The sequence below is a fragment of the Xanthomonas sp. NCPPB 2866 genome, from assembly GCF_041475745.2.
GTDB lineage: Bacteria > Pseudomonadota > Gammaproteobacteria > Xanthomonadales > Xanthomonadaceae > Xanthomonas > Xanthomonas arboricola.
In genome coordinates, this window is record NZ_CM192975.1 from 4,755,001 (window position 1) to 4,812,535 (window position 57,535).

The window sequence follows — 57,535 nt, forward strand, 5'->3', positions numbered from 1 at the left end:
AGCGTTGATAAGAGAGCCGACCCCGCGAGGTGCTGCGCTATCGATCACCGGCGTGCTCGGTAAGAATGCATGCACTAGATAGAGAGCTCCAATGTCTCCCTTACGCAGCCTGCTTCGCGATCTGTCCCTGCCTGCGATTGCTGCGGGCTTCGTCACCGTGCTGGTGGGCTTTGCCAGTTCTGCGGTGATCGTGTTCGAGGCGGCGCGTCACCTGGGCGCGGATCAGGCGCAGATCGCCTCGTGGATGTGGGCGCTCGGCATCGGCATGGGCGTGACCTGCATCGGGCTGTCGCTGCGCTACCGGGTGCCGGTGGTGACGGCTTGGTCCACGCCGGGTGCGGCCATGTTGATCGGCAGTGCGGCAGGGGTGCCGTTGCGCGAGGCAGTCGGCGCGTTTGTGCTGGCGGCGGTGCTTGGCATGCTGGCCGGCTTCTCGGGGTTATTTGAGAAGGCGATCCGACGCATACCCATCTCGCTGGCCTCGGGCATGTTGGCCGGGGTGCTGTTGCGCTTCGGGCTGGACCTGTTCGTGGCGATGCAGAGTCAGGTGTGGCTGGCGCTGGCGATGCTGGCGGCCTATCTGGCCGGGCGGCGCTGGTTTGCGCGCTATGCGGTGATCGCGACCTTGCTGGTCGGCGTGGCGATTGCGGCCGGCAGCGGGTTGATGCAGTGGAAGAGCGTGCAGCTTGAACTGGCCCGGCCGGTGCTGGTGGTGCCGTCGTTGTCGTGGGCGGCGTTGTTCGGGCTGGCGATTCCGTTGTTCGTGGTCACCATGGCCTCGCAGAACGTGCCGGGCGTGGCGGTGATCCGCGCCTCCGGCTACGCGGTACCAATCTCGCCGACGATCGGCTGGATCGGAGTGGTCAATACGCTGCTGGCACCGTTCGGTGGCTATGCCTTGAACCTGGCGGCCATCACTGCGGCGATCTGCATGGGCCGCGAAGCGCACGAGGATCCGGCGCGGCGTTACACCGCTGCGGTGAGCGCGGGCGTGTTCTATGTGCTGATCGGCGTGTTCGGTGCGACCGTGGCGGCGGTGTTTGCCGCCTTTCCGCGCGAGCTGGTGATGGCCATCGCCGGGATCGCCTTGCTGGGCACGATCGGCAACAGCCTGGCGGCCGCCTTGCAGCAGGACAGTGAGCGCGAAGCGGCCTTGATCACCTTCCTGGTGACCGCATCGGGGCTGACGTTGGGCGGGATCGGCGCCTCGTTCTGGGGCTTGGTGGCCGGGACGATCACCTTGCTGGTGTTGCGACCGCGGGCCTAGGGCAGCGATCAGAACGACGGCGCGCACCGCCAGGCGGGCGCGGCCGGTGCACGGAACCGGCGTGAACCACTCGACACTGCGCTTCTTCCGCGCCGTCCGCACCCCGCTGGCGACTGCGGGCTCCGTTTCGCCAGCCACTCCTGGCCGCGGCAGACGATTCGGTTGCGGGCCGCGCTTATTCCGGGTCGCGTAGCTGCAGCAGCCAGTGGGCGGTGACGCCATTGGGGCTGGGCAGCGGTTCGAGATGGAACTGACGGTAGACCGGCGCGCCGCCCTGCGAGCGCAGCGGCAGGGTGACATAGGCGGCGCGCCCTTGCCGCAGCGCGTCTTCGAGCAGCTCCACCTTGGACGGGGCGGCATCGCTGGCCAGCAGGGACAGGATGTCGCAACCGATCAGGTCGGCCACTTCGGTCTGGCTGAGTTCTGCGAAGGCCGGGTTGGCGAACATCAGCCGGTGCGCGTCCGCGGTGCCGCGTTCGATGATGGCCACGCCATCGCGCAGCCGCGAGAGCGAGGCTTCGAGCAAGGTGAAATCCTGCTGGAAGCGCTTGCGCTCCATCAGTTCGATCAGCACGCGCAGGCTGCGCGCCGATTCCAGGTGCAGCGGCGACCAGCGTCGCGCGCGACCGCGCACGGTTTCCTGCCACAGGTCGAAGCTCTTGCGTGGCGACAAGCGCGAATTGGGAATGTCCTGCAGCTTGGCCAGCTGCGGATTGCCGGCCCATTTGACCTGCTGCACCTGCTCGCGGCGGGTCCACAGCAAGGCGCTGCGCGACTGCGGCATCAGCGGCACGAAAATGAAACCGGCCGCCAGCGGGGCGAGGTCGGCCAGCTCGGGGAACACCTCGCCGATCGCATCCACATGCAGGGCGCCGACTGCGTCTTCGCGCAGGGCATCGTGGTGTTCGGATTCGATGTGGTCGCGGATGCGGCGCAGCGCGGCCGCGTCCGGGGCGCTGCCATGCCGGCTGATCTCGCCGCCATGGAAGATCGCCACGCCGTCGGCGTCGACCACGTCCATCAGGTCGGGCGCCATGTCGGCGAGCATTTCCACGGTCATCTGGTCGGCGTCATTGAAGTCGGTGATCAGCTTCTCGCGCACGGTGAGCAGCACCGATTCCATGTGCGCACGCGCCACCGCCTGCAAACCGCCGATGCGCCCGGCCAGCGCGCGGGTCACTGCATCGGTGGCATCGCGCATGGCGTGGCTGGTGAAGTGCGGGCTGTAGTGGTGGCAGGCGATCAGCCCCCACAGCGCATCGTTGACGACGATCGAGGACACCAGCGTGGCGGTCACGCCCATGTTGGCCAGGTATTCCAGATGCACCGGGGAGACGCTGCGCAGGCTGACATCGCTCAGGTCCACCGGGGTGCCCAGGCGCGGATGCAGGGTGGGTTCGATCGGCGACGCCCGATAGCCGACATCGGCGATCTGGCGGACGCGGTTGCGCAGGTACAGCGCGCGCGCCTGGGCCGGGATGTCGGTGGCCGGGTAATGCAGGCCGAGATAGGCATCCAGCTCGGGCTGGCGCGCTTCGGCGATGATGTCGCCATTCCACTCTTCGTCGAAGCGGTACACCATCACCCGGTCGAAGCCGATCATGCTGCGCAGCCCCTTGGCGGCGCGCACGGCGGCTTCGGCGATGCCGGGATCGCGCTCGATGCTGCGCAGCAGCGGCAGCGCTTCGCGCAGGGTGACGTCCATCAGGCGTGCGTCGCGCGGCTCGATTTCCACCAGCCACTGCTCCGGATACAGATGCCAGGCAGCCACCCAGGGGTGGTCGGTGGGTGCTGCACGCAGGGGAAAGCGCACGTCGGCATGCAGCAGGTGCTGCGCCTGGTCCTCCACCGCGAATGGCTGCTCGCCGGGCAGTTCCAGCGCTTGCGTGTAGACCATGCCCAGCAGCTCGGCCAGCGGTACACCGAGCAGGTCGGCGGCGGTGGTGCTGGCCTGCACGATACGGCCGTCGGCCGGCTCGATCACCAGCAGCACGCCGTACGGCTGGATCAGGCCGGGGATATGGATCGGCTCACGCGCGCAGACATCCATATCCAGGGGTTCGGTGGGCTGATTCACGGGCGCGGCTCCGCTGCAAGACAGGTATGGAAGTGGGCAAACATGCGCTGCGCACCGTCGATGGCGGACGCGCGCGCGGAAGAGGTGTCCAGGCGTTGATCGAGCATGGCCTGGAACCGGCGCCAGCCAGCCGGGTCGTCGTTGGCCAGTTCGAAATAGCGCAAGGCGTCAGCCAGCGCGGGCTGCTGCTTGCGCAAGGTGCGCGCGATCATCCGCCCGCCGAGCTGCGAGCCTTCGATGACGTAGAGCATGCCCCAGCGCGCGGCATCGTTGCCGGCGGCAGGCGCCGCGATGGGCGGCTGTGGCGGCTGCCCAAGCGTGTGCAGGTCCTCGCGCAGGGCCGGGACGCGGCGACGGTACTGCCAGCCGGTGCCGATCAGGGTGCTGAGCCAGTCGCTCAATTGCGCTTCGAAGCCGGCCAGCAGCGCATGGTGCCGGCGCAGGATCAGCGTGTAGGCAGCGCGATCGACCCGCCCCTGCCCCAGCGCCTGCATCAGCGGAACCGTCTCGACCAGGCGGTGGGCGTCCTGCGTGGCGTGGCGCAGCGCGAGCGCGGCCGAGGGCGGAACAGCCAGGGTGTCAGGACACATAATGAGTGGAGGCGGTGCCGCAGCACGGAATGCATCAGCCTAGCAGTGACTGCGCAAATCAGATAAAGCGGGCGCGAGCACAAGCTGAATAGGTTGGCATCATCCCTGTGCCGCGGGGGCCATGCCGGCCCCCCGCCCTGCCCGCCGCCAGGCCATGACCCAGCCTGCGGCAAGCAGAACACCCGCCAGCAACCAGGGTGCGCCGGGCAGATGCAGCGGTGCGCCCGTGCCGATAAACCAGGCGAACACATTGGCAAACAGCAGCGGACCGGCGATACCGGCCAGACTGACCAGGCTGGTCAGCGCGCCCTGCACGCGGCCCTGCGCATCGGCGCCGACCTCGCGGGTGATCAAGGCCTGCGCGGCCGGTGCGGCGATCGCCCAGAACGCACTGATCGGCACGCCGATCAGGAACGCGGTACCGCTGTCGGCCAGCCCGTAGATGACGAAACCGACCACCCCGCAGCCCAGACCCAGCAGCAGCGCACGGCGTTCGCCCAGCCAGCGCACCAGCCGGCCGACCAGCAGCGCATTGACGATGATGCTGCACACGCCGACGCCGGCCAGCACCCAGCTCACCTCGCGCGGGCCCCAGTGGTATTGATAACCGGCGAACAGCACGAAGATGCTGGGATAGACGTAGTGCGCCAGGTTGGCCAGAAACACCACCGAGGCCAGGCTGAACACCTGCGGATAACGGCGCAGCAGCTTGAGTGCGCCGAGCGGGTTGGCATGCGACCAGTCCAGGCGTGGCGTGCGGCGTTCGGCAGGCAAGGATTCGGGCAGCACGAACCAGCCATACAGCACGTTCAGCAGCGCCAGCCCGGCGGCAAACCAGAACGGCCAGCGCAGGCCGATGCTGCCCAGCCAGCCGCCGATCAACGGCCCGGCGACAAAACCAATACCGAACGCGGCGCCAAGCATGCCGAACGCGCCGGCGCGTTTGTCGGCCGGGGTGACGTCGGCGATGTAGGCATTGGCGGTGGAAAAGCTGGCCGAGCACACGCCGGAGATCACCCGCGCCAGCAGCAGCATCGGCAGGGAATGGGCGACCGCCATCAGGATGAAGTCCAGGCCCAGCCCCAGGCAGGAAAGCAGGATCACCGGGCGGCGGCCGTAGCGGTCGGACAGGGTGCCCTGCAGCGGCGAGCAGACGAACTGGATGGCGGCAAACAAAAAGCCGAACCAGCCGATCCAGCCGGCGGCGACGGCGTAGTCGCCCCCGGTGAACTGGCGCACCAGATCCGGCAGCACCGGAATGATCACGCCGAACGACAGCACGTCGATCAGCACGGTGATGAAGATGAAGATCAGCGCGGCGCGGCGCCGGCCCGTGGCGGGAGCGGAATCTGCTGGGAGGGACATCGCGCTGCGCAGTGGGGCGAAGCGGCGAGTGTAGCGGTGGACCGGGTGGCGCAGTTGTGGGGATGAGCTGTCGCCTGATACGCCCAAGGTCCCACTCACTGAAAGCACCTCTCCTGCGGGGCGAGAAGGCATGGCTTGCGCGCCACTGGCGCGCGTGCCCTGGAGCACCCGCGCCTCATGCGCGGGGCCGGGGCGCCGAGCGCGGGTTGGGATGAGGGTATGGACGAAGCCACAGGCATTGTGAGGTGGCGCGAGGCTTCGCCCGCACCCTCATCCGCCCCTTCGGGGCACCTCCTCCCGGCGGGAGAAGGGAGCCGTGCTGCTTCTTTCCTGTGTTGGAAGGCAGTGCAGGCTCTGCGCGAGCCCGGGGCGATTGTTGCGCTTACTCGACGCTGATGGTCTGGGTCAGCGTGTGGCTGGCGCCGGGGGCGAGTTCGATGACGTCCGGGCCGGCGTTGGCCGCTTCCAGGCAGACGTAATCGCGCCAGCCCTCGCCCACGTCGGCCATCTTGGCGGCCGCCTCGTCGCCCGGGTTCCAGGCCACCAGCGAGCGACTGCCTTTGGTGGCGATGACGATGCGGCGGCCGAGTACCGGGTCGGTCAGGGTGTAGCGGCCGCCGGCGTTGGTGTAGATGCGGTCGCTGCGGCCGGGGTCGCGTGGGTCGCGCAGGCTCCAGTCGCCCTGCTGGCGGTGGGCGGTGGCGTAGTTCTCGTACTTGTCGAGGTAGTCCAGCCCGTCCAGGCCCTGCACGCTGACGGTGAGCGCGTCGCCGACGCGGAAGTAGTTGTGCAGCGCCTGGGTGAAGCGCACCGGGGCCGGGCTGGTGTTTTCGGTGATCAGGCTTTGTTCGAGGGTGCGGCCGATGCGCAGGGTCATGCGCAGGCGCAGCGCCAGGTCGTCGAAGCTGGGCGGGGTCAGCGTGAGCACCAGGGTGCCGTCGTCCTCGCGCCGGCTCTCGGTGAGCTGCCAGGGCACGGTGCGCACGAAGCCGTGTGCAGGGACCTCGCCGGTCTGGTCCTGGCGGCCGAAGTACGGCCAGCACACCGGCGCGCCGCCGCGGATCGGTGTGGGCGGCTGCTTGGCGGTGGGCGACAGCCACATCACGTCCTGCCCGCCCTTGGGCACGAACGACAGCAGCTGGCCACCGAACAGGCTGATGGCCGCAGTGGAGAACGGGGTGTCGATCAACAGCGAGGGAAAGCCGTGGAAGTCGCCTGTGCGCAGGCCGGTGAGGTCGGACATGGGGGGTGCCTTCTGGACGATGGGGGATTGGACGAATGCGGGATAGGCGGCCGGCAGCTTGAACGCGGTGACGCGGATGGCCGCCGCGCCGGCGACCGGCGGGGCGGCGCGCAGGGCGGTAAGGATGCGTTGGCCGGGGCGGCCGTCGGCCGGCTGCAGGCCCAGGCGGGTCTGCTCGACCTGGATGGCGCGCCGGCTGGCGGTGCCGATCATGCCGTCGGCCTCGCCGATCAGATGGCCGCGCGCCAGCAGCAATTGCTGCAGTTCGCGCCGTTCGGGCCGGCCCAGGCCGGGGTCGTCGGTGGGCCAGGCGGCGACCAGGCCGGCGCCACCGCGCAGCCGGTCGGCGAGCAGGGCGATCGACAGCGCGTAGCTTTCGGCGGCGTTGTAGGCGTAGATCGCGTCGTAGTTGCGGAACACCAGGAATGCCGGGCCGGTCGCGCCGGCCGGCAGCAGCAGGGCGGCCGGGGTTTCGGCGGGTAGACCGGCCGGCGCCAGCGCCTTGCCATCGGTGCCGAGCAGGCCGGCGTTTTGCCAGGCCTGCAGCGGTTGACGCCGGGTGCGGCCGGCCTTGCTGGCGTCGAAGCCGGCAGGCAGGCGGACTTCCATGCCCCAGGGGCGGGCACGCTCCCAGCCGGCCTTGACCAGATAGTTGGCGGTGGAGGCCAGCGCGTCGGGAATGCTGGCGACCAGGTCGCGGCGGCCGTCGCCGTCGCCATCCACCGCGATGCGGGCATAGGTGGAAGGCATGAACTGAGTCTGCCCGAAGGCGCCGGCCCAGGAGCCGGTCAAGCCATTCGGCGACAGATCGCCTTGCTGCAGCAGGCCGAGCAAGGCGAGAAATTCGCCGCGAAAGAACGGCTGGCGGCGGCCCGCGCACGACAGCGTGGCCAGCGAGACCAGCAGCGGGCGCTTGCCGGTAACGCGGCCGTAGTCGCTCTCCACGCCCCAGACCGCCACGATGGTGGCCGGATCGACCCCGGTCTGTTCGGACAGGCGGGTAAGCAAATCGCGGTGGGTGGCCAGCATGGCCTGGCCGTCGGCGACGCGTTGACTGTCGACCAGGCTGGCGAGGTAGTCCCAGATCGGAGTGGTGAATTCGGGCTGGGCATCGAGCAGCGGCAACACGCTGGGGTCGGGCGCCAGGCCGGCGGTGAAGCGCTGGAAGTCGGCGGTCGCCACGCCCTTGGCGGCGGCCTGGGTCTGCAGGCCGGCCAGGCAGCGGTCGAAGGCCGGATCGGCGCAGGCGATCAGCGGCGCCAGCGCCAACAGCGCAGGCAGGACGCGCCGGGTCGGCATCACGGCGCGATCGCCGGCGTGTGGACGGAGGTCATGCGGTGGAGCGCTCCTGCGGCAGGTCGAGCCGCCGAGGATAGCCAACCTGGCTGGTTGCAGGCGTGCAGGCCGTGATGTTGCGACGGCATCGTGCGCTGCGCTGGTCGGCAGCGATACGCAGGGATGACTGTGCGGTGCGTACGCTTTTCAGCGCGATGGGCACGACGCAGAGATCGTGTGGCGCGAGTCGGAGAATGATGTTGCGTGCCGATGGAGTGGCATCGGTCCGGCCCGCCTGGCGAAGACACCGCGGCAACCCAGCCGCGTCGATCGCCGCGCCTAGCTACCGTCGCCGGTGATGCCGGTCAGCAGCGACAACGCCGGGCTGGAGGGGCTGGTGTCGGGCATGCGTCGGGCGCGCGCGCTGCGCGGGGCGTCGTGGCGGGGGCCGAACCAGATCAGTGCCGTGGCCAGGCACGCCGGCAGCACGATCGCGAACACCACGATGGCCACAAGCACCCACTGCCAGAGATTGAAGGTTGCCATCATCGTGTCCGCCCCGCGGCGAGCTCCGCCGAGGCGGCAAGCTTCCGGGATCGGCTGCGAACGTGGCGTCGAGAAAGCACGGCCGAGCCTGCCGTTCGTCGGAACGAACGGGGTGCCGGCTATCGCGTCAGATCACGCGGGCGATGGAGACAGCTCGCGTGATTGCAGCAGCAACGCGGCGCATTGATCGCCCCGCACGCTCGCCGCACCAGCCAGGCTTCGGCAACGCGCGTTGCCACAGGGTCCGTCTGACGCCCGGCGGCTTCAGGCAAACCGCTCCAGCAGGAAATCGACGAAGCTGCGTACCGTGACCGAGCGCCAGCGGGTTTGGGGATAGAGCACGCTTAGTGGACGGTGCAGCTCCCGGTCCTGAAACAGCCGCACCAGCCGGCCCGCTTCCACGTCGGCACGCAACAGGAACGCCGGCTGCAGCACGATGCCCAGGCCCTGCAAGGCCGCCAGGTGCAGAGCCGGGCCGCTGGTGAGATGCAACTGCGCGCGCGACAGCGGGCCGATTCGCTCGCCGGTGTAGTCCTGCCACTGGCCGAGCGCCTTGGCATCCATCCCCAGGCATTGGTGCCCGGCCAGCTCGGCAAGCCGTTGCGGGGTACCGTTGCGGTGCAGATAGGCCGGCGTCGCGCAGCACCACAGGCGATAAGGCTGCAGCGCGCGCGCCACCAGCGAGGACTCGCCCAGCGCCCCGATGCGGACGGCTACATCGATGCCCTCGTCGACCAGATCCTGCACCCGATCGCTGAGCTGCAGATCCAGGCTCACCTGGGGATGGCGCTGCAGATACTCGCCAAGCACCGGCGTGAGCCCATAGGTTCCGAACGACACCGGTGCGGCGACCCGCAGCGGCCCGGCCGGTTCCAGGCGCTGACCGTCGGCCTGCACCTGTGTATCGGCGACCAGCTCGAGAATCTCCCGGCAACACCCGTAGTAGGCCTCGCCAAACGCGGTCAATCGCTGCCGTCGCGTGGTCCGCACCAACAACTGCAGACCGAGACGTTGCTCCAGGGCGCGCAGGTGGTTGCCCGCCATGGTCGGGGAAATGCCATGCGCTTGCGCCGCCGCGGCGAGGCTGCCGCCGTCCACCACGCGGACGAACACCTGCATGCTGTCCAGCAGATCCATTCAACACTCCTGCTTGCCAATCAATGCAGGATAACGGCGTTTATCGCGGCTCGATAACGGATCAGGCTGGGGCCCTCACTCAGACGGACGTTGTCGATGGATCTGCAATTGCGTGAACACACGGCACTGGTGACCGGCGCCAGCACCGGAATCGGCGCCGGCATCGCCCGCGTGCTGGCGGCCGAGGGGGTGCAGCTGGCGATCACCGCGCGCCGCGCCGACAGGCTGGAACAGCTGGCCAGCGACATCGCGGCGCAGGGTCACCCGCGCCCGCTGGTGATCCCCGGCGACATCACCAGCGCGACCGAGATCACGCGCATCGCCCGGGATGCCAGCCAGACGCTGGGCCGGATCGAGATCCTGGTCAACACCGCCGGTGGCGCACGCCCTTTTGCGCTGGAGGCCAGCGATGCGGACTGGGACGAAGCCTTCGCGCTCAACTTCGGCAGTGCCCGGCGCATGACCCAGGCCCTGCTGCCCGGCATGCGCCACCGGCGCTGGGGCAGGATCATCAACTTCAGCGGCAGCATGGAGCCCCGCGAGGTCAACGGCGCCGGCGCGGCGAAGGCAGCGCTGCAGTTCTGGGCCAAGGGAATGGCCTCGCAGCTGGCGGCCGAGGGCATCACGGTCAACACCATCGCACCGGGACGCATCAACTCCGAACAGGTGCTGGACAAGCTCCATCCCACGCCGGAAGCGCGCCAGGCCTTCATCGCGCGCCATGTGCCGATCGGCTACTTCGGCGAACCCGACGACATCGCTCATCTGGTCGCCTATCTGGCCTCGCCACATGCACGCTATCTGACCGGTGAGGTGATTGCCGTGGACGGCGGCCTGCACGCCTTCGCCCACTAGTACGGCCGACTACCGACGTTACCGAGGGCCGGTGGAGGCCAGGCAGGCCGATATCGGCCGCAGCGGCGCGGTGCCGGCACGCAGGTGCCGACGAGCGTTAGACCCTGCCGCGTCCTGGTGGTGTCCCGGCAGCGACAGTGCCGGGCCGTGCTCAGCGCGCGTCGAGGTAATACCAGCGGCCGTCTTCGCGCACGAAGCGGCTGTGTTCGGTCATGCGCACCGCGCTGCCGCCGCCGATGCGGTAGCGGGCCAGGAACGCCACCTCGGCGGTGTCGGTGCCGGTCTCGATGACGCGTTGCACGGTCAGGCCGAGCCAGGTGGTGCGGCCGCCCTCGTCCAGCGACAGCTCGGGTGGGCGCGTGGACGGATGCCAGCTGGCGAGCAGGTACGCCACATCGCGGCGGACGTAGGCGCTGTAGCGCGCACGCATCAAGGTTTCGGCATCGGGCGCGGCGGCACCGGCGTGGTAGTGCCCGCAGCACTGCGCGTAGGTGGCGGCGCGGCCGCAGGGACAGGGATCGTTGGGAGTGGAAGTCGGCATCTGGCGATTGTGCGGGAAGTGGGAAGGGAGGCGGGGTTTCTGCGCGTTTATGCTGTCGCCCCGTCGTGCGGAGCACCGCCTTGCTGGAACTGATTCCCACCGAGTTGCCGTGGCTGCTGTGCATCGCGTTTGTCGCCGGGCTGGTGGATGCGGCAGTCGGCGGCGGTGGCCTGATCCAGTTGCCGGGATTGTTTGCCACCCTGCCGCAGCAGGCGCCGTCGCTGGTTCTGGGCACCAACAAGTTCAGCGCGATGTTCGGCACCGGTGCCTCGGCGTGGCGCTATGCGCGCACTGTGCGCTTTCCGTGGCGACCGGTGCTGTACGCGACGGTGGCGGCGTTTACGTTTTCGTTTCTGGGCGCGACCGCGGTCAGCCTGATGCCCAAGCAGGCAGTGCGGCCGCTGATCCTGGTGCTGCTGATCGCGATGCTGGTCTACACGCTGATCAAGAAGGACTTCGGTGCGCTGCATCGGCCACGCCAGATCGGCCGGCGCGAATTGATCACTGCCTTGGCGATGGGCGCGGCGATCGGGTTCTACGACGGGTTCTTCGGGCCCGGTACCGGCAGCTTCCTGATCTTCCTGTTCATCCGCTTCTTCGGGCTGGACTTTCTGCGCGCCTCGGCCGCGGCCAAGGTGGTGAACCTGGCCACCAACCTGGCGGCGCTGTCGTTCTTCCTGCCCAGCGGCCAGGTGATGCTGGCGATCGGCATCCCGATGGCGGTGGCCAACGTGGCCGGTGCGGTCGCCGGCACGCGGATGGCGCTACGCGGCGGCACGCCGCTGATCCGCACGTTGTTCCTGGTGCTGGTCATCGTGCTGATCGGCAAGATGGGCTGGGATCTGCTGCACGGCGCTTAGAACTCCATACTCAGCGTCGCCGACACGGTGCGCGGTGCGCCGGGAGAGTAGTGGTCTGCTGTCCCCGACCTGCGGCGCCCGCGACCGCAGCGCGGTGACGCAGGCATCCAGGTGGCGCGCTCAGCGTTTTCCGCGCGGCTTGCCTGCAGATCCGCGCGTGGATGCGGGACGCGCCTTGGCCGCGGTTTTGGTTGGCAAGGGCTTGATTGGTGCGGGCCTGGCCGCGCTGCGCGCCGCGGTTGTCCTGGTTGCCTTGGTTGCGCCACCCAGCGAAGTGGTGGCGCGCCTGGTCGCTACCGTCGACTTGGCAGCGGGCTTTTTCGGCGCTGCCGCTGTTGTCGCGGCCTTGTTCGGCCTGGTAGTCGGTTTGGCGGACGCGGTCGTGCGCCTGGATGCCGTCCCGGTGTTCGCTGGCGTCCTGGCCGGTTTGGTCGGTGTTGCCGGCTTGCGCGCTGTGCCCGCTGCAGGCGATGCACGCCTGGCTGATGCAGGTTTGGCGGATGCGGCCTTGCCCGCTGCGGCCTTCGCCGCTGCCGACTTGCCTGATCCCGCACGTGCGCTGGAAGCGGCTGTCTTCGCGGGCTTCGGCGTGGCTCGAACAGCCGGCGTCGATGCCGGCGCGACCTTGCTGGCGCGCTTGCTCGCCCCGGCTGCTACGTCGTCCTGTGCAGGGACGTCCTGAAGTGCCGCGCCCTCAGCGCCAGAGACAGCACCGGTGCTGTCCATCCGCGTTTCACCCTGCGTCGAACGCGGTGCATCCTCGCGCTGCGCAGCGCTCACCGCCTGTTCCGTCACCGCTGCAGCTACCTCGTCCCCACGCGAGCGCTCGGGCAACTGGAGTCGCTGCGCCTGCTCGTCGTATTCGATCAGCAGCACGCCGGAGTTATGCCGGCCGCTGATTTCCACAAAACAGGCACCGCCGATGAACGGCTCCAGCGTCATCACCGATTTCAGCGGTGTGGCCACCACCATCTGGAAACCGAAGTTCTCGAAGATGTTCATCGCCAGCGCGGTGAATTCGTTGTCGGCCTTGTCGAAGGCTTCGTCCAGCACCACCGCGCAGTAGCGCGGCAGTTCGCCGTCTTCGCCACCGAGCTGGTAGCGCAGTGCGGCGGCCAGGCAGGTGGTTGCCAGCTTCTGGCGCTGACCGCCGGATTTGCCGGCGCCGCTGCGGTAGATCTCCACCTGCGCGCGGGTCTGCGCATCCAGCTCCACACCGATGAATTCCACATGCTGGCGCACGTCCAGCACCTGCTCACGCCAGCGGCGTGCGTCCGGTTCCTGCGCGCCCAGGCGTGCCACCAACGCGCGCAGGGTGGAAAACTGCGCTTCGGCCAGTGCGCGGTCTTCGGTCTGTTGATGCGACAACACCGCGCGCAGCTGTTGCTGGAATTCCTGCACCTCGCCCAGGCGACGGTCGCTGACCTCGATGGTCAGCAGCGTGCCGCGATTGAACGGCACCTGCTCCAGACTGGCGTTGACCTCGTCCATGCGCTGCTTGATGCCCTTGTGGGCCTCGGCGGTGTGGCGCTGCAGGGCCAGCAGATTGTTCTTGCTCTGGGTCTGCAGCAGATCGAAGAAGCGGTGCTCGTGGCGCGGCAGGCCATCGCTCTCCAGGCGATCCAGGCGCGCGAGAAAATCGTCGGCACTGGCCAGGCTCACGGTGAAATCGCCGCTGTCTTCCGGCCATTGCTGGCAGTACTTGCGGAAGCAATCGAGCAGCTGCGCGCTGAGCCGGCTGTCGCGCCCCTGGCTCTCTGCCAGTTGCTCGGCCAGGCCACGCTCGACCACGCGGAAATGCGCTTCCAGATTGTCCAGCGACAGCGGTGCCAACGCCGCCAGGCGTTCGCGCAGGCCCTGCAGCTGGGTGGGCGTGAGCGTGGCGGTGCCGGCACGGCTGGCACAGGCAGCGTGCTGCTGTTCGAGCCGGACCCGCTCGCGTGCCAGCTGCGCGCGCTCCAGCCGCACGTCCTCGTAGGTGCGCTTGGCCTGGTCGCGCAAGGTACGTGCGGTCTCGATCGCCTGGCCGAGCGCGCGCAGGCCGCTGTTGCCTTCGCGCAGCTGCTGCAGCTGTTCGTCGATGTCGCTCAGGCGCTGCAGCTTGGGGCCGACATCGATCTCGTCCCAGTCGCGCTCCACCAGCGTGTGCGCGGCCAGCTGCCGTTCCTGGTCCTGTTCGCGTTGCTTGCGCAGCGCGGCCACGTCGGCATCGCAGCTGGCGATGCGCTGGGCAAGCGTCTGCGCTTCGCGCTCGAACACCTTGAGCTTGTCGCGGTTGTCGTGGCCCAGCAACCAGCGCTTGCGGTCGTTGACCGCATGGCGGTCGTCCTTTTCGTAACGGTCGCCGGGATGCTTGACCTGCCCTTCGCGGGTGATGGCGCGGTCGGCATTGCGCAGCGCGGCGGCGTTATCGACGCATTCGTAGTCGAAGCGACGCATCAACTCGTTGCGCAGCCACTCGGTGAAGGCATGCTCGCGCAGCTGCAGCTTGCCCGGCAATGCACGCGCATCCGGCGTGCGCGCATGCAGCGCATCGTTGCGGCGTACCCGGAAATACACCAGCCGGGTGCCGAGTTGGGTGCGGTTGACCCATTCGCTGACCTGCGCGTAATGGCGGTCGTCCACCAGCAGCGACTGCGCAAAACCGCTCAGCACGCGCTCGATCGCGCCGCGCCAGGCAGATTGATCCTCGCGCACCTGCACCAGTTCGCCGACGAACGGCAGTGCCGCTTCGGCAATGCCGGTGTCCTCGCACAGGCGCGCGCGCAAGGCTTGCATCGGTGCCGGCATGCTGGACGGCGCACGCTTCAAGGCATCCAGTTCGGCGCGGATCTCGGCAAAGCGCCGCTCATCGTCGCGGCGCACACCCATGCGCTCGGCGATCGCCTCATCCAGCGCGCTGGCGTCGTGCTTGCCGTTCTCGAGCACGGTCTGCGCGTACGCGATCTGCTCGGCAAAGCCGCTGGCGCCTGCGGCCAGGGCGGTGCCGAGCTGGCGGCAGGCCTGTTCGATCTGCACGCGACGCCGCAGGCGCTCGTCACGCTCGCGCTCGACCCGGGCGCGCTCGCGTTCGAGTTCCTCGATCTGTTCGCCACCGGCGGCGCGTTGTTCGCGTTCCAGCCCGGCGAGCTTCTGTTCGTGATTGTCCAGCGACTCACGCCGCTGGCCTTCTTCGCCGGCCAACCCGCGGTCCTGGCTGTCGAGTTCGTGCAGGCGCGTCTCCAGCAAGGCTAGACGCTGCTGTTCGCGGTAGCTGTCCACGCCCAGCTGCAGCTCGCGCAACTCGCCGACGCTGTGGCGCAGGGCCATCAGCGCCGCATGGTGCTCGCGTGCCGGGCTGAGCGTTTCCACCTGCCGGCGTGCGGTGACCACTGCATGGTGTGCGCCGTCGAGTTCGGCGAAGTCTTCCACCAGCCGGTCGGCCGCCTCGAACGTGCGCGGCTCGTCCAGCATGAAGCCGCGCAGGAACACATTGAGATCGCCCAGGTTCTTGGCCGACTGGGTCTTGTGCAGCAACCGCAACGCCATCTCGTTGCCGATGCCCAGCGCATGCCGAAAGCGCTCTGCGTAGCCGGCAAAGCCGTCGAAATGCGCGACCTCCTCGCCAAGACGCGCCTTGAGCCTGCGCAGATCCAGATCGAAGCCATCCAGCTCGCTGGCCACATCGAAGCTGCGCGGCGCGACCATGTAATGCCGGCGCACATCGGCCGCGGCATTGCCGCTGCCGGCGATCCAGAACAGGCGAATCAGGCTGACCGTCTCGCCGTGCGCGTTGCGGTATTCCAGCACCAGCGCCGACCAGGTGGCGCCCTTGCGCAGGTATTGGGTGGCGATCTCGCCCGAGGCGCTGTCCTGCTGATCGGCCCAGGCACCGCGCACATACGACACCAGGCTGCGATCGCGCCCGCTGCGCTCGGCCTCGCGTGCGGCGGCGTTGAAGTCGACGATGCTGGGCGGGGTCAGCAATGCCGACATCGCATCCAGCAGGGTCGACTTGCCCGACCCGGAGCGCCCGACGAACAGGAAGCCCTTCTCGGCGATCGGCACCTCGGTCAAGCCGTTGAACGTGCCCCAGTTGTGCACCTGCAAGCGCCGCATGCGGAACTGCTGCGCGCGCTGCTCGGCAAGCGAATCAGTGAACAGGGACGCGCCCGGCTGCGCCGGCGACAGGTTGGACTGGTAATTCATGGCTCACTCACCAAACGGGATGACGGGTAACGCTGAAGACGACGTACATCAGGACTGTTTGTAGCGGGGTGTTGCGTGCTGCTGGGCTGGTGGCGGTGCTGTGGTCTGGGAGTGATTCGGTACAGACCCTTCGCGGCCGGGGCCGCTCCTACGGGTGCGGTGGTCTGCGTTGACGTGGGGCGGCGGCGGCCGATAAGGAAGCTGGATGCCTTGCTGCAGCCCGTGGAAAAAGTGATCGCGTTCGATCGGGCGTGAGAGCCGACATCCGTCGCACAACGCACGACTGCACAAACTCCACGCATCCCGGGCGTCATACATCGGGCATTGCGATCGGCCGTCCGCTCATCCGCGCTTCGGGCACCTTCTCCCGATGGGAGAAGGTACTTAGTCGAGCGCAACGTCCCCCTCGCGCAAGCCGCGATACGCCACCACCAGGGCCTGCACGTCTTCGGCCGAGAACAGCAACTTCAGCACCGGCGAGACCTCGTAGCGATCCTCGCTGCCGCGCAACCGCGACAGCAACTGGTTCTCGCGCATCTTGCCGATCGCCGTCAGCACCCGTCGCGCGAATCCGGCGCGGTCGGTAGACACGTTCTTCTCGTAGACCGACAAGGCTTCCACCAACTGCGCCTCGTCCACCACCGCCCGCTCGCCGCGCGTATCGGCTTCGGCCAGTTGCTGGCGCAGGAACAGCAGCAGCACCGACTCGATAAAGGTCAGCGGCGCGCTGCGCAGCAGGGTCGGCGATTCCAGCTCGGCGGTGTCGGCCTGCCGGGTGAAGGCCACCCCGCCCTCGCGGTCCAGCACCAGCTCCAGGAACAGCTCGCACAAGACCTGGCGGATCGCCGCCTCGTTGCGTAGCAGCGCAGGCCACAACGCACCGTGGCGTTGCGCATCGATGCTGGGGCCGGCCAGCAGCTGGCACAGCGCGCGCCGCGCGTCGAACGACAGCGTGCCGGTGTCGCCCAGGAACAGTTCGCCGCGCGGCTGTGCAGGCGATGTCTCCGTCAGCGGCGTGCGGCCGGCATCGACCGACGCGCCGCTGTCCTCGTCCGCGTCCAGGCGCGTGTCCTCAGTCCAGTTCATTGCGTTTCTCCCGGGTGAACCACACCAGCGGAATGCGTGCGCGCCGCAGGGCGCCGTCGCCGCCTTCCCATTGCACCGTTTCCATCTGTCCGTCGATCACCACGCCGTGGCGCGTGCCCAGCGACAGGTAACCGATCACGCTGCCCAGGCCCTGCGCGGCCGGACGCTGCTGCAGCGCATCGCCGATGGTCAGGCGCGGGCGCTGGCCGAGCAGCTCGTGCAGGTCGCGGCGCAGGCTGCGCACGTCGATTTCCGATTGCGCGACCAGATCGCCCACGCTGTCGAGCGAGATGTCTGCCGCATCGGCGGCCTGCACGCGGCCATCGACCTGGGTCAGGCGCGGGTCGTGCAGGCGCCATTGCGACAGCGAACGCAGGCGGGCAGCGCTCAACGCCTGGGTGTAGCCGGTGGCGGTGGTGGCGTGCAGGCTGTCGCGCAGCTGCAAGGCTTCGCCCTGCGCCTGCTTGAGCAATTGATTGAGCCGGCGCTGCTCCAGATAGCCGCGGCTCTGCACGAAACCGCGCAGGCTGCGGGCGAAGTGCTGCATCACCGTGTGCACCTCGCCGCCACGCTCCAGCAGCGTGCCGGTCAACCCGCGCAGGAAGGCGCGTTCGCGCCGGTCCAGCTTGCGCGCGAAGCCGCGTGCCAGCAGCGCATCCAGCGCCTGATCGAGCTGGCTGCTCTGCTGGGTGTCGTTGAGCAGGCTCCAGAACGCCTCGAAGGTGCGCCCGGCCTCGCTGTCGGCGATCACGTCCACGCCGTTGAACAGCTGCTCCAGCACATCGCCGCGTGCGCCCTCGTCGTCGATGATGCGTTCGCGGAACTGGCGGTTGAGCTGTTCGAAATCGTCGCGCACGCGATGGAAATCTTCGGCCAGCTCGTCGGAGAGATGGATCAGGTCGCGGGCACGCTCCAGCGCGCGCTTGCCATCCAGCGCAGCCACGCGGCCGGAGGCCACGCGTTCGATCTCGGCATCGATGCGCGCGCGTTCTTCGCGCAGGGCGGCCAGGCGCAGCTCCGGGTCGGCTTCGGTCTGGCCCGCCAGCTGCACCAGCTGCTGGATCACCAGCGACAGGCGGCTTTCGGTGGCGCTGCTGCTGCTCTCGCGCAGGCCGACGATGAAGCGGATGGCCTGGGTGGCCGCGCGCGACAGCTCGTATTCTTCTTCGGCCGCACCTTCGGGCAGGCGGCGTTCCAGCCAGCCCTGCGCCAGCCAATGCGCCAGATAGGCCTGCGCGGTGCGTGGCAACTCGCGCGAGAGCTCGTCGGCGCGCAGCGCGTCGAGCTGGCGCTGCAGGCACTCGTGCAGCACGGCCGAGGGCAGGCGGCGTTCGCCGTCCAGCAACACCGTCTGCAGCAGGCCGATCAGCTCCGGCGCGTGGTCGGCGGCCAGCAGTTTCCACACCGGCTGCTCGCGCAATTGGCGATAGCCGGCGATACGTGCCTGGTGCTTCATGGCGACGGCAACGGCTGCCTCAACGCTTGCCGCCCACTTCGATGAACTGCAGGAACTCGGCGCGGGTGCGCGCGTCCTCGCGGAAGCTACCGAGCATCTTGGAGGTCACCATGCTGACGCCGCGCTTGTGGATGCCGCGGGTGGTCATGCATTCGTGCGAGCCTTCCACCACCACGCCGACGCCGCGCGGCTGCAGCACGTCCTGGATGCACTGGGCGATCTGCGCGGTCATCTTTTCCTGCACCTGGAAGCGCCGCGCATAGCTTTCCACCACGCGCGCCAGCTTGCTGATGCCGACCACCTTGCCGCGCGGCAGGTAGCCCACGTGCACCTTGCCGATGATCGGCGCCATGTGGTGCTCGCAGTGGCTTTCGTAGGAGATGTCGCGCAGCACGATCAGCTCGTCGTAGCCGGCCACTTCCTCGAAGGTGCGTTCCAGATACTCGCGCGGTTCCTCGCGGTACCCGCTGAACCAGTCGCCATAGGCTTCGGCGACCCGGCGCGGGGTATCCAGCAGGCCTTCGCGGGCCGGGTCTTCGCCGGCCCAGCGCAGCAGGGTGCGCACGGCATCTTCGGCCTGGGCCTGGGTGACGGGGGAATCGGGCTGGTCGGACTGGCTCATGCGCAGGGTGCACCCAAAGGGGGCGAGCATGGTACCCGAGGACGGGCCGGCGGCCCCAGTGGCGGTTGCGCCGGCTTGCCGGGGTTCAGTGACTATTGATTCATTGTTGAATTGATAGCATCCTATCTATTATGACGAACAGCGTTCTCTCTTCCCGCGCCCAGCTCAGCTCCGGCCTGCTGGTCGCCGCCCGCCAGTGGCAGCGGCTGGCCGACCAGGCATTTGCCGAATTCGGGCTGTCCAGTGCCTGCACCGGGCCGTTGTTGATGATCGGCCGCTCCGGCGGCGGCATCCGCCAGGTGGCGCTGGCCCAGCAACTGGGCATGGAAGGCCCTTCCCTGGTGCGGCTGCTGGACAAGCTGTGCGCGCAGGCGCTGGTACGCCGCGAGGCCGACAGCAGCGACCGCCGCGCCAACCAGCTGTGGCTGACCGACGCAGGCCAGGCGCTGGTCGGGCGCATCGAGATCCGCCTGGATGCGCTGCGCGCGGAGGTGTTCGGCGCGCTCAGCGAGGCGCAGGTGCAGGTGGTGCTGACCTTGTGGGAGCAGATCGCGCAGGCGCACGCGCGGCTGAGTCAGTCCGACTGAGCCCGCTGTCGGGCGTCGCGCTGCGACGCAGGTTGTGACGTTCCGGAAGGCCCGGTGCGCATTGCGCACGGCGCCGGACGTGGTTGTTCCCCCTTGCCCAGGATGTGCCCGATGTACGGCGAATTCAGTCTCTACGGTGTGTTCGTTCCCACCTTGCTGGCGTTGATGACGCTGGCCTACCTGCTCAACAGCGCCATCGGCGCGCTGCTGACCCGGGCCGGTGCGTACCGGCATATCTGGCACCCGGCGCTGTTCAACCTGGCGCTGTACATCGCGCTGCTGGGCGGCCTGTTTTCCCTTACCCGTTGGATGCAATCGTGAAAAAGCTGATCAAGAACGCGGGGCCGGCGCTGTTGACCCTGGCAATGGTGGTGGTGGCAGCCGTGGTGCTGCAGCACCTGTGGCGTTATTACATGGAAGCGCCGTGGACGCGCGATGCGCACGTGGGCGCCGATGTGGTGCAGGTGGCGCCGGATGTGTCCGGGCTGGTGGAGGAAGTAGCGGTGGCCGACAACCAGGCGGTGCGGCGCGGGCAATTGCTGTTCGTGGTGGACCGTGCGCGCTATGCGATCGCGCTGGAGCAGGCGCGCGCCGCGCTGGCCGAGCGCCAGGCCACCTTGAGCCAGTTGCGCCGCGAGATCGCGCGCGACCGCAGCCTGCAGGACCTGGTCGCCGCCGAAGATGCCGAGGTACGCCGCTCCAATGTGCAGAAGGCGCAGGCGGCGGTGGCCACCGCGCAATCGGCGGTGGACCTGGCCCAGCTCAACCTGGACCGCACGCAGGTGCGCAGCCCGGCCGACGGCCATGTCAGCGACCGCACCGTGCGCGTGGGCGATTACGTCAGCGCCGGGCGCCCGGTGGTGGCGGTGCTGGATACCGGCTCGTTCCGCGTCGATGGCTATTTCGAAGAGACCCGCCTGCAGGGCGTGCATGCCGGCCAGCGCGTGGACGTGCACCTGATGGGCGAGCCGGCCACCTTGCATGGGCATGTGCAGAGCATCGCCGCCGGTATCGAGGACCGTTACCGCAGCGGCAGCGCCGGCGCCTTGCCCAACGTCACGCCGGCATTCGACTGGGTGCGGCTGGCGCAGCGCATCCCGGTGCGCATCGTGCTGGATCGGGTGCCGGCGCACGTGCAGCTGATCGCCGGGCGCACCGCCACCGTGACCATCCTGCCGGACGCCGTGCGCGACGCCGCCAGCGCGCCTGCCCGCGTGCCGGCCAAGGCCGCGCCATGAACCGCACCGGATTGCGTCCCCTGGGACTGGCCACGCTGCTGGCCGCATTGAGCGCCTGCACCACGGTCGGCCCGAACTACGCGGTGCCGGCGGAGTCGGCCTACCAGCGCCCGGCCGCCAATGCCGCGTTTGGCGACACCGGCAACGACCAGGTGCAGGCCGGCGCACCGCTGCCGGCACGCTGGTGGGCGCTGTACCAGGACCCGATGCTGGATGGCCTGATCGAACAGGCCTTGCGCGACAACGTCGAGTTGAAGGTAGCCGGTGCCAACCTGCGCCGCGCCGCGGCGGTGTACGAACAGGCGCTGGACGCGGGCGGTTTCGATTACGAGGTGGAGGCCGGCGTCAGCCGCGCGCAGGTCTCGGCCGAGGCCTTCCTGCAGCAGGAAAAGCTGCCGGTGTTCAACCTGGCCGACGGCAAGTTCGGGGTGTCGTATCAGTTCGATCTGTTCGGCAAGCTGCAACGCGGCGCCGAGGCCGCGCAGGCCGACACGCAGGTCGCCCAGGCCGCGATCGACCTGGCGCGCGTCAACGTGGCCGCGCAGGTGGCCGGCAGCTACGTGGAGATCTGCCACGCCAACCACGAGCTGCACGTGGCCGAGCATTCGCTGCAGTTGCAGCAGCGCAGCCGCGACATCACCCAGCGCCTGATCGCTGCCGGCCGCGGCACCCCGCCCGATCTGGCCCGCGCCACCGCGCAGGTGGCGATGCTGGAAGCGGCGCTGCCGCCGCTGCGCGCGCGCCGCCAGGCCGCCGGTTACCAACTGGCCGCGCTGCTCGGCAAGACCCCCGGCGAGGTGCCGGCCGGTGTGGACAGCTGCGCGCACGCGCCGGCCCTGCAGCGGCCGATTCCGATCGGCGACGGCCGCGCGCTGCTGGCGCGTCGCCCGGATGTGCGCCAGGCCGAACGCCGGCTGGCGGCGGCCACCGCGCGCATCGGCGTGGCCACCGCCGAGCTGTATCCGGATATCCGTCTGGGCGGCTCGATCGGTGCCACCGGCCTGCTGGCCGACTTCGGCGAGCCGGCCACGCATGCCTGGTCGTTCGGCCCGCTGATCTCGTGGACGCTGCCATCCGGCGGTGCGCGTGCGCGCGTGCGCGCCACCGAAGCCGGCGCGGACGCGGCGCTGGCGCAGTTCGACAACACCGTGCTGCAGGCGCTGCGCGAGGTGCAGACCGCCTTGTCGCGTTACGCGCAGGATCTGGACCGCCTGCATCTGCTGGAACAGGCGCAGCAACAGGCCGACCTGGCGTCGGCGCAGAACCGGCGTTTGTACCAGGGCGGGCGCACGCCGTATCTGTCCAGCCTGGATGCCGAGCGCACGCTGGCCACCGCCGACATGACGCTGGCCAATGCGCAGGCGCAGGTCTCGCAGGATCAACTGCAGCTGTTCCTGGCGCTGGGCGGCGGCTGGGAAGCGGCCGCCGGCCGCACCGACCCGACTGCCGCGCGATGAGTGCGCTGCTGCGCGATCGCCAGGCCTGGCTGTTTTCGGCCAAGACCTTCGCCGCCTCGATCGCGGCGTTGTACGTGGGGCTGGCCGGCAACCTGTCGCGGCCGTACTGGGCGATGGCCACGGTCTACATCGTTTCCCAGCCGCTGCTCGGCCCCACCCGCGCCAAGGGCGTGTACCGCGTGCTCGGCACCTTGCTGGCCGGCGCGGCCACCCTGGTGATGCTGCCGAACCTGGTGGAAACGCCGCTGCTGCTCAGTGCGGCGATGGCGTTGTGGCTGTCGGCCTGCCTGTTCCTGGCGCTGCTCAATCGCGGCCCGCGCGGTTATGCGTTTTTGCTGGCCGGCTACACCACCGCCTTCATCGGCTTCCCGGCAGTGACCGCGCCGGAGGGCATCTTCGACACCGTGGTGGCGCGCAGCGAGGAGATCATCCTGGGCACGGTGATGGCGGTGCTGTTCGCCGCGCTGGTCTTCCCCGCCTCGGTCAAGCCGATGCTCACCGCGCGCATCGGCAACTGGATGCAGGACGCCGCGCAATGGTGCCGGCAGGTGCTGCAGCGCGGCCCGTCGCAGGCACCGCGCAATCGGCTGGCCGCCGATCTGGTGCAGTTCGAGGCCTTGATCGCTTTCGTGCGCCACGACGACCCGCGCCATGCCGGTGCCGTCCCCACGCTGGAGCAGCTGCGCGCACGCATGCTGATGCTGCTGCCGGTGCTGTCGTCGATGGCTGATCGGCTGGATGCGTTGCAGCGCGATGGGTCTGCGTTGCCGCTCGCCACCGCCACGCTGCTGGAGGACGTCGCAGCCTGGGTGGACCAGAGCGAGGACGCACGCAGCGATGCAGACGTCGGCGCCTTGCGCGCACGCATCGCCGCACTGCGCCCGGTGGTGGATCAGGACATCGAGCATCTGCTGCTGGCCAGCCTGCTGCTGCGGCTGGAAGAGCTGCTCGACCTGTGGCAGGACTGCCGCGCGCTGCAGCGGGCAGTGGTGCACGGCACGGCGACGCCGGTGCTGCGCGCGATGCCGGCTGCGGCGAGACAAGCTGCAACGGCGGAATCATCCGAACGGGCTGACACTGAACACAGCGAACCTACTGTGCGTTCGCGCACGCAATCCTCGTTGCTGCAGCGGCTGACCTGGTCACCGCGCAACACAACCGATGCGCCGGCAGCGGCCAGCACCCCCCGCCATATCGATTTCGGCATGGCCGCGTTTTCCGCCCTCAGCGCGGGCTTTGCGTTGATGGCGTACTGCGTGCTGTGGATCGGCATCGGCTGGGAAGGCGGCGGCAACGGCGCGATGATGGCGGCGGTGACTGCCGCATTCTTCGCCGCGCAGGACGACCCGGCGCCGAGCATGCTGTCGTTCCTGACCTGGGCGGTGGTGGCCAGCGTGGTCGCCGGCATCTATCTGTTCGGCATCTTCCCGGCCATCCACGATTTCCCGATGCTGGTGTTGGTGCTGGCGGCGGTGTTCCTGCCGATCGGCGCGTTGCTGCATCGCCCCAAGACCATGCTGATCGCGCTGCCGCTGGTGGTGAACCTCACCGCGCTGCTGAGCCTGCAGAACACCTACAACGCCAATATCCAGAGCTTCGTCAACGCGGCGGTGGCGATGGTGCTGGGGATTGGATTTGCCGTGGTGCTGACGCGCTTGTTCCGCTCGGTGGGTGCCGAATGGAGCGCGCGCCGGCTGGTGCGCCAGGGCTGGCGCACGCTGGCCGATGCCGCCGAGGGCCGCGGCGCGCAGGACCGGCAGCACTTTGCTGCCCGCATGCTGGACCTGCTTGGCCTGCTCGCGCCCCGGCTGGCATTGACCCCGGAAGGCAGCGAGCTGGCCTCGGTGGATATGCTCAACGAAGTGCGCGTGGGCTTGAACATCCTGCAACTGCGCAGCGCGCGGCATGGTTTGCCGCAGCCGAGCGTTGAGGCCGTGAACGCGATCCTGGCCGATGTTGCCGCGCACTACCGGCAACAGATCGCGCACAAGCGCCCGCTGCCTGCGCCGGATGCGCTGCGTGCGCGGCTGGATGCGTCGCTGGCGCGCGTCGGCAAGGTGCCGGCGGGTGCGCATCGCGATGAGGCGCTGCTGGGGTTGATCGGCTTGCGTTACAGCGTGTTTGCGCAGACGGCGCTGCATACCCAGGCAAACGCCGATACTGAGTCGTCCTTAGCCCATCTCCCTGCGGGGCGATAAGGCACTGCCTGCGCGCCACTGGCGCGCGTGCCTTGGAGCGCCTGCGCTGCTGGCGCGGGCCGGGGCGCGGTGCGGGTTGGGGTGAGGGGTCGTGTACCAATCCACGACCGCAGGATCGATGCTTCACCTTGCGGCGCGTGGCGACGCGCTTACCACGGTCGGCGTGCCAGTCACCGGAGGCGCCCCGCATCCGCCCCTTCGGGGCCCTTCTCCCGACGGGAGAAGGGCAAAGCAGATCAGCGCTTGCGCTGATGCATCGCTGCTTCGTCGTCCAGCCAGTTGCTGCCCTTGTTGGTCAGGAAGAACATGTAGACCACCAACGACACCGCGATCACTGCCGTGGCGTAGATCACGAACTCGCTGACGTGGCCGGTCTTCAACGAGGCCTGGTACAGCAGCGGCGCGGTGCCGCCAAAGGCGGAGTTCGCCAACGCATAGCCCAGGCCCACGCCCAGCGCGCGCACATGGGTGGGGAACAGCTCCGCCTTCACCACCGCATTGATCGAGGTGTAGCCGGTCAGGATCACAAAGCCCACGGTGAGGATCGCGAACGCGGTCAGCCAGTCGGTCTGCTTGGGCAGCTCCATCACCAGGAACCAGGTGTAGAGCACCCCGCCGATGCCGAAGAACACCAGCAGGCTCTTGCGCCCCACGATATCTGACAACCAGCCGCCAACCGGCTGCATCAGCATCAGCACCGTCAGCGCGACCAGGTTGATGATGGTACCGGCCATCACGTCGCCACCGGCGAACGCGGTCTGGATCATCTTCGGCCCGGTGACCGAATAGGTGTAGAACGCGATCGTGCCGCCGGCGGTGATCAGGAAGCACAGCAGCAGCGGGCGCCACTGGTTGACGAACAGCTCGCGCATCGAGCCCGACGCCTTGGCCTTGCCGGTGCGCGAATCGGCGATGGATTCGGAGCTCAGCGACTCGTCCATGGTCTGCCGCAGCCAGAACACCACCAACGCACCGATGCCGCCCAGGCCGAACGCCACGCGCCAGCCCCACTCGGACACCTGCGGCGCATCGAAGAAATGCAGCATCACCAGCAAGGTGGTCTGCGCCAGCACGTGCCCGCCGACCAGCGTGACGTAATGGAACGAGGACAGGAACCCGCGCCGGCCGGGAATCGCCGCCTCGGACATGTAGGTGGCGCTGGTGCCGTACTCGCCGCCGGTGGCAAAGCCCTGCAGCAGGCGCGCCAGCAACAGGATGATCGGCGCGGCGATGCCGATCGTGGCCACCGTCGGCGTCACCGCGATGACGAACGAGCACAGCGCCATCATCGACACCGAGATGGTCAACGCCAGGCGGCGGCCGTAGCGGTCGGCGAAGCGGCCGAAGTACCACGCACCGATCGGGCGCATCAAAAAGGTCATCGCAAAGATCGCCCACACGAACATCGTGGCGTTCTTGTCTTCCTTGGAGAAGAACTGCGATTCGAAGTAGGTGGCAAACACCGAGTAGACGTAGACGTCGTACCACTCGACCAGATTGCCGGCCGATCCCTTGAGCGTGTTGGACACCGAACGGCGAAGGCTACCGGGGGCTGCGCCAGAACCGGCGGCGATCGGAGACGTTGGGGGTGCGCTCATGCAGTCAGAACCTTGTGGGTGGGACACCCCGGAAGTATAGGTGCGTGCTTGTGTGACGCATGTAAGCATTTCGGCGCATATACAGGCTTGGCAACGGCCCGCAGCGGCGCGCGCTTCAGTCCGCTTCCGACGGTCGTCGGTGTGTCGCTTGCGGCCGTGGGCAACCGCGCAACTGCTGGTTTCTGCCAGTGACGCCCGGCACTCGCTACGGCAGCACCTGCCTGAGCGTCTCGATGAATGCACGCAGCCCGGGGGCAATCTGTCGATGCCCCGGGTCATACGGCACCAGTCCCGGCACCGCCGGGCACCACGGCTCCAACACGCGCGTTGGCCACCTGGATGGGTCAACATTGCCGGCATCACTGGCCGCAAGGACGCTTCAGGCGCCGCCGCATGAGCAAGCACCATACCGACATCAGCAAGTTCCTCAGTTTCGTGCTGCGCCACGAACCGCAGGCGATCGGACTCACGCTCGACCCGGAGGGCTGGGCCGAGCTGGACGCGTTGATTGCCGGCGCCCGGGCCCACGGCACCGCGCTCGATCTGGAGCTGATCCAGGCGGTAGTCGCCGGCAGCGACAAGAAACGCTTTGCGCTGTCTGCCGATGGGCAGCGGATCCGCGCGGTGCAGGGGCATTCCACCCCAACCGTGGCCTTGCAGCTCGAGGCCAGGGTGCCGCCCGAGGTGCTGTATCACGGCACCGCCACGCGCTTTCTCGAAGCGATCATGGCCGAGGGCTTGCGCCCCGGCCAGCGTCACCATGTGCATCTGTCCGACAACCCGCAGACCGCCGTATCGGTGGGGCAGCGCTACGGCGAGCCAGTGGTGTTGCAGGTCGACGCCGGGCGCATGCATCGCGACGGCCTGCCGTTCTTCCAGGCCGACAACGGCGTCTGGCTCACCGCGCAGGTTCCGGCAGCATTCCTGATCCGCCCGCGCTGAGCTGACGCAAAGCAGGCCTGCCACCGCCTTCGGTGCGCGGTGCCGGCCAGCACCTGGGCCGGCATGGACACGCGCAGACGCCGGACCCATCCCCCTTCACGGCCCCCATGCCGCCCGCCTTGCCAGAATGCCGGCCGCTTGGGGCTGTCGATGGCAGGGGAACCGGAGTTGGATGCATGACATGGATCATCGTGGCCACGGTCGTCACCACGCTGGTGGTGGGGCTGCTGCTGCTCAACTTCGCCACGCCCGAGAAAAAGCTCGAGCACATCCCCAGCCATTGCTACGACGTCGCCGACCCGCAGTTCAAACGCGAGATGTCGGTGTTGCTGGGTCCGGCGATCCTGCCCGGCAACAAGATCCAGGTGCTGCACAACGGCAGCGAGATCTTCCCGGCGATGCTGGCCGCCATCCGCAGCGCGCAACGCACCATCACCTTCGAAACCTATATCTACTGGTCTGGCGAGATCGGCCGCGAGTTCAGCCAGGCGCTGTCCGAGCGCGCGCGTGCCGGGGTCAAGGTGCGCGTCACCATCGACTGGGGCGGCAGCCTGAAGATGGATGCCTCGCTGGTGCAGGACATGACCGACGCCGGGGTGGAGGTGCATCGCTACCGCCCGCTGACCTGGTACAACCTGCACCGCGTCAATAACCGCACCCATCGCAAGCTGCTGGTGATCGATGGCCGCATCGGCTTCACCGGCGGCGTTGGCGTGGCCGACCAGTGGATGGGCGACGCGCAGGACCCGGAGCACTGGCGCGACTCGCATTACCGCATCGAAGGCCCGGTGGTGGCGCAGGTGCAGGCCGCCTTCAACGACAACTGGATCAAGAGCACCGGCCGCGTGCTCAACGGCGCCGAGTACTACCCCGAGCTGGCACCGGCCGGCGACAGCGACGCGCAGCTGTTCGTGGCTTCGCCCGCCGGCGGCAGCGAGAGCATGCACCTGATGTATCTCATCGCCATCGCCGCGGCGCGCAGCTCCATCGACCTGGCCGCCGCCTACTTCGTGCCGGATGCGCTGATCACCCGCTCGCTGCTGGAAGCGCGTGCGCGCGGCGTGCGCATCCGCGTGCTGCTGCCGGGCAAGCATATCGATGCGGTCTCGGTGCGGCTGGCCTCCAAGGCCAGCTGGGAGCCGCTGCTGCAGGCCGGCATCGCCATCCACGAATTCCTGCCCACCATGCTGCACACCAAGCTGCTGATCATCGACGGCCTACTGGTCTCGGTGGGCTCGACCAACTTCGACATCCGCTCGTTCCGCCTCAACGACGAGGCCAGCCTGAATGTCTACGACCGTGACCTGGCCGCGCAGATGACCGAGGTGTTCGAGCGCGACCTGCAACGGGCCGAGCTGTACACGCTGGAGCGCTGGCGCACGCGGCCGCTGCGGCAGAAGCTGGGCGAGAAGCTGGTGGTCCCGTTCCGCTCGCAGGTGTAGGCAACGGCCTTCCCCCACCTGGCAGTGAGCGCACCCGCGCTCAGCGCTGCACAGCCTGCAGCCGCAGCTTGCGCAGCCGCCACCACAGCCCGCCAACGTGCACCAGCGAGTACAGGACCAGCGCCGCGGCAATACCCAGCGTCATCGGGCTGGCCTGCGAGCCGGCCGCCGCCGCGCCCGCGCTGAAGGCGCCATCGGCCCAGCGCCAGGCCAGGCGCCCGAGCAGCACCAGCGTCAGGCCGCCGCCGATCCACGGATTGGGCGTATACCAGCCGCGCCCTTCCACCCATTCGGCATGCGTGTAGCGCAGCGACAGCGCGCCCAGCCCGATGCCGACCAGCGTTCCGGCGGCGATCCCTGGCCGAACCTGCGGCAGGCCATACACCGCAAACGCCAGCGCTGCCGCCGCAATGACCAGCACCACGGTACGCACCGCGGTGCTCACCGGCTTCCACGGCTGGCGGCCGAAGCTGCGCCGGATGCGCCGGTAGTAGAGCAAGGCGATGGCCGCCATCGACAGATACGGCGTCAGCGGTGCGATGGCAGCAGCGGGCATGGCGATTCCTTTGCGGGGTGAGGTGACCGACGCAGAATGAAACCGGCCCCCGCAGCGAACAAGGTGCCAAGTGTCACTTTCTGCGCGCACAGGCGGGTTGCCCGGGCGGCCACCGCCGCGCGCGGCAATCGCGGCAGGCGACCGACCTTCGCGCAGGACCGGCCTGCCGGCTACTGCCTGTGAACGCCCCAGCCGCGCGCCAGCCATTGCCACACGCGAAGCGGAGCCGCACGGGTAGACTTGCCGGCAGAGTTCCCCCACCGCAGTGCCATGTCCGCCATCAAGCAAGAAGCCCGCACGCTGATCGACACGCTGCCCGAGACGGCAGGATGGGACGACGTGGTTCGCGTCGTGGACGCCGCCAGCTTCGAGGCGGCCGTGTTGGACGGCATGGCCGCAGCGGATCAGGGCGCCTTTGCCGCGCCGGCACAGGTGAGCGCACTGTTCGCCAGATGGGGCGTTGATGTTGCGGCGTGACTGGACCGTCCCGGCCGCCAGGCAACTCGCACACGCCCAGGATCACTACCACGCGCTCAACCCGACCGCCGCCGCCGCGATGGCGCGGCAGGTGCTGGAAGCCACCCGCACCCTGGCCGAGCAACCCGGCCGCGGCCGCGCCGGCCGCGTCGCCGGCACCCGCGAATGGGTGGTCAAGCAAACGCCCTATGTGCTGGTCTACCGCGTGCGCGACGACGCGCTGCAGCTGTTGCACGTCCGCCTGGAGACGCAGGACTGGCTGCCGCGCACCGAGCCACTGATCGAACGCATCGAGCCCTGGATCGCCGCGCTGATCAGCGCCCTGCTGCATGTGCTGATGCTGCTGATCCTGCTGTCGGCCTCCACACCCACCATGACACCGCCGCAGGGCTCGGCCAGCGGCGGCCGCACCAAGGTGGATTTTGTCGGCGACACCTCCACGCCCGAGCAACCCACGCCCTCGCCGACACCGACTCCGCCGTCGCAAACGCCAGCACCCGTGCAACCGCCGCCGGCCGCTTCGCCGGTGCAGTCCACCCTGGTCAAGACCGCCAAGAACCCGATCCCGCCGGCAGGCAACACCCGCCGCGGCGGCCTGGTCGAGCAGCGCCAGACGCAACCGGTGCAGCGCCCCACCCCGCCGCAACCGCCGGCAGAACCCTCGTCGCCGCCGCAGCGCCGCCCCGAAACCTGGACCGGCCGCCCACCCGGCATGCTCGAAGAAGAAGCCGATGCCGCCGAAGACGGCATGTCCAACACACCCACCATCAGCGAAGGCCGCCGCCGCGACCGTAACAACGCCCAACCCAGCATGGATGTGGGCGGCTACCAGGTCTATTACGAAGTGCGCAGCGAAACCCAGCTGCGCAACTGGCGCGACCAGGGCATGAAGGAAGTGGCCATCATCCTGCCCGGCACCCAGTACCGCATGGTCTGCCCGCTGGAAGTCGCGCTCAAGCGCGGCTCCAGCAAATGCCGCCTGCTGCCGCCGGACTCGCCGGAGCTCAAAGACATCGGCGATGCCCGCGAGGTCATCAACATGATGGAGGTCTACAAGCAAGGCGAGCCGGTATGGCGCGGGCCCGGGCCGTATCGGTGAGTGGTGGGGCCAGGTTGGCCCCTGGTTTCACTTACTGCTTGTGCGGGGATGACTGCTTCGATACCGGGTGACGTTGTTTGAGTGCTCGCACTTTCCTGAAGTGCAAGCAACCTGATTCCTGCGCGAGGGCGACATGCCTTCTTTCACCGTCCGCAATATTCCCGACGACGTGCATCGTGCAATCCGCGCGAGGGCTGCACTGCACGGCCGCAGCACCGAGCCGAACGAGCCGAAGCTGCCTTCGGCGCGTTCATCGATTACCCGGCGGTTGCAGACATCAGCGGCCCTGGTCTTTGCCCAGTTTGGTACCCAGTGCTCCCTTGAACGGCGCCGGATTGCTGGTCACCAGGCAGTTGTAGGTCTTGTCGCTGTTGAGAACCAGCACGGACGACTGCGGCCCCTTAAAGTCCAGCCCGACCGAGAACAGCACATAGGTGTTGGGCAGCGCGCTCGGCCGAAACGCACCGAAGGCATACTCCCCGGACAAGCCCAACGGTGACAGCGGTATCGTCACCGTCATCGGCTGCGTGCCCCCCGGGGATGGCAGCGACGAGGACGCAGACATCATCTTGGACTGCACGTCGATGGAGTACTTGGTGGTGACCGCCGAGCCCAGGTACTTGGAACCCGGTGCGGAAACCTGCTTGCGACAGGCCGCGATGTCTTCGGGTTTCTGATCCTGCTGGCCCGTCTGCAGCGTGGCAAAGACATAGCTCAACGTGACCGTATCCGTCCCGGTGACCGGTGCGGCAACGGCAGCGTCCATGCACAACGCGGCCACGACGAGTGAGAGGCCACAGGCCGCAAGCGCACCGCGATAGCTGGTTTTACGTTTCATTTCGATCGTTCCCTGGTGTGTGATGCAAGGTGTCGGCAGCGGCTGCCGCTTGCGCCTTGAATGGACATTCGCAATGGCACCTGTGCATAACGCCAAGCGGCAGATGATCGATTGCGTACGATGACGACATGCGTCTGTGCGGAAGCACCACACCTACGCCACCCAGCTGGCCACGCCGCTGGTGGGTTCATCGTTGAAGACCAAGGCCTCGCAAACCCGGCAAATCGTCTCAACGACGTCGTTGCGTGATGCAGTTTGGAATTCGGAGCGAGTACCGTGTCTGTTTCTCGAAACAGACATCCGTCCAGACCGCACGTAACGCATTGACCACAAGACCAAACATAATCTGCCGCAGCAAGTGCGCCTCACCGGGAAAAGCGAAATCTAAAGCCGACATCAGATTGGCTGACTGTCAGACATTTACCGGCATGAAACTGACGCTGACTTTCGTTTTGGTTACTTGGGGCTGGCCCAGCTTTATGCCGTGGCTCGCGATGCCGGCCGGAGTCGGTGTCGCGTCCGGTTGATGATGGGAGCGCTGGAGCGGGCAGATCGGATACGGTGACCAGACCTCGCGTTGGTGGCGCACGGCCGGCCGGGAACTGGCTACAGTCTGCACAGGGCCGTGTGCGCCCACTCCATCCACCTGCGTTCCCAAGGATCTGCATGTCTCTGCATCGTCTTGCCCCCCGCCTGGGTCTGGCCGTTGGCCTGTTGTGCGCCTGCTGCGCGCACGCCGCCGCACCGGCAGCGGCCCATCGCCTGCTGCGCGTCACGCTGGACGGGGCGAGCGACCAGCCCGTGTCCGGGCGCCTGCTGGTCTTCGCCACCCTGGCCAAGGATGCCCAGGCCGCGGCCAAGGATGGCAAGGACGGCAAAGCCGGCAAGGTGGAGGAAGTGAGCGTGAACCCGTTCCGCCCAACCGCGGTGGCGGTGGCGGCGCAGGAGGTGACCGCGCTCGCCCCCGGTGCCAGCGTCGAGATCGACCTGGACAACATCGCCTTCCCCAGCGGTTTTTCCGCACTGCCGGCCGGCGAGTACCTGTTCCAGGCCGTGCTGGATCCGGACCACAGTTACAGCTATGCCGGCCGCGATGGCGGCGACCTGTTGAGCGAGGTCACCGCGGTGACGCAGGGCAAGGGCAAGCCGTTGCCCACGCTGACGCTCAGCAAGCAGGTGCCCGCGTCGGACGACCCGTGGCAGGTGTCGCCGCGAGCGCCGCAGGCGATCCGCGACGCCATCCCGGAGGCCAGGCTGCATAGCGCGGACGCCTCGCTGGTCAGCCCGTCGCTGAGCGCGTTCTGGGGCCGGCCGGTGTCGCTGCGCGCCCGCGTGCTCACCCCACCCGGCTACGACGCCAAGGCCTCCACCCGCTACCCCACCGTGTATGTCACCCACGGCTTCGGCGGCAACTACAACCGCTTTGCCGGCAGCATCGCCGCCACCTGGAGCGCGATGGCGGCCAAGCAGATGCCGCCGATGATCTGGGTGTTCCTGGACCAGTCCACGCCCACCGGCACCCACGAGTTCGCCGATTCGGTCAACAACGGCCCCTGGGGCACCGCGCTGACCGAAGAGCTGATCCCCGCGCTCGAACGGAAATACAAGATGGACGGCAACGCCAAGGGCCGGTTCCTCAACGGGCATTCGTCCGGCGGCTGGGCCACGTTGTGGCTGCAGACGCGCTACCCCAAGCTGTTCGGCGGCACCTGGTCCACCTCGCCCGATTCGAGCGACTTCCACGACTTCACCGGGCCGGATCTGTACGCGCCCAATGCCAACGTCTACCGGCGCCCGGACGGCAGCCAGTTCCCGCTGATCCGCGACCAGGGCAAGGTGGTGGCCGACCTGGAAACCTTCGCCAAGCTCGAACGCGTGTTAGGCCCCTACGGCGGGCAGATGACCTCGTTCGACTGGGTGTTCTCACCGCGCGGGCCCGACGGCCGCCCGGTGCCGATGTTCGACCGCGACACCGGCAAGGTGGACCCGGCCGTGGTGGCCTACTGGCGCACGCACTACGACATCGCCGCGCGCGTGGCCGCGCAGTGGCCCACGCTCAAGCCGGATCTGGACGGCAAGATCCACCTGATCGTCGGCACCGCCGACACGTTCTACCTGGATGGGGCCGCGCGCAAGTTCCAGGTGGTGCTGGACGGCCTGGGCGCAAAAAGCGACTTCCGCTATCTGGAAGGCCGCACCCACTTCGACCTGTACAAGGAAGGCGAGGACAGCAACGCCTTGATGAAGAAGATTGCCTGGGAGATGTACGCCGTGGCGCGGCCCAAGCAGTAGCGCGCCGATGCACGGCCGGCGCTGCCAACCGGCGTGCCGGCCACCGGCACGCCAGGGCGCGGCGTCACCGGCCCCGATGCTCAGGCCGAGCGCTTGGGCAATTCCCACTCCAGCTGCTGCCTGAGCACCAGCAGCAGCACCTTCAGGCTGCCGCTGCGGACCAGCGCGGCCGGCGTCTGCCCGTCCAGCGCGTTCATGGGCTTGCGGAACCAGCCAATCAGCGCCTCGTTGTTGCCGCCGTTCAACGCCCAGGCGTGGCAGACGATCTCGCCCAGGTTCTCGATGCCGGTGCTGCCCAGCAGCTTGAGGTGCTCCGGCGTGAAGGCGAACAGCGACAGCACCAGCTCGGCATCGGCGGCCTTGCCGTGGTCGACTGCCATCTGCTGGCTGTGCGCGGTGTTGTAGGCCGCCCCGTGCGCGCGGAAGTCTTCGGCACGCCGCATGCCGGTGAGCAGTGATGCAATGAGGTCGGCGCGTTCCATAAAGCAGTCCAACGGTGTGATAGCGCGCACGCTATCCGCGTCGTCGCCTCCGCTCAATCAGGAGTCTCCTGACAGCGGCGATGGGCGTCAGCGGCCGTTGCATTACGCGCCAGCCGGCCCGTGCGGGGTTGGCGGGCCGGCGGTGGCGGCCGATTGCCGCTCAAGCGCGCCCGCCTGGAAGCGGCGCCAACCATTGGCAGCGCTTAACGCGGGGATTGCTAGCATCCGGGCGCGTCACTGGCAGCAGCCCGCCTGCAGGGCTGCCGTATTGGAGTGTCATCTCATGAGGAGTTGTCAGATGCCCTGGAAATCCGCCCTCGCCGTACTTGCCCTGTCCACCGCCGCGCTGCCGGCGCTGGCCCAGTCCGACCGCCAGGTGGTCGAGGACATGCTCACCCGCTCGGCCAATGTCTGCCCCGGCCACAGCACCGACCGCACTGCGCCCACCGTCAAGGCCGTGCCCGTGGGCGCGCTGCGGGTGATGCTGGAACGCGGCTTGGTCATGTGCCCGGACCGCCGCCTGGATGCCGCTGCACCGGCGGTGTTCTACGGCCGCCTGGGCGTGTTCGCCTGGAACCCGGAAGTGCCCGCCGGCAAGACGGTGATCGTCAAGCAGATCGATACCATGACCCGCAACGAGGAATACCCCGCCGAGACGCTGGTGTGGGACGCCAAGGGCACCGCGCTCAAGCAGCAGACCGTGCCGATGTTCGAGCCCAGGCCGGGCGCGGCGGTGTTGTACAAGGTGCGTTGAGCGCAGGCACACGCCACCGATGCGCGACCCATTGCAACCACACACCCTGCGCCCGCGCGATCGCGCAAGGCGACGCAGGCGCAGGGTGTGGCTAGGCATCGGTATTGTCCTGCTGCTGGTCGCACTGGGCGGCTACCGCTGCACGGCAAGCCCGGCCGAGCAACGGCAGCAGACGTACTGGCGCGACAAAGCCGAGCGGGAACTAACACCAGGCATGTCGCAAACGCAGGTACTGGCTTGGGCGGAGCGCAATGCGCTGCGTACCGCCATGGGCATGGGCCCCACGCTCATGGCCGCCCCCGTGCGAACGCGGTGGCCGCATTTTCCCTGCGCAACCACGTTCACCATGATTTCGCTGACGTTCGATGCGCAGGGAACGCTGGTTTCCTTCCGAGTCGGTCGAGGGGGCACCTGTCTGTAGAGCGGCAGTTGCCGCCTGGTCCACGACGCGCGCTGCATTGGCTGGTTGCGCTGCGTGTCAGGCCTCAGCGAGCGTCGATTCCGACGCCGGCACCCGCCGGGGCTGCGGACAGCCGCACGTGCCGGCGCGCTGCGTTGGCGATGGCGCTCCCCACCTTGTGGATCAGCAGCGGCACCGCCCAACTGGCCCATAGCAGCGCCGCGATCGCGCCCGGCGAGGGCGCAATGCCGGCCCCCACTGCCGCATAGAGCGCGACGCGAAATACCACCGGCGCCAGCGTCACCAGATACGCCCGCACCATCCAGCGTCGGTGCCGGCCAACCCGCCCGCGACGGATGGCCACCAGGCCCACGGACGCCGCCACCAGCCACGCCGCTTCCGTCGCTGCGAAGGCCACGCGGATCGCCATCGGCGCAGGCGAGGTGGCGATCAACCCGGTGGCGCCAAGCATCGCCACCAACATGCCAACGAAATACGCACGCCCAACCCAGCGGTGCACCCATGCGTGCCTGCGCCAGCCTTGCGTGGCGAACTGCAACGTGCCCAGGGCGATGCCGGCGGCACCGCCACCCAGGTGGCACCACAGCCAGCCGCGCCGGGTCAGGAACATGGCGTATGCCGGCGACTCCAGCGCGGCGTACTTCAGGTACACGTGGCGCACGAACTCGGCCGCGAGCGCGGCCAGCGCAAGCCACAGCAGCCCCCACGCCACGCGGGCGACCGGCCTGCCGCCAGCAACCGCAACACCGTCGCGCATTGGATCGACCCGCATGCCCCGCTCCTTCGGCCAGCCTGCTCTCGGCAGCGGAACGCTAGCATGGACATGCAGCAGGAGCGTGGGCGCGATCGTAGGTGCGGCGCGGAGGGAAGACTTACGCCTGGCGCTGCATTGCGTGCGATGCCGGATCAACACCGTCGCTACCGAGCCGCTGCTCGTAGATCTCGTCGACTACACCGCGCACCGCGCGGGCGGCATTGAAGATGCTCTCGCCCAGAACCGACAGACTGGTGGCATCCAGCGGCTTGCCGCTGCACACCGCCACCATGTCGCTCTGCGCAGTGATCGTGCGCAGCAGCGTATGGAACTGGTCGATCTGCTGCAGGGTGACGCCGAAGGTGAAGGACTCTGCGTGCGTTTCTATTTTTGCCGCTGGCCGCACGCGCTGCTGAGTATTGGTCATAAGGGCTTTCGAAGTGGTCATGGCGTCCGTCCTCGACGTGAGCGGACGGGGTGTCCGCAAAGCCACCGTAGCGCGCTTTTTCGGATATCTGAAAACCAGATATTTCGCCTGATTTTTTAGCGAAGCACAGGCTTGCGTCTCAAGCCGATTTTGTCGGTTCGATCGTCGCGGTGAAGCGCCGAGGCTCACCAGTGATCGGGTCATCGAATGCCAACGTGTGCGCGAACAATTGCAGCGGCCGCTCCGGATCATCGGGCCGCTGATCTTCCAGCTGTGGATAGAAACGATCATGCAGAATCGGCGCGCCCAGCGCGGCCATATGCACGCGCAACTGGTGCTTGCGCCCGGTGACCGGCTCCAATCGATACGTCCACGTGTCTGCACCGCGCGCGACCACATCGATCACCGTCTCGCTGTTCGGCTCACCCACGCCCTCGCGCATGCGGAAGAACGGCTCGCCCGGCTCCAGCCGGCTGCGATGCACATACGGAAACCTCAGCCCCGGCAGCGGTGGTGCCACTGCCAGATAGTGCTTGCGGATGCGTCGTTCGCGGAACAGCGCCTGGTAGATCCCGCGCGTGGCCGGGTTGGCAGAGAACAACACCAATCCGGCGGTGTCGCGATCGATGCGGTGCAGCGGCACCAACGCGGGGTTATCGAAGCGCCGCACCAAACGGGTCAACAACGTCTCGCGCACATACACGCCTGCGGGCACTACCGGCAGAAAGTGCGGCTTGCACGCCACCACCACGTGCGCGTCGGCATGCACCACGGTTTCCGCCGCCGCGACGACGGGCTCATCTGCCACTTCGCGGAAGTAATAGATCTCCGCACCCAATCGATACAGCGCCGACACATCCAGCACCTGCGCATTCGCGTCCAGCACACGCCCACGCGCGAAGCGGTCACGCCACGTGGCCGCATCCACACTCGGGAAACATGCGCATAGCGCCTCCAACACCGTGCGCCACGGGCCGGACGGCAGCTGGAACTGACTGGCGGGAATACCGTCGTGGATCGGGCGAGGAGCAGACATGGCCACAGCAAAAGCGCACTCAAGCAGATGACCTGGGATCGTACCTTGTCGCGTCGATTCTCTGCGCAGTGACTCTGACCTCCTCCCTATAACTTGGAGCAGCCAGAACTAGAGGATTCGGCGACACTCAGACCCAAGGAGGCACATCGGTTTTGCTCGGGCATAACGCCGGGAGGCCACCGCACAATCATGCCCAGATGCTAGATCGTTGAACGCAGTTTCGCTTGGTTGAAGAAGAACAGGCAGCTATGGAAAAACTGCCAACGCAAGCTCAATATCAGCTTGCAGTTCGCCCACCTATGTTTTCTGAGTATTATTTTACTCAGAAGACTTTGAAAAATTTCTTAGGGGGAACCACAAATTTTTGTGGCGAAGCCATACCTCGCCGATTCAACGTAGCGCAGAGGCTTCCACTCGGAGAAAAGTACTTTGGCCTCAGCTGATTCTGCTCCACTTGACCTCAGACGGAGGATATCTAACCGATTATAAAGCTGCTTCGCTCGTGCTTCCGATCCTGGAGGCAAGCCAATGACAATCCGTTCGTAGATAGCCAAAGAACGCGCAGCACTCTTTTTCTTAATCGCCTGTCCCAGAAGGCTTTGCCGTGTCCCGTATTCCGGCCAAGGATAATAGGCGTCGGCCAAGCTTATTGCCACGGCCGTGTCGCCACTGGCAGCAGCCTCTAGCGCAAGCTGTTCAGCATGCTGTTTAAAGGCAGCAAGCTCCTCTAGATTTGCAATCGTGTCGCTCAAGCGGAAAGGCCTTCCAGTTACGTAAAATCTCATACTTGAAGCATCACCAATTTCAGCAGCGCTCCTCCAATACGCGACGATGTCATTAGGTGGAATATTAGGGACGCCATCGCACTCCATTGTTTGATGATCAACAGTCGAGAGCGGGCCTCGAGACGTCAGGAGCCCACTTTTCTCTCCGAGTTGAGAGCTGCTATTGCTTACTTCTGCCGCATCTCGGCATTTGGTAAGAAGCTCTGCAAGCTCGCAAGCGGCCTCCTTATCTCCACCCCTCGCCGATTTCAATAAGATTGCCGCACGGTGAGGTAAGGAGACCGCTGGACCGGAATATATTTTATTTCTTTTTGAATCAGTAGCTTTAGTTCCTAATTCATCGACTTGTACTTTTTGCTCTGCCGACTGTGAGACTACTTGGACAAGCGATCCTTCAACGTTGCTTCTGCCTAACGAAAAATGCCAAATAGCTAAAACAACAAGGATAATTAGAACTATGGTTATGCTTTTGTGAAAATTGCTCACTACTATTCTCTCAGAAATGGCGTATTAAAAGGCACTAGGTTGATGACTAGTGCCTCCTTGTAGCTACCATCTTTATTCTGCCGCCGGTAATTTCAGGATCCTAGCGATGGGTCCGGTGATGGTGCTCCGCACTCATCAAGTTTGAGACCTCCACCCCAGGTCGAACTTCCTCCTATCAACTCAAGGTCTGTCGCACTCGAATCAATCGATGGCCACAAAGGAGGGTTTGTCCAGTTACCGCCGTAAGTCTGTGCAGTTCCATCGTCATAAATAACTTGGATGCCATCCAATCGGAAAAGCCAGAGATATAGCTGCCCCTCATACGGCCGATTAAAATACTGTCTGGCTTGCCATCTTGCGTTCTCAAGCCTTACCTCTCGCGGTGAAGAGCAAACTGCCGGAGTGGGATTCCCGGCTTGCCGGGGCATGTAATAATAATTATATGGAGAGGGCTCCCATGGATTACAGTTACATGGAAGGTTGGGGTCCTCAACGACCGGTGGTTCGCAGGAATAAGTCTCCCAAGGCCCGCAAGACGCTTTTGCGTCATCAGATACGGCGATGCCCCCGAGCAGTAAAATTGCTCCAATTGCTAGTTTCAGTTGCACGTGATGCATAAGTCTCCTTCCTTTTGCAAAAAATAGATTTCAACGTTACGTACAGATGGGTCGGCAAAATTTTCTGGCGGCCATCCAATCGCTTGGGTCGTAGTCCGCTAAGACTAAGTGGCACTAGCATCGAAATTTGCAACTAATGCCTGCTCTACGAATGTAATTAAACGGTCAGGCGAACTAATACGTGCAACATACATAGCTTTTACAAAGTCAAGCTTGTGCTGCTCAATATAAGCCAGAAGCACCATCGCTTTGCTTGCAGCTTCGCCTCCTCTTTTATCTGAGATGCCCAGAAGAGCTACACGGGAAATTCGTCCGTTGCCATCAGAAAAAGGGTGCACGTGCAGAAAAAAAAACAAAAAGAAGGCGAACATAGATGAGTCGTTTTCGATACTAACGCAAGCATCTATGAGCCATTCAATTTCAGACTTGATTTCGTACTCGGCAGCCAAAAAGCCCATCGGCTGACTAGTTGTCATACCTACAACAACCGCTGATTTTCTGAACCTAGATCGTGATGCACCTATTATTAGACAGTGAGTGGCAAGAATTTCTTTTATAGATAGCTGTCCAATCTTTCGGATCAATGCTTGAAGAATAGCAACGAGGTCTTTTTCGGCCTCAACCAGTTGAAAATAATCTGGCATTCTACATACAACGCTGGACGCAACGACATTTGTTGCTCGAGTGGTCTCAGCCAAATTCGGCCTGGAATAAACTAGACTTTTATAGTTCTTAAAATCTTCGATCGTGGCACGAGGCGGCCGAAAGATTTCTGGAAGATACGCAAATTCCATTTCACTTTATTTCCTTATTAGCAAGCCGAAAATATTGCATAGCCGATGCAAAGTCAATATGCACACGTTTGACGTCATGTGGCGCGCTCAGAGCGGCTAACAAACTCTTGCTTCGCCGCCACGCGGGCGCGGCCGGTGTTTGGAATGATCGTGTACATCGCGTACACAACGGTTCCTCTGCGCAGTCCATACCCAGCCTGCTACGTTTTTTCAGCCGCTATTAGGTCCAAGGCGTCGCGAGCACCTTGACCTCTCATACATCCCCCACCCGCCATCCTCGTCGCAGACTCAACTGGAGAACACACGATGATGAAGTGGATGGGCACCGCGCTGGCCGCGGCACTGCTGGTGAGCGGTTGCGCCAAGGAGGAGGGCGAGAAGTTCGTCGGCCACTGGGTCAACGTGCAGACGCAGGAAGAGACGATGGACATCGAGCGCAATGGCGAGACCTTCATGGTCCGCAGCACCACGCCGAAGTTCTTCAGCCGCAAGCCCAAGACCGAGAGCTACCCGGCGGTCTACAAGGACGGGGCGCTGCAGGTCACCAACGATGGCGAGACGGTGAACTTCGCCATCGACGCGGCCAACGGCCACCTCAACACCGGTGGCGAGCAGTACCAGCGCGTGCCGGCCAAGTAAGCCCGCCGCTGTCGCCAGCGCCCGCGTGTGGACCTTGCCGGCCGCACGCGGGCGTTTGCGTTTGTGGCCAGCCGGCCACGCCGAAGGGCTGCCGGCGCCCGCTGCGTTGAGCAGGCGCCGGGCCGGACGCACCGCCTGTCGCCCTGTCTCGCTCTCCCCCTGCCCTTCCCCCCCGCGCAAGCCGTACAGTGCGCAGGCACGCCAGGGTCATGGCGCTGCCCGACCGATCAATCCAGCAACTACGAGGGTGTCATGAGCAAGGGGATGGACCAGAAGAAGAGCCAGAAGAAAGAGCCGACCAAGACGCTGAAGGAAAAGCGCGCGGCCAAGCAGGAAAAGAAGGGCAAGTAAGCCGCCCGGCCTGCCAGACGGCAGACGAGGTCAGGCGCAGGCCTGGCCTCGCGGTGTGACGCCGTGCCAACCTCAATGACCGCCCAGGCGTAATGGGTGCTCAGGGTTCTCACGGATGAAGCGATCGACCTCCGACAGCTTGGCTGGGAGAGCAACGCACGGGTGGCTGCGGTAACTGAAGAACCGAAAGCCAGCGCGATACAGGCGCTCGACCTTGCGCCATTGCGCCTGGTTGCGGGCCGGGGGTGCCTTGAACGAACGCCCCATCACGCACAGCCCGTTACCGCAGCCAGGACAGGGGGCCACCTGCTCGCGCGGAGCGATCTTGAAACTTCTGCGGCAACCGAAGCAGGCGTGCGCTAGCCGATAGGCGGCGCCGGTGACGGGCGCCTTGACCACACGCGGCTGACGAGCACCGACCGCATAACGCAATGCGGTGCGATGGGCTTTGTCGGTGGAACTCATTGACGTGCCTCCGGGCCGACCACGGCTGGCTGACGCTGCACGACATACCGAGTACTGCCATCGCATGACGCAGTGCCGGCCCGATGCGTGGCGGGCAGGATCGCTGCGACCTTGTCAGGCAGAGCCAGTTGCCAATCCAGGTTGGGAAAGGTGGCCGGGAAGGTCGTGCCATTCGGATTGGCAGAGTGCGCGTAGATGCCCGTATCCATCGTGTCCTCACTGAGGTCTGCCCACAGTTGCACCGCTGCCCCACGTTGCGCCAGACGTGCTTCCAGGTAGCACAACACGCGCACTGCCACCGCGTTGACCATCTGCCGATGCTCAACACAGGAGTGGCCGCGGCCATTCCAGTCCACATGCGTATGCCACAGGTCGAACCAGCTTTCCGGGTCCAACTTGTCGACCGCTGCACGCGCCTTGGCTTCTGCCCGCACCCAATAGCGCTCCATGCGTTTGCGGCGACGTCGGTCCATCGGTGCGGTCCTGTTTCGGGAGCGCAGTTTCCGTCAAAACACTGCACGGCGTCACCGGAGCTGGGGTCCCAAAGCTCTGCAATCGGTCAACCAGCCCAGATGCGCTAATGTGGGTTTGTATGGATTTAGGAGCGCGTCATGAGCCGTTTGACCATTGATCTAAGCGATCAGCAGCATCAGAGCCTGAAGGCGCTGGCGGCTCTGCAGGGCAAGACCATCAAGCAATACGCGCTTGAACGCCTGTTCCCTGGCGACCTAAACGCCGATCAGGCATGGCAGGAGTTGAAAACCCTCCTTGGGGGACGTGTCGAGGAAGGCCTTGCCGGCAACGTGTCTACCAGGAGCATCAGCACCATCCTGTATGAAGAATTGGCCGAGGGCCGTCGCGGTTGATGCACGGCTAAGTCCTCACCGACGCAGCCGAAGCCGAAGCCGATCTGCGCGGGATCATCCGCTACACCTCGGCACGCTGGGGCCAGGCGCAGGTTCGCCGATACATCGCAGACCTATCGAGGCGTGATCTCGATGATGTTGGATGTAGCAGTCTTCAACGACGTCATATCGGCTGAGGTGGTTTTACTCTTTGATTCCTGCTGCTCCCGATAACGTATAAGTGGGTGTACCCCGACCGAGTAATTGCGCCCAGGCATGATCTGGTAACTCAATGACAGATTGATCGTCCTGACGATTGACTGCCCCGGCTTCAGGACAAGAGATGGCGTGGAACCTCGGACGTTGTGCACATAGATGCCGCGATAGTCGACGGGGCTGCCGTCCTCTTGCAGGACCTTGAACAGATTGGTCTGCAACACCCCGCCTTTGTCTACGTCTGGAACATACGAGGCAGGTAGCTCGATGGGCTGGTCACCTGCGTTGGCCATCGTGACTGAGACGGATGCTCCAGCTGTCGCTGTATGCGCTGCCTGTCTGTTTTGGAGTCTGATCTCCAGCCTCCCAGCCGCAGTCGCGCTGGAGCAGGCTGACAGCGCGAGAATCCCAAGAACCCATATCGCCTTCATCATTCACCTCTTACGCGCAAGCGCTTCTTTGTCGTCAGTTCTCATGCCATCTCTCCGGCTTGGGGTATGAGCCCTGGACGGGCGGAACCACCGTGGCGGGCGACTCCTGGGCAGACGCTAGTCGCGATTCATCCTCGGAGCGATCTATCAATCCAACGTGCACTATCGCGCGCGGTTGGGGACCTGACGCTTTGGCGCTTCCCACATCACCGTCTAGCGCAAGTCCTCGTCGGCACCGTCCACCCGGTCTCCTGCATCAAGCTGCTGCAACACGCGATCGAAATCGCTCACGAACAGCTGGTCCTGCACGATGCGGTACCTTTCGAACTCGCTTTCCGCATGCGCTTTGGCGATCTCGGCAGTGACGCGCCCTGCGTCCTGCAACACCTGCCGGTCGGTTGCTTCGATGAAACGATTCAGACGTGTTTCCCAATCCTGCATGGTCATCGGAATCTGCCGCAGTGCCATGTCCTCGGCCAGGTCCAGATAGGCCGATACGAGGCGTTGCAACTGCGCCATCTCGCCGGTGGTCAGGTAGTTCTTGGCAACCGCCACGTCGAACTTCTGGATCTTCCCGCGCGGTGCATCGGCCCAGGTGGTCAGGCCCATGTGCTGCTTGCCGGCATCGGCTCGGTGGTAGACGACTTCTGCTGCGGTTTGCCCGTGGATGGCCCAGTGCAGCTTGTTCTGCACTGTGGCGAAGAACCGCTGGGTTGCCTGCGCGGTGGCATCGTAGTCCAGGGCGGTGGCGTAGATGTCGGTGATCTTCTGGTAGAACTTGCGCTCGGAGAGACGGATCTCGCGGATGCGCTGCAACTGCTCTTCGAAGTAGCGCTTGCCGAGCACCGTGCCGTCATTCTTCAGGCGCTCATCGTCCATCGCGAAGCCCTTGATCGTGAAGGACTCGATGATGGTGGTGGCCCACTTGCGGAACTGCACCGCGCGCTCGGAATTGACCTTGTAGCCCACGGCAATGATGGCCGCGAGGTTGTAGTGCTTGGTGTCGTAGCTCTTGCTGTCGGCGGCAGTTATTCGAAAATTTCGAATAACTGCATCTGGCTGTAACTCGTTGTCAGCGAACACCTTTTTCAGGTGGTAGTTGATGGTGTGGGTTTCGACATCGTAGAGCTGGGCCAGCATCTTCTGCGTCAGCCAGACGTTTTCGTCGGCATACGCCGCCTGCACGCCGCCCCCGCCTGCGGCGGCCACGAAGGTCAGGTATTCGGCCGCCGACGAGCGGACGAGCGAAATTTCATGCTTTTTCGCCATTGATGCCTCCCATGCTGGCGATACCGCACAACCAGTTTTTCTTCGTCCATGATGCTATCCGGGCATGCCCGGTGATGGTGATAGGCGAACGTGCCGTTCTGCCGTAAGTGATGTTGCCATTGCGCCGGCTCGCGTCCATCAGAACAACGAACCCTGCACGGGCAACGCAGTAGCTGGTTCTGTTGCTGGCTTGGCGGGTGCCGCCTGCTGCTGCGCACCCAACCGCCACGCCAGACCCGAGATGCGCGCGGCGTGCCGGGCCAGTGCGCTGCGGATGACCGCCTCGCTGCCGGCCAGGTGCAGGGCGCGGCGGGCGCGGGTGATGCCGGTGTAGAGCAGTTCGCGGCTGAGCACGCGGGCGTCGCGGGTGGGCAGTTGCAGCCAGACGGTGTCGAATTCGCTGCCCTGGGCCTTGTGCACGGTCATGGCGAAGGCGCTTTCGTGCGCGGGCAGTGCGGCGGGGTGGAAGCCGCGCACCTGGCCGTCGCCGTCGCCTTCGAACCAGGCGACCAATGGGCCTTGGGCACGGCTGTCGGTGCCGCCGGACTGGCCTGGCCCTGAAGAGGCGCCTTCGTCGCTGCGCCCCGAAAAGGGACTCGCGTCGCTTCGCAGGCAGATGCCGACGTCGCCGTTAAACAGGCCGTGGCGGTAGCTGTTTTCGGTGATCAGCAGCAGGCGGCCCTGGAACCAGGGCGAGGCGGCGCCGAGGCGGCGCGCGCCGGAGCCGGTTTCGGCCAGCAGTTGTTCGATACGGGCGTTGAGGCCGCGTGCGCCCTGCGGGCCGGCGCGCACGGCGGTGAGCAGGCGCAGGCGCGCGGCGTCGCGCAGGGCCGCGGCCGGGTCGTGCGCGTCGGCCAGCGCGCGCCAGTGCGCGAGCAGTGCGTCGCGGCCCAGGGTGAGCGGGTCTTCGCCGTCTTCGTGGAAGTGCACGCCGGCCAGCTCGCCGCTGCGCAGCAGGGCCAGGGCGCTGTCGGCGTCGCCGGCGCGCACGGCGTCGGCCAACGGGGCCAGTGCAAAGTCGTCTGCCTGCCGGTAGCCGCGCAGCAGGTGCACGCGGTGGCCGGCCAGGCCGCCGCCGTGGCTGGCGGCGGGCGTGGTGTCGGCGGGTGCGTTGCCGAGTAGCGCTTGCAGCGCCTGTGCGTCCTGCGGCTGCAGGGCATCGCCGGGGCCGGCGGCCTGCAGGATGGCGGCGAGCACGTCGCCGGCTTCCACCGAAGGCAGCTGGTCGGCGTCGCCGAGCAGGATCAGCTGGGTGCCATCGGCCACGGCTTCGACCAGCTTGCACATCAGCGGCAGGTCGACCATGGAGGCTTCGTCGACGACGATCAGGTCCAACGGCAGCGGGTTGTCGGCGTTATGGCGGAAGTGCGGGGAATCCGGGATGACGCCGAGCAGGCGATGCAGGGTGCTGGCGCCGCTGGGCAGGGCATCGGCCAGGGCCGGGTCGATGCCGCCAGCGATGGCGCGCGTGACCGCAAGGCGCAGGCTTTCGGCCATGCGCTCGGCGGCGCGGCCGGTGGGCGCGGCCAGAGCGATGCGCGGTGCCGGGGTGTTGGAGGCGTATGCCTGGGCGATGCGCAGCAGCAGCAGGCGGGCGATGGTGGTGGTCTTGCCGGTGCCGGGGCCGCCGGTGACCAGCAGCAGGGTGCGGCGCAGCGCCAGGGCGGCGGCCTGGGCCTGGCGGTCTGGGTGGTGGGATGGAGCCGGTGGGGCCTTACCTTCCTGGTCGACAGATGGCTCTGGCAGGCCCGTGCCCTCACCCGCCTCTCCCGGAGGGAGAGGGGAAGCGTGCGGGAATAGCTGCGCGAACAGCGGTGCCAGCGTGGCGGCGTCGAAGGGCGGCGGCGACTGGGCGGCGATGCGTAGCAGGCCCAGCGCCAGGCGGCGCTCGTACTCGCGGTAGCGGCGCAGATAGAGCAGGCCGTGTTCCAGCACCAGCGGGCAGTCGGCGGCGGCGGGGTCTTGCGCATTCGGTTGGTCGACCCAGCGCGAGGCGGCCAGGGTGCGTTGCCAGTCGATGGGGTCCGGGAGTGCGGGCGCTGGGCCCTCGCGCGTGTCCAGCAGCATGCCGGCGCGGCTGGGGTCCAGCCCTGCGTGGCCGCTGGTGACGGCCAGCGAGGCGAGTGCGGCGCCGGCCAACACCTGGGGGTCGGTGTCCGGGGCCAGGCGTTGCAGGCTTTGGGCGAAGGCCAGATCCAGCGGGCGCAGCGCGTCGGCCTTGATCAGGGCGTTGAAGAGGGTTGGGTGGTTCATGCGGTGGACGCCTCCCGGGCGCAGGCGCCCTCACCCCACCCTCCGCTGCGCACCCCGGCCCGCGCGGCGTGGCGCAGACACTGCCAGGCACGCGCACCGGTGTGCGCAAGCGGGGTCTGCCCGCCTCGAGGGGAGCGGGGCATGCGCACAGCGCTGATCGGGCGTGCGGTCTGTTGGGTCATGGCTTGGATGCTTCGGCGGCGGACGTACCCTCACCCCAACCCCCGCTCCGCGCCCCAGCCCGCGCCAGCGGCGCGGGCGCTCCAAGGCACGCGCGCCAGTGGCGCGCAACCAGTGCCTTATCGCCCCGGGGGGAGCGGGGCTTTGGTGCGTCAGCGGTAAGGGGCTGTGCGCTAGCGGGCATCGGGCGTGCCTGGGTTGCTGGATGTCGGTTCCGGGGCGCTGCCTGCGAACAGGGCGTCCAGGGCTTGGACCAGCGCCGGGTCGAAGCGCCAGGCGTGGACGCCGGGTGCGGGCGTGGCGCGGTTGACGGAGTCGGAGTCGGAGTCGGAGTCGGAACCGAGGATGGAGCTGGAGTCGGCTGCGGGGTTGCGGGTGGCGTCCAGGCCGCGGCAGAACAGGTAACGCACGCCGCCGAAGTCGCGGGCGTAGTCGTAGCCATCGCCCAGGCGGAAACGCAGCCAGCGGTGCAGGGCCACGGTGTAGATCAGCGCCTGCAATTCGTACTCGCTGTGCGCCATGCCGCGGGCCAGGGCGTCGGCGTCGTAGCTGGGCAGGCGATTGGACTTGTAGTCGAGCACGTACCAGCGCCCGTCCACGGTGTAGGTGAGGTCGATCAGGCCGGTCATCAGGCCTTCCAGCCGCTGACGCGCGCCGAAGGCCTGGCGGTCGCCGACCACGCCAAACCGGTGCAGCAACGCGAGCAGCGCATCGACGCGGGTGGGCCGCATGGCGAAGTGGAATTCCATCTCGTTGCGGCGCTGCGGCGCGGGCACGGCGGCCAGGGTGGTGCCTTCGGGCAGGGCCACGGTGAGGGTGTGGCCGATCAGCGCGGTGAGCATTGCCAGGCCGTCGTCCCATTCCTTCTCGACGTAGCCGCCGCGCTGCAGCGCCTCAAGGATGGCGGCGGCCTGGCCCTCGGGTGCGGGCAGGCCGGGGCGCCAGGCCTGCCAGGCAGCGAAGTCGCAGCGCTCGAATACGTCGTGCATCACCACGCCGAAGCGGTTGCCGGCAAAGCGCGGGTCGAAGGCGTCGACCTCGGCGGCCACCGCAACGGCCTCGCTGCCGGACGGCTCGTCGCTGCCGCCACTGCCGACCACGGTGGCGCTGGCCATCGGGTCGGTGGCGGCGCCGGCATCGGCATTGGCCAGCTGGGTGAAGCTGTAGACCCACCAGTCCGGGGCGATATGCCGCTGCGGCGCGCGCGCAGGCGGCACCTGCGCCTCGACCGGCGGCGGCAGGCGCGGCAGGTTGGTGGGCGGCGTGGACGTGTCCACCACCACTGCACCCTCGCCGGCCGCACCCTGCAGTGCGTCCAGCGCGCGCAGCATGCCGGACAGTGCGGTGCGCTCGTGCTGGTGGAACGGGCCGCTGGCGATCCACAGCGCGTGCTCGGCACGGGTCAGCCCGACGTAGAGCAGGCGTGCGTCTTCGGCACGTTGTTCCTGCTTCCAGGCCGCTTCGGCGGCGCTCCAGGTCGGGTCGTCTTTATCAGTCTTCCAGTGCAGCTGGCGGCCGAGCTCCGGCACATGCACCACGCAATGGCGGCCGGCGCCCTTGTCGCTGCGGCCGATGCCGATGTACGGCAGGAACACCAGCGGATATTCCAGGCCCTTGCTCTTGTGCAGGGTGACGATCTGCACGCGGCGCGCGTCCGATTCCAGCCGCAGCTGCTGGGCTTCGTCGTTGTCGTCGGCATTGGCGATGCGGCGCGACAGCCAATCGACCAGGCCGTGCGGGCCGAGCGCGCGGGCGTCGGCTTCCTGCAGCAGTTCGGCCAGCTGCAGGTAGTTGGTGAGGCGGCGCTCGCCATCGACCAGGGCGAGCAGGCGTTGCCCGTGCGCGGCGCCCAGGTCGCCGATCAGGGCAAGCGGGCCGCCGCGCTGCCAGCGCTCGCGCCAGTCCAGCGCCTGCTGCTGCCAGCGGCGGTGACGCTCGCCGTCGTGTGCGAGCGCGGCGATGGCGGCGGCATCCGCGCCAATCAGCACGGTGGCCAGCGCGGCGCGCAGGCGGCTGTCGTCGCCCGGGTCGAGCAAGGCCTGCAGCAGGGCCAGCAGCTCCAGCGCCTCGTCGGTGGCGAACAGGCTCTGCTTACCGGCCGCCACGGCGGGGATGCCCACCGCGCCCAGCGCCTGTTGCATGCGCGTGGCCTCGCCGTGGCTGCGCACCAGCACGGCGATATCGCCGGCCTGCACCGGGCGGCCATTGACGGTGGCGGTGCCGTCGCGGCCGCCGGCCAGCCAGCCGCGAATCGCCGCCACGCAGGCGGCGGTGGCCAGCTCGCGGGCGCGGTTGGCGCTCCAGGGTTTGGGCTTTCCTGCTTGCTTGGTTTTTGCCGCTGCCGCGGCAGGTGGCGGCGGCGGGTCCGGGGCGCGCCACAGCGTCAGCGCCGGGGCGGGGCCGCCATCGCGTTGCAGGTCGGCATCCACCCGCTTGGTGCCGGGCCGCACCGGGTGGAAGGCGATGCCATCGGTGAGGAAGGCGTCGGTGTAGCCGGCCTGCGCGTACAGCGCGTCGATGGCCGCCAGCACGCCGGGGCGCGAGCGGAAGTTGTGGCTCAGCGGCGGGGCGAGTTCGGCGGTGACCGCGGCGGCCAGATAGGTGCGCACGTCGCCGCCGCGGAAGCCGTAGATGGCCTGCTTGGGGTCGCCGATCAGAAACAGCGCCGGCTCCAGGCCGGCCGCGCGTGCGAGCGGGCCTTCGCCGAACACGTTGGAGAAGATCGCCCACTGGCGGTCATCGGTGTCCTGGAATTCGTCCACCAGCGCGATGGCGTATTGCGCGCGCAGCCGCGCGACCAGCGCCTGCGCCTGCGCGCCTTCCAGCGCGTGCGCGACGCCATCGACCAGGTCGTCGTAGGTCTGCACGCGGCGCTGGCGCTTGAGCAATGCCAGCCGTGCGATGGCGTCCTCGCGCAGGGCGTGCAGCAGGCGGATGCGGCGACGGCTGCGCCATGCTTCGACACCGACCAGCGCGGTGAGATAGCCGTCGATCTCGTGGCTCAGCGGCGAGGCCGGGGTGCGATCGACGAACTTCTTGTTGGTGCCGGCGGCCAGTTCCGCGGCGGTGAGTTTGATCAGCTTGGCGTGCGGCGTTGCGTGCATCGATGGTGCGGCGGCGAAGCTGTCGAACCAGTGCCACAACGCTGTTAGCCACTCGGGCTTGTAGCTGACCTTGCTCAGGATGCCGCCGTCGATGGCGGCCATGATGGTGTCGAAAAACGCGCTGCCGTGCGCCTGGAATGCCGCGGCCAGTGCAGTACTGGCGTCCTGCACCGCTTGCAGCAGCGCAGCGGAATCGTCGTTTGTCGTGGCGGCGGCCGGCAGCAGCGTTGGATGGCGCACCAAGGCGCGCAGATCGCTGGCCAATGCCTCCGGGCCGCCCGACCACAGCGCGATCAGGTCTTCGGCCATTGCCGCATCGGCGGCGCGCTGGCGCCACAGATCGGCGGCGACTTCGCCGAGCAGTTCGCGGTCGTTGGCGAGCAGTTCCGGTGCGGCGAAGGCCTGGCCGCTTTCCAGCGCATGCTCGCGCAGCACACGCGCGCAGAAGCCGTGGATGGTGAACACGGCGGCCAGGTCGATTTCTTCCACCGCCTGTTGCAGGCGGCGGCGCAGGGCCGCGGGTGTTTCGGTGCCGGTGGCCAGGTGCGTGGCGAGGACGGCGCGCGTAAGCAGCACATCGGGCGCGTCCTGTAGGAGCGGACCTGGCCGCGACGGGTCGTCGGCGAGCTCGGTCGCGGCCCGGGCCGCTCCTACGGGGGCGGTCGGTGTTTCGGTGCCAGGGGCCAGGTGCGTGGCGACAAAGGCGTCGGGCGCTTTGTGTAGGAGCGGCCCTGGCCGCGACGGGTCGTCGGCGAGGTCGGTCGCGGCCGGGGCCGCTCCTACGGGGGCGTCGGGGACCAGGGTTGCGGCCAGCACCAGGCGCTCGCGGATGCGGCGGCGCAGTTCCTGGGTGGCGGCCTCGGTGAAGGTGACGGCGAGGATCTGGCCGATGCGCAGCCCGCGCTCGACCACCAGCCGGGTGAACAGCGTCGCCAGGGTGAAGGTCTTGCCGGTGCCGGCGCTGGCCTCGATCAGGCGTACGCCCTGCAGCGGCAGGTGCAGATACGGGTCGGTGACCTGGCTGGCGCTCATTCGGCCTCTTCCTGCGCGCCGTGCCAGTGGCGCCAGCTCTCGATCAGACGCTCCGGATCCAGCGTGGCATCGGCGTTGCCGCGCTCGAGCAGGTCGTACACGCGATGGCTGGTGATGGCGAAATCGGCAAAGCGCTGCGCATCGGCGAACGGGTCGCGGCCGCGGTTGACCAGGCGCAGTTCCGGGCTGTGCGATTCGCTCCAGCCGAAGCTGGACTGCCACTGCCCGGCGGCGTCCTTGATGGCCTTGTCCAGGTCGTCGCTGCGCGCGGCCTGGTGATATTTCCAGCTGCTGTAGGGCGCGAACGCCAGCGGCGTCTGCAAGCCCTGCCGGTATACCTGCAGCAGCGCAGCCAACGCGCCCTGCGCCTGGGTCTGCGACAGCGGTTCGGCATCGATGGGATGCGGGCCTAAACCGTCTTCGTCTTCGAAGAAGCGCACATACGGCGCGTGCTCGCCGGCGGCGCGCAGCAGCAGCCATTCCAGGCCGTGGCGGATCGCGCTGCGGCCGCTGAGCGCGCCGACCTGCACCCGCCCCACCCCGCTCGCATACCAGCCGGGCACACGGCCGTGCACCTCGGTCTGGCCGATCTGCACCTGCAACCGGCGCGATTGCGCCGCCGATTCGCCACGCCAGTGCCGGAATGCCTCGGCATACGGGCGCAGTTGCGCCACCCGCTCATCGAGCTGGCGTCGCCCCAGCGGCCCGGACGGCAGCAACGCGCGCGCGCGCAGACGCTCGTAAAGCCGCTCGGTGTCGCCGGCCAGCGCGGCGTCGAACACGTGCTGCTGCAGGCCGTATTGCTCCAGCCCGCGTGTGGGCGCGAGCAGCGGCTCCAGATCGCTGTCTTCGCCGGCCGGATCCGGCAAACGCATCCCCAGGCGGTGGCGCAGGAACTGCCCGGCCGGGTCGGCGAACAGGCGGCGCAGTTCGTCGATCGACACATTCGTCGGCACTGCGATGTCATCGGCCGGCAACGCGCCGGCCACCCACGGCGCCAGGGGCTGGCGCTGGCCGGTAAGGCTGTCCACCGCAGGCCGCCACTGCCGGCGATAGCTGAAACGGCGCGGGTCGGCGCCGTGATCGCCTGGCGCACCGAAGGCAGCGGCGGCAAATGGCTGCAACGGGTGGTGCACCACCAGCGTGTCGATTGCCGCCGGGTCGGCGTGGTACTGCGCGGCGCTGCCCAGCAGCTCGCTGACCAGCACCGACGGTTCGCGCGCGCTGCCGTCGCGCGCATCGGCACCGAGATAGCTCAGGTAGAACACTTCCTGCGCGGAGGCGAACAACTGCAGGAACAGGAACCTGTCGTCCTCGCGGGTCGAACGGTCGCCGTGCCGGCGACGCTCGGTGCCCAGTTCTGCAGTGAGACGATTGAGCCCGGCGGCCGGGTCGCGGCGGGGGAAGTCGCCATCGTTCATGCCGAGCAGGCAGATCGCGCGGAACGGCAGCAAGCGCATCGGCACCATGCGGCCGAAACTGATGCCGCCGGTGAGCAGCGGCGCACGCGTGTCCGACTCGCCCAGCACCGCAGCAAAGTGCGCGCGCACCACCTCGGCCGGCACGCTGCCTGCGTACTCGGCGCGCACCGCATCGCGGGCGAATTGGTCGATCAAGCTGCGCAGCCGATCCAGCGCGCGCTGCGCACGCGGTGCCGAAGGTGCTTTTGGCATCAGCGCCTCCAGCAGGCCGAGCAGCCGCTCGCGCCACTCGACCGGCGTCATCGCCTCGGCCAACACGGACTGGTAGCGTTCGAGCACACGCAGCAGCTTCAACAAGATATCCAGTGCGGCCAGCGCGCTGCCTTCCAGCTGCGGCCAGGGCGCCACACCCTCGATATCGTCGTCGGTGCCGCTGGCATGGCCGAGCAGCAGCCGGTCCAGCGCGAAGCGCCAGGTGTAGGCGTCGTCGCCCGGTGCCTGATGCTGGCGCCGGTGCGCCGCATCCAGCCCCCAGCGCGCGCCGGCCGCATGCAGCCAGCCGCGCAGACGTTCCAGCCCGGCTTCGTCCAGGCCGGCGGCCTCGGCAATCGGTGCGCTGGCGAGCAGGTCGAGGATCTCGTGCAGGCCGAAGCGTGCGATCGGCAAGCCGAGCAAGCTCAGGAACACTTCGGCCAGCGGCTCGCTGGCCAACGGGCTGGCATCGGCCAGCGCGTACGGCAAGGCATCGTCGTTGCCGTGGCTGCCGAACACCGCATCCAGATACGGCACGTACGGGTCGATATTTGGCGACAGCACCGCGATCTCGCGCGGCTGCAGCGGTGGGTCGAAGCGCGCATCGTCGAGCAAGGCGCGTAGCTGGTCGTGCAGCACCTGCAGCTCGCGCAGCCGTGTGTGGCAGGCGTGCACCTGCAGGCTGGGGTCGTGCAGATTCACCGCCGGCAACACCGCAGGCACGCTGGGCGCGCGGCGATGGAACAGGTCGCTCTGCATGCGCCGCAGCAGGCTGTCGCCCAGGCCGCCGTCGGCCAGTGCGCGGCGGCCAGACTCCAATGGGTCGGCGTAGGCGGCGATCTCGGCCAGCGGGTGCACCACCTCGTAGTCGCCGACCAATGCCATGAAGTCGCGCCCGGCCGCGCCCCAGGCCTGCAGCAGCGGGTTTTCCTGTACCTGCTCGGCAAACAGCTGCACCGCACCGTCTTCGCGACGGCGCTGCCACAGGGTTTGCAGGTCGCCCCAGTAACCTTGCGTGGGCGTGGGCAGGTAGAAGTGCAGCGTGCCCACGCGCGCCTGCGTGGCCAGCACGCGCAGCACGTCGGGCGAAATATTCAAGATGGCGAAGGCGAACAGGCGCCTGGGCAAGCCCTGCGGCAGCGGGCCGTCCGGGCGCGCGTAGCGATCCAGATACTGACCGATGCGACGCGCGCGGTATTGCCGGCCGGTGGCAATGCTGCGCCACAGCCGCGCCTGCGGATCATCGGGGTCGGCGCCGCCTTCCCAACGCAGCAACCAGTCGCGTCGCCAGGCCTGGTACTTCTCGAACACATTGCCCAGCTCGCCAGCCAGCGCCCAGGGCTTGAGCGCATCGCCATCGGACAGATAACCGGCCAGGGGCGCCAACGCCGCGTCGCTGCCCAGGTCGGCCTGCAAGGCGGCGTACAGGCGCCACTGCGTGGTCGCCATGTCCAGATCGTCGTCGGCCGGGCCGAGATTGCATTCCAGCGCGCGCGCGACGAACTCGCCGGGGGTGAGGAATTCCAGATTGGCCGCCACCCCATGCTCGGCCGCCAGCGTGGACTGCAGCCAGCGCCGCATCGCCACCTGCGGGATCAGCACCACCTCCGGCTGCAGCAACGGCTGCTCCGGCACCGGCCGGCGCAGCTCCTGTGCGAGCAAGGCAGCCAGCGTATCCAGCGCATTTGAGGGATAGAGGCGGAAATCGGGCGCGGAAGTGGCGTGCATGCGTGTGCGCATTGTGCCGGATGCGGCCGTGCTGCGCTGTTGGCCCAGGGCGGCGCGCAGCGAGTGGCGCCGCTGTTCGGGCCGTACTGGAATGGGCAGGCGCGGGGCCGACCTTGGCGATCGACCGCCGACACGCTGCGGAGCTACTGCACCCGAACGCAGCAGGCGCGAGCGGATTGCGGATTACCTGCGATGCCGTGCAGCCGCGGCGCTCGGCGATATCGCTGCAAGCCGCCGTCGACCAACGCGCCTCCAGGCGCCGGCACTGCCATGCGACACCCCTGCGGCACCACAAAAAGCGATGGGCCGGGGTCTTCGCCCGGCCCATCGCGTTGGCTTGGAGCATGACGCTGGAGGCGATCAGTATTTCTTTTCCAGGTTGATCATCCAGGTCTGATCGTTGTTGCTGTCGCCATCGGTGATGCCGCGGTATTCCAGCCGCGTCGACAGGCCCTGCTCGGTCAGCAACGCCGCGCCGATGCCCACCATCAGGCGGTTGCGATCGAACGCGCTCTGGCCCGCGCGGTAGAACGGCCCGCCGTTCAGATCGGCGTAGCTCAGCGTGGCATCGCCGCGGCCCTGGAAGTCGCGCTGATATTCCACGCGCAACTGCGGGGTCAGCCGGCCCCAGGCCACTTCGCGGCGCCATTCCAGGCGCAGGCCCAGGTTGCCGGTGGTGGTGGCCACGTCCATGTCGTCATAGCGCAGCGCGAACGGCGCCACGCCATCTTCGACATAGCCATCCAGCGTGGCGCGCGCCACATCCACACGCGCATACGGGGTGATCTGCAGCTCGCCGCGTTGCAGGTCCGCACCGGTGGACAGCGAGGCGATCCACTGCTTGCCGTCGCGGTTGCCTTCGGCCATCGAGGCGTCGTCGGTGACATAGCGACGCAGGTCGTAGGACAGCAGCTGGTAGCCGACCAGGGTGTCGAAGAAGAACGCCTTGCCCGGATGGAAGCTGGCATACAACGCCATGGTGTAGGCGGTGGCCTTGGAGTGGCTGCCGTTCCTGCCCACATCGCTGTCGTCGCGGCCCCAACCCAGGCCCGCACCGATCGCCAGCGACTGCGCCACCCGGTAATCGGCGCCCACGCTCAGGCCGTCGGTCTGGAAGTCCACGCCGTTGCTGTTGGACTGCTTGTCCAGGCTGCCAGAGCGGATCGCACCGCCCACCCACAGCCCCAGATCGCTCTGCCCCTGCGCGGTGCTGGTGCCGCTGCTGGCCACTGCCGGCGCATCGCGGAAGTCGTTGTCGGCCTCCTGCGTGTCCGGGCTGCACGGCTGCGCACTGATGCCGCGGTCGGCCTGGCGGCAATGCGAGGTCGGCTGGAAGCTCACCGCGTTGCTGAAGGTGCTGCCACCGCGATGGGTGGCTTCCAGACGGCGCTGGAAGTTGTCGATCTGCGCCCGCGCAAAACGCCGCGTGGACTCGGACTGCGCATCGATCAGGCCACGCACTTCCGCATCCACGCTGGGGTCGCGGCGCGGCGCGATGGTGAACACCACGTTGGCCGGCACCGACGTGGCGAACGCGTTGGACAAGGTGAACTGCACCGTGGCCTGGCCGACGAAGGCCGGGTTCGGGGTGAAGGTCAGCATGAAGGTGGGCGTCTCGGCCATTGCAGCTGCCGCCGGCGACGGGCCCGATGCACGTGCCGCCGCCGCGGTGGCGAGACCACCAACCTGGGTGATGGTGGCGGTACCGGCCGACGCAGGCAGCACCGCGACCACGGCCGCCGCCACGAACGGCCCGCCGGTGGCATTGCGGGTCAGGTCGACCTGCTGCGCCTCGCCCGGCACTGCCGCCGCAGTCACCGACACCGCAACCGGCCGCGCATTGACCGCAATGGTCACGGTGGCCGCCGCCGAGGTGCCGCCGCTCCCGGTGACCGTGTAGCTCACCACATCGGTGCCGACGAAGCCGGCAGCCGGCGTGTAGACCAGCTCCAGCCCGTTGACCACGGCGGTGCCGTTGGTCGGCGCAGCGGCAATGGCGATCGTGGTGATGTTGCCGGTGTCGTTGGCGGTCACCGCCACCGTCACCGCAGCATCGGACATGGTGGCCGCCACATCCGCTACCGCCACCGGCGCCGCATCGCTCACCGTGAAGCTGTAGGCCTGGGTGGCGCTGGCATTGCCGGCATCGGCCACCGCGATGGTGAAGGACGAGGTGCCCTGCGTCGTCGGCGTGCCCGACAGCGTGCCGTCGTTGGCCAGCGTCAGGCCGGCCGGCAATGTGCCGCTGGCGATGCTGTAGCGATAGGGCGCAACGCCGCCGCTGGCCGTGAGCACCTGGTTGTACGCGCTGCCGCGCACCGCCGGGGGCAGGGTCGGTTGCGCCAGCACCAGCGTTGCCGCCGCGATGGTGACCGAGTAGTTCTGGCTGGTCTGCACAGCCGGGCTCGGGGTGCTGTCGGTGGCGGTCAGGGTGAAGTTGAAGGTGCCGGACAAGGTCGGCGTCCCGCTGAGCCTGCCGGTCGCTGCATCGACAATCACGCCATTGGGCAATGCGCCCGCAGTCAGTGCATAGCGGTAAGGCGCCGTGCCGCCGGTGGCCGGCGTGATCGCCGCGGAGTACGCCTGCCCGGCCGTGCCTGCCGGCAAGGTGCTGGCCGGCAACGCCAGGTTCGGGCCGGCCGCGGTCAATGCATAGGCCTGCGTGGCGGTGAAGGTGTTCGCGTCGGTCGCGGTCACGGTGACGTTGAAGCTGCCTTCCACCGTGGCGGTGCCCGACAGCGTGCCGTTGCTGGCCAGCGTGATGCCGGCCGGCAGGCTGCCCGCGCTGACTGCATAGGTGTACGGCGCGGTGCCGCCGCTGGCGCTCAGGGTCTGGCTGTAGGCGGTACCGCGGGTGGCGGCCGGCAGCGTGGTGGGCGCGATCACGACCACAGGTGCCGCGATGGTCAGCGTGTAGCTGCGGCTGGCCTGCGCCGCCGGGCTGGGCGTGCTGTCGGACAC

The 57,535-nt window shown here is 67.5% G+C and carries 43 protein-coding genes, 1 other RNA gene and 4 pseudogenes (1 of these 48 cut by a window edge); 20 read left to right on the top strand and 28 right to left on the bottom strand.

Features of this window, described 5'->3' with window-relative positions; genetic code table 11:
- Positions 1-91 precede the first annotated feature (91 nt).
- Together ACCQ04_RS20150 and ACCQ04_RS20155 are read left to right on the top strand one after the other, a co-directional pair.
- Entirely contained in the window at positions 92-1,267 is a 1,176-nt protein-coding gene (locus tag ACCQ04_RS20150) for a benzoate/H(+) symporter BenE family transporter (protein WP_104560842.1), read from the top strand.
- A 61-nt stretch (positions 1,268-1,328) separates the two neighbouring features.
- A non-coding RNA gene (locus ACCQ04_RS20155) (sX9 sRNA) lies at positions 1,329-1,403 on the top strand.
- 39 nt (positions 1,404-1,442) lie between these two features.
- Here ACCQ04_RS20155 and bphP read toward each other — a convergent pair.
- From bphP to ACCQ04_RS20185, 6 genes are all read right to left on the bottom strand, one after another.
- On the bottom strand, positions 1,443-3,344 hold the full coding sequence (gene bphP / locus ACCQ04_RS20160; protein ID WP_226428053.1) for a bacteriophytochrome BphP: 1,902 nt from the start codon (positions 3,342-3,344) through the stop codon (positions 1,443-1,445).
- Positions 3,341-3,934: a biliverdin-producing heme oxygenase gene (locus ACCQ04_RS20165; RefSeq protein WP_104553809.1), complete on the bottom strand. Its 594-nt coding sequence runs from the start codon at positions 3,932-3,934 to the stop codon at positions 3,341-3,343. Before ACCQ04_RS20165 ends, bphP begins: the two co-directional genes overlap by 4 nt.
- 99 nt (positions 3,935-4,033) lie before the next feature.
- On the bottom strand, positions 4,034-5,299 hold the full coding sequence (locus ACCQ04_RS20170) for a TCR/Tet family MFS transporter (protein WP_226428054.1): 1,266 nt from the start codon (positions 5,297-5,299) through the stop codon (positions 4,034-4,036).
- A 382-nt stretch (positions 5,300-5,681) separates the two neighbouring features.
- Entirely contained in the window at positions 5,682-7,841 is a 2,160-nt protein-coding gene (locus tag ACCQ04_RS20175; protein ID WP_255618975.1) for a lytic murein transglycosylase, read from the bottom strand.
- A 315-nt stretch (positions 7,842-8,156) separates the two neighbouring features.
- Positions 8,157-8,363: a hypothetical protein gene (locus ACCQ04_RS20180; protein WP_024939646.1), complete on the bottom strand. Its 207-nt coding sequence runs from the start codon at positions 8,361-8,363 to the stop codon at positions 8,157-8,159.
- Between the two features lie 264 nt (positions 8,364-8,627).
- Positions 8,628-9,500, bottom strand: a complete 873-nt coding sequence (locus ACCQ04_RS20185) for a LysR family transcriptional regulator (RefSeq protein ID WP_226428056.1) — start codon at positions 9,498-9,500, stop codon at positions 8,628-8,630.
- A gap of 96 nt (positions 9,501-9,596) precedes the next feature.
- Here ACCQ04_RS20185 and ACCQ04_RS20190 point away from each other — a divergent pair, with 96 nt between their 5' ends.
- Complete coding sequence (locus ACCQ04_RS20190; protein WP_226428057.1) at positions 9,597-10,355, top strand: SDR family NAD(P)-dependent oxidoreductase; 759 nt, start codon at positions 9,597-9,599, stop codon at positions 10,353-10,355.
- A gap of 151 nt (positions 10,356-10,506) precedes the next feature.
- Here ACCQ04_RS20190 and ACCQ04_RS20195 read toward each other — a convergent pair whose 3' ends face one another.
- Positions 10,507-10,896 carry a YchJ family protein gene (locus ACCQ04_RS20195; protein WP_226428058.1) on the bottom strand — a complete coding sequence of 130 codons (390 nt, stop codon included), beginning with the start codon at positions 10,894-10,896 and terminating at the stop codon, positions 10,507-10,509.
- An 80-nt stretch (positions 10,897-10,976) separates the two neighbouring features.
- On the opposite strand from ACCQ04_RS20195, the gene ACCQ04_RS20200 reads away from it, so the two are divergent.
- Complete coding sequence (locus tag ACCQ04_RS20200; RefSeq protein WP_181097826.1) at positions 10,977-11,756, top strand: sulfite exporter TauE/SafE family protein; 780 nt, start codon at positions 10,977-10,979, stop codon at positions 11,754-11,756.
- Between the two features lie 794 nt (positions 11,757-12,550).
- Here the strand turns inward: ACCQ04_RS20200 and ACCQ04_RS20205 are convergent.
- From ACCQ04_RS20205 to folE, 4 genes and pseudogenes are all read right to left on the bottom strand, one after another.
- Positions 12,551-15,944, bottom strand: a pseudogene (locus ACCQ04_RS20205) (ATP-binding protein); the annotation flags it as partial.
- Positions 15,945-16,328: 384 nt separating this feature from the next.
- Positions 16,329-17,030 carry a DUF4194 domain-containing protein gene (locus ACCQ04_RS20210; protein WP_226428060.1) on the bottom strand — a complete coding sequence of 234 codons (702 nt, stop codon included), beginning with the start codon at positions 17,028-17,030 and terminating at the stop codon, positions 16,329-16,331.
- Positions 17,017-18,486: a DUF3375 domain-containing protein gene (locus tag ACCQ04_RS20215; protein ID WP_226428061.1), complete on the bottom strand. Its 1,470-nt coding sequence runs from the start codon at positions 18,484-18,486 to the stop codon at positions 17,017-17,019. Before ACCQ04_RS20215 ends, ACCQ04_RS20210 begins: the two co-directional genes overlap by 14 nt.
- Before the next feature lie 19 nt (positions 18,487-18,505).
- Positions 18,506-19,108: a GTP cyclohydrolase I FolE gene (folE, locus tag ACCQ04_RS20220; protein WP_016902173.1), complete on the bottom strand. Its 603-nt coding sequence runs from the start codon at positions 19,106-19,108 to the stop codon at positions 18,506-18,508.
- Positions 19,109-19,239: 131 nt separating this feature from the next.
- Between folE and ACCQ04_RS20225 the strand changes: the two genes are divergently transcribed.
- From ACCQ04_RS20225 to ACCQ04_RS20245, 5 genes are all read left to right on the top strand, one after another.
- On the top strand, positions 19,240-19,695 hold the full coding sequence (locus ACCQ04_RS20225) for a MarR family winged helix-turn-helix transcriptional regulator (RefSeq protein ID WP_226428062.1): 456 nt from the start codon (positions 19,240-19,242) through the stop codon (positions 19,693-19,695).
- Between the two features lie 102 nt (positions 19,696-19,797).
- Positions 19,798-20,016: a DUF1656 domain-containing protein gene (locus ACCQ04_RS20230; protein ID WP_024939640.1), complete on the top strand. Its 219-nt coding sequence runs from the start codon at positions 19,798-19,800 to the stop codon at positions 20,014-20,016.
- The gene (locus ACCQ04_RS20235) at positions 20,013-20,933 is read left to right on the top strand and encodes an efflux RND transporter periplasmic adaptor subunit (protein WP_180970689.1); all 921 of its coding nucleotides are present in this window, start codon (positions 20,013-20,015) and stop codon (positions 20,931-20,933) included. Before ACCQ04_RS20230 ends, ACCQ04_RS20235 begins: the two co-directional genes overlap by 4 nt.
- Complete coding sequence (locus ACCQ04_RS20240; protein WP_126966931.1) at positions 20,930-22,390, top strand: efflux transporter outer membrane subunit; 1,461 nt, start codon at positions 20,930-20,932, stop codon at positions 22,388-22,390. The genes ACCQ04_RS20235 and ACCQ04_RS20240 overlap by 4 nt, the downstream gene beginning before the upstream one ends.
- Positions 22,387-24,588: an FUSC family protein gene (locus tag ACCQ04_RS20245; RefSeq protein WP_226428063.1), complete on the top strand. Its 2,202-nt coding sequence runs from the start codon at positions 22,387-22,389 to the stop codon at positions 24,586-24,588. Before ACCQ04_RS20240 ends, ACCQ04_RS20245 begins: the two co-directional genes overlap by 4 nt.
- Before the next feature lie 236 nt (positions 24,589-24,824).
- On the opposite strand, the gene ACCQ04_RS20250 is transcribed toward ACCQ04_RS20245, so the two are convergent.
- A complete protein-coding gene (locus tag ACCQ04_RS20250) occupies positions 24,825-26,186 on the bottom strand; it encodes an MFS transporter (RefSeq protein ID WP_024939637.1) in 1,362 nt (453 codons plus the stop codon).
- A 393-nt stretch (positions 26,187-26,579) separates the two neighbouring features.
- On the opposite strand from ACCQ04_RS20250, the gene ACCQ04_RS20255 reads away from it, so the two are divergent.
- Positions 26,580-27,128, top strand: a complete 549-nt coding sequence (locus tag ACCQ04_RS20255) for an RNA 2'-phosphotransferase (protein WP_226428064.1) — start codon at positions 26,580-26,582, stop codon at positions 27,126-27,128.
- Positions 27,129-27,304: 176 nt separating this feature from the next.
- Positions 27,305-28,570, top strand: coding sequence for a phospholipase D-like domain-containing protein (locus ACCQ04_RS20260; RefSeq protein ID WP_054591711.1), 1,266 nt, complete (start codon positions 27,305-27,307; stop codon positions 28,568-28,570).
- Between the two features lie 40 nt (positions 28,571-28,610).
- Here ACCQ04_RS20260 and ACCQ04_RS20265 read toward each other — a convergent pair whose 3' ends face one another.
- Positions 28,611-29,126, bottom strand: coding sequence for a CcdC protein domain-containing protein (locus ACCQ04_RS20265; RefSeq protein ID WP_226428065.1), 516 nt, complete (start codon positions 29,124-29,126; stop codon positions 28,611-28,613).
- A gap of 270 nt (positions 29,127-29,396) precedes the next feature.
- Here ACCQ04_RS20265 and ACCQ04_RS20270 point away from each other — a divergent pair, with 270 nt between their 5' ends.
- The 3 genes and pseudogenes from ACCQ04_RS20270 to ACCQ04_RS20280 form a co-directional block, all read left to right on the top strand.
- Positions 29,397-29,603, top strand: coding sequence for a hypothetical protein (locus tag ACCQ04_RS20270; protein ID WP_016902163.1), 207 nt, complete (start codon positions 29,397-29,399; stop codon positions 29,601-29,603).
- A complete protein-coding gene (locus ACCQ04_RS20275) occupies positions 29,590-30,702 on the top strand; it encodes a type II toxin-antitoxin system RelE/ParE family toxin (RefSeq protein WP_016902162.1) in 1,113 nt (370 codons plus the stop codon). Before ACCQ04_RS20270 ends, ACCQ04_RS20275 begins: the two co-directional genes overlap by 14 nt.
- Before the next feature lie 133 nt (positions 30,703-30,835).
- Positions 30,836-30,883 (top strand): annotated as a pseudogene (locus ACCQ04_RS20280) (FitA-like ribbon-helix-helix domain-containing protein); the annotation flags it as partial.
- Between the two features lie 96 nt (positions 30,884-30,979).
- Here the strand turns inward: ACCQ04_RS20280 and ACCQ04_RS20285 are convergent.
- Positions 30,980-31,540, bottom strand: a complete 561-nt coding sequence (locus ACCQ04_RS20285) for a hypothetical protein (RefSeq protein WP_184551203.1) — start codon at positions 31,538-31,540, stop codon at positions 30,980-30,982.
- A gap of 666 nt (positions 31,541-32,206) precedes the next feature.
- On the opposite strand from ACCQ04_RS20285, the gene ACCQ04_RS20290 reads away from it, so the two are divergent.
- Positions 32,207-33,832, top strand: a complete 1,626-nt coding sequence (locus ACCQ04_RS20290) for an alpha/beta hydrolase (protein WP_226428066.1) — start codon at positions 32,207-32,209, stop codon at positions 33,830-33,832.
- An 80-nt stretch (positions 33,833-33,912) separates the two neighbouring features.
- On the opposite strand, the gene ACCQ04_RS20295 is transcribed toward ACCQ04_RS20290, so the two are convergent.
- The gene (locus ACCQ04_RS20295; RefSeq protein WP_065033331.1) at positions 33,913-34,314 is read right to left on the bottom strand and encodes an antitoxin Xre/MbcA/ParS toxin-binding domain-containing protein; all 402 of its coding nucleotides are present in this window, start codon (positions 34,312-34,314) and stop codon (positions 33,913-33,915) included.
- A 298-nt stretch (positions 34,315-34,612) separates the two neighbouring features.
- On the opposite strand from ACCQ04_RS20295, the gene ACCQ04_RS20300 reads away from it, so the two are divergent.
- Both ACCQ04_RS20300 and ACCQ04_RS20305 read left to right on the top strand, forming a co-directional pair.
- Entirely contained in the window at positions 34,613-35,068 is a 456-nt protein-coding gene (locus ACCQ04_RS20300) for a hypothetical protein (protein ID WP_226428067.1), read from the top strand.
- Between the two features lie 85 nt (positions 35,069-35,153).
- Positions 35,154-35,489, top strand: a complete 336-nt coding sequence (locus ACCQ04_RS20305) for a hypothetical protein (protein WP_047126556.1) — start codon at positions 35,154-35,156, stop codon at positions 35,487-35,489.
- A 57-nt stretch (positions 35,490-35,546) separates the two neighbouring features.
- Here ACCQ04_RS20305 and ACCQ04_RS20310 read toward each other — a convergent pair.
- The 3 genes and pseudogenes from ACCQ04_RS20310 to ACCQ04_RS20320 all read right to left on the bottom strand — a co-directional run bounded on the left by ACCQ04_RS20310 (position 35,547) and on the right by ACCQ04_RS20320 (position 37,706).
- Positions 35,547-36,246: pseudogene (locus ACCQ04_RS20310) on the bottom strand (DUF2306 domain-containing protein).
- A 115-nt stretch (positions 36,247-36,361) separates the two neighbouring features.
- The gene (locus ACCQ04_RS20315; protein ID WP_046345163.1) at positions 36,362-36,691 is read right to left on the bottom strand and encodes a hypothetical protein; all 330 of its coding nucleotides are present in this window, start codon (positions 36,689-36,691) and stop codon (positions 36,362-36,364) included.
- A 118-nt stretch (positions 36,692-36,809) separates the two neighbouring features.
- Positions 36,810-37,706, bottom strand: a complete 897-nt coding sequence (locus ACCQ04_RS20320; protein WP_226428068.1) for a pseudouridine synthase — start codon at positions 37,704-37,706, stop codon at positions 36,810-36,812.
- Between the two features lie 204 nt (positions 37,707-37,910).
- Here ACCQ04_RS20320 and ACCQ04_RS20325 point away from each other — a divergent pair.
- Positions 37,911-38,042: pseudogene (locus ACCQ04_RS20325) on the top strand (IS5/IS1182 family transposase); the annotation flags it as partial.
- Positions 38,043-38,050: 8 nt separating this feature from the next.
- Here the strand turns inward: ACCQ04_RS20325 and ACCQ04_RS20330 are convergent.
- Both ACCQ04_RS20330 and ACCQ04_RS20335 read right to left on the bottom strand, forming a co-directional pair.
- The gene (locus tag ACCQ04_RS20330; RefSeq protein WP_226428069.1) at positions 38,051-38,977 is read right to left on the bottom strand and encodes a hypothetical protein; all 927 of its coding nucleotides are present in this window, start codon (positions 38,975-38,977) and stop codon (positions 38,051-38,053) included.
- Positions 38,978-39,698: 721 nt separating this feature from the next.
- Complete coding sequence (locus tag ACCQ04_RS20335; protein WP_226428070.1) at positions 39,699-40,388, bottom strand: Fic family protein; 690 nt, start codon at positions 40,386-40,388, stop codon at positions 39,699-39,701.
- Between the two features lie 306 nt (positions 40,389-40,694).
- On the opposite strand from ACCQ04_RS20335, the gene ACCQ04_RS20340 reads away from it, so the two are divergent.
- Entirely contained in the window at positions 40,695-41,027 is a 333-nt protein-coding gene (locus ACCQ04_RS20340) for a lipoprotein (protein ID WP_039513672.1), read from the top strand.
- A gap of 423 nt (positions 41,028-41,450) precedes the next feature.
- Here the strand turns inward: ACCQ04_RS20340 and ACCQ04_RS20345 are convergent, their stop codons facing one another.
- A complete protein-coding gene (locus tag ACCQ04_RS20345; RefSeq protein ID WP_226428071.1) occupies positions 41,451-41,843 on the bottom strand; it encodes a hypothetical protein in 393 nt (130 codons plus the stop codon).
- Positions 41,840-42,316 (bottom strand): hypothetical protein, encoded by a 477-nt coding sequence (locus ACCQ04_RS20350; RefSeq protein ID WP_226428072.1) that lies wholly within the window; start codon positions 42,314-42,316, stop codon positions 41,840-41,842. The genes ACCQ04_RS20345 and ACCQ04_RS20350 overlap by 4 nt, the downstream gene beginning before the upstream one ends.
- 138 nt (positions 42,317-42,454) lie before the next feature.
- Between ACCQ04_RS20350 and ACCQ04_RS20355 the strand changes: the two genes are divergently transcribed.
- The gene (locus ACCQ04_RS20355; RefSeq protein WP_065033329.1) at positions 42,455-42,709 is read left to right on the top strand and encodes a type II TA system antitoxin, ParD family; all 255 of its coding nucleotides are present in this window, start codon (positions 42,455-42,457) and stop codon (positions 42,707-42,709) included.
- Between the two features lie 113 nt (positions 42,710-42,822).
- Here ACCQ04_RS20355 and ACCQ04_RS20360 read toward each other — a convergent pair whose 3' ends face one another.
- The 6 genes from ACCQ04_RS20360 to ACCQ04_RS20385 form a co-directional block, all read right to left on the bottom strand.
- Positions 42,823-43,197, bottom strand: coding sequence for a hypothetical protein (locus ACCQ04_RS20360; RefSeq protein WP_225874229.1), 375 nt, complete (start codon positions 43,195-43,197; stop codon positions 42,823-42,825).
- Between the two features lie 351 nt (positions 43,198-43,548).
- Entirely contained in the window at positions 43,549-44,604 is a 1,056-nt protein-coding gene (locus ACCQ04_RS20365) for a virulence RhuM family protein (protein WP_226428073.1), read from the bottom strand.
- A 138-nt stretch (positions 44,605-44,742) separates the two neighbouring features.
- Entirely contained in the window at positions 44,743-46,857 is a 2,115-nt protein-coding gene (recD, locus tag ACCQ04_RS20370) for an exodeoxyribonuclease V subunit alpha (protein ID WP_226428074.1), read from the bottom strand.
- 353 nt (positions 46,858-47,210) lie between these two features.
- The gene (locus ACCQ04_RS20375) at positions 47,211-51,173 is read right to left on the bottom strand and encodes a UvrD-helicase domain-containing protein (RefSeq protein WP_226428075.1); all 3,963 of its coding nucleotides are present in this window, start codon (positions 51,171-51,173) and stop codon (positions 47,211-47,213) included.
- Positions 51,170-54,574, bottom strand: a complete 3,405-nt coding sequence (gene recC, locus ACCQ04_RS20380) for an exodeoxyribonuclease V subunit gamma (RefSeq protein ID WP_226428076.1) — start codon at positions 54,572-54,574, stop codon at positions 51,170-51,172. Before recC ends, ACCQ04_RS20375 begins: the two co-directional genes overlap by 4 nt.
- Positions 54,575-54,934: 360 nt before the next feature.
- Positions 54,935-57,535: the 3' portion of a putative Ig domain-containing protein gene (locus ACCQ04_RS20385; protein WP_506191519.1), read on the bottom strand. It continues 756 nt past the right edge of the window; only the last 2,601 of its 3,357 coding nucleotides appear in the window; its start codon lies off the right edge, out of view; its stop codon occupies positions 54,935-54,937.

Coding starts and splice junctions, on each gene's coding strand:
- ACCQ04_RS20150 (WP_104560842.1), top strand. CDS start 92: ATGTCTCCCTTACGCAGCCTGCTTCGCGATCTGTCCCTGCCTGCGATT.
- ACCQ04_RS20165 (WP_104553809.1), bottom strand. CDS start 3,934: ATGTGTCCTGACACCCTGGCTGTTCCGCCCTCGGCCGCGCTCGCGCTG.
- ACCQ04_RS20170 (WP_226428054.1), bottom strand. CDS start 5,299: ATGTCCCTCCCAGCAGATTCCGCTCCCGCCACGGGCCGGCGCCGCGCC.
- ACCQ04_RS20175 (WP_255618975.1), bottom strand. CDS start 7,841: ATGCCGACCCGGCGCGTCCTGCCTGCGCTGTTGGCGCTGGCGCCGCTG.
- ACCQ04_RS20180 (WP_024939646.1), bottom strand. CDS start 8,363: ATGGCAACCTTCAATCTCTGGCAGTGGGTGCTTGTGGCCATCGTGGTG.
- ACCQ04_RS20185 (WP_226428056.1), bottom strand. CDS start 9,500: ATGGATCTGCTGGACAGCATGCAGGTGTTCGTCCGCGTGGTGGACGGC.
- ACCQ04_RS20190 (WP_226428057.1), top strand. CDS start 9,597: ATGGATCTGCAATTGCGTGAACACACGGCACTGGTGACCGGCGCCAGC.
- ACCQ04_RS20195 (WP_226428058.1), bottom strand. CDS start 10,896: ATGCCGACTTCCACTCCCAACGATCCCTGTCCCTGCGGCCGCGCCGCC.
- ACCQ04_RS20210 (WP_226428060.1), bottom strand. CDS start 17,030: ATGAACTGGACTGAGGACACGCGCCTGGACGCGGACGAGGACAGCGGC.
- ACCQ04_RS20215 (WP_226428061.1), bottom strand. CDS start 18,486: ATGAAGCACCAGGCACGTATCGCCGGCTATCGCCAATTGCGCGAGCAG.
- folE (WP_016902173.1), bottom strand. CDS start 19,108: ATGAGCCAGTCCGACCAGCCCGATTCCCCCGTCACCCAGGCCCAGGCC.
- ACCQ04_RS20225 (WP_226428062.1), top strand. CDS start 19,240: ATGACGAACAGCGTTCTCTCTTCCCGCGCCCAGCTCAGCTCCGGCCTG.
- ACCQ04_RS20230 (WP_024939640.1), top strand. CDS start 19,798: ATGTGCCCGATGTACGGCGAATTCAGTCTCTACGGTGTGTTCGTTCCC.
- ACCQ04_RS20240 (WP_126966931.1), top strand. CDS start 20,930: ATGAACCGCACCGGATTGCGTCCCCTGGGACTGGCCACGCTGCTGGCC.
- ACCQ04_RS20245 (WP_226428063.1), top strand. CDS start 22,387: ATGAGTGCGCTGCTGCGCGATCGCCAGGCCTGGCTGTTTTCGGCCAAG.
- ACCQ04_RS20250 (WP_024939637.1), bottom strand. CDS start 26,186: ATGAGCGCACCCCCAACGTCTCCGATCGCCGCCGGTTCTGGCGCAGCC.
- ACCQ04_RS20255 (WP_226428064.1), top strand. CDS start 26,580: ATGAGCAAGCACCATACCGACATCAGCAAGTTCCTCAGTTTCGTGCTG.
- ACCQ04_RS20260 (WP_054591711.1), top strand. CDS start 27,305: ATGACATGGATCATCGTGGCCACGGTCGTCACCACGCTGGTGGTGGGG.
- ACCQ04_RS20265 (WP_226428065.1), bottom strand. CDS start 29,126: ATGCCCGCTGCTGCCATCGCACCGCTGACGCCGTATCTGTCGATGGCG.
- ACCQ04_RS20270 (WP_016902163.1), top strand. CDS start 29,397: ATGTCCGCCATCAAGCAAGAAGCCCGCACGCTGATCGACACGCTGCCC.
- ACCQ04_RS20275 (WP_016902162.1), top strand. CDS start 29,590: ATGTTGCGGCGTGACTGGACCGTCCCGGCCGCCAGGCAACTCGCACAC.
- ACCQ04_RS20285 (WP_184551203.1), bottom strand. CDS start 31,540: ATGAAACGTAAAACCAGCTATCGCGGTGCGCTTGCGGCCTGTGGCCTC.
- ACCQ04_RS20290 (WP_226428066.1), top strand. CDS start 32,207: ATGTCTCTGCATCGTCTTGCCCCCCGCCTGGGTCTGGCCGTTGGCCTG.
- ACCQ04_RS20295 (WP_065033331.1), bottom strand. CDS start 34,314: ATGGAACGCGCCGACCTCATTGCATCACTGCTCACCGGCATGCGGCGT.
- ACCQ04_RS20300 (WP_226428067.1), top strand. CDS start 34,613: ATGCCCTGGAAATCCGCCCTCGCCGTACTTGCCCTGTCCACCGCCGCG.
- ACCQ04_RS20315 (WP_046345163.1), bottom strand. CDS start 36,691: ATGACCACTTCGAAAGCCCTTATGACCAATACTCAGCAGCGCGTGCGG.
- ACCQ04_RS20320 (WP_226428068.1), bottom strand. CDS start 37,706: ATGTCTGCTCCTCGCCCGATCCACGACGGTATTCCCGCCAGTCAGTTC.
- ACCQ04_RS20335 (WP_226428070.1), bottom strand. CDS start 40,388: ATGGAATTTGCGTATCTTCCAGAAATCTTTCGGCCGCCTCGTGCCACG.
- ACCQ04_RS20340 (WP_039513672.1), top strand. CDS start 40,695: ATGATGAAGTGGATGGGCACCGCGCTGGCCGCGGCACTGCTGGTGAGC.
- ACCQ04_RS20345 (WP_226428071.1), bottom strand. CDS start 41,843: ATGAGTTCCACCGACAAAGCCCATCGCACCGCATTGCGTTATGCGGTC.
- ACCQ04_RS20350 (WP_226428072.1), bottom strand. CDS start 42,316: ATGGACCGACGTCGCCGCAAACGCATGGAGCGCTATTGGGTGCGGGCA.
- ACCQ04_RS20355 (WP_065033329.1), top strand. CDS start 42,455: ATGAGCCGTTTGACCATTGATCTAAGCGATCAGCAGCATCAGAGCCTG.
- ACCQ04_RS20360 (WP_225874229.1), bottom strand. CDS start 43,197: ATGGCCAACGCAGGTGACCAGCCCATCGAGCTACCTGCCTCGTATGTT.
- ACCQ04_RS20365 (WP_226428073.1), bottom strand. CDS start 44,604: ATGGCGAAAAAGCATGAAATTTCGCTCGTCCGCTCGTCGGCGGCCGAA.
- recD (WP_226428074.1), bottom strand. CDS start 46,857: ATGAACCACCCAACCCTCTTCAACGCCCTGATCAAGGCCGACGCGCTG.
- ACCQ04_RS20375 (WP_226428075.1), bottom strand. CDS start 51,173: ATGAGCGCCAGCCAGGTCACCGACCCGTATCTGCACCTGCCGCTGCAG.
- recC (WP_226428076.1), bottom strand. CDS start 54,574: ATGCACGCCACTTCCGCGCCCGATTTCCGCCTCTATCCCTCAAATGCG.